We start from the raw sequence: 53,624 nt of genomic DNA, 5'->3' as shown, positions 1-53,624 counted from the left end.
GTTCCTCAAACTCGGTTGCTGCCTGATCTGCTGGAACACCCTCCGGCGCGCCGAACAGTCTTTATGAAACCGTCTCTAACGGCATGTGCGGCGTCGCTGGCCTGCCGGCCCGTCCGTTCCTTCAATCGCATGCCGGAGCCGGGTTCCGAGGAGGCCTCGTGGCAGACAAAGTCAATGAGCAGATTACCGACGCGGTGACGCAGACCAACGTCAACGTCGTGGCTGGGTCTCCGGCCCAGGCGCTGGGCACGCTTTACCAGATGTTCAGCCAGGCCGTCGGCATCTCGGCGCAGAACATGACGCAGCAGCAGGCAGCGCTGAACCAGATTTCGAACGCCGTCGTGTCGAAGGCGGTGGCCATGATCCTGTCCGTCGAAGCATCGCCGAAGGGCGCATCGGGCGGTGGGTCCGGTGGCGCGCCGCAGGTTCCGGCGGCCGGGCCGCAGACGGGCCCCACGCATTAGGACGCGACGACTCTCGGGATACCTGAACCATGAACATGAAAGGACTTTTGGGCGGACGCGGTGACGGCACGACGCAGACGCCGGACGATGTTGCGGACACCGCAGCCGAAGCCACGACGCCGGCCGATGTCGCACCGGACACCGCGACACCGAAAGCCGGCGCGCGCACGTGGCCGGTCAACCGGCTGCGCCGCTTCACCGATGCATTGAAAGCACCGAACCAGGTCGCGGATGCGCCCGGGTCCGGCGGCTCGGCGCTGCAGACCGTGCAGGCGATCAACGCGGAGGCGGCGTCCTATGCGACGACGCAGATCGCCGTCGGCCCGAACATGATGATCACGCAGGCGGGCGGCATGGTCGCGCAGGCGGCGGCCAACTACTTCGAGGCGACGACGTCGCTGGCGATCGCGGGCAAGAGCGTGCTGATGAAGGACCTTGCGCAGAAGACCGTCGACGAGAACGTGCCCGGCATGGCAATGGATGCGGTGGGCCTGTTGTTGACCGATCTGTTCGTGGCGACCGCGGCGATCGTCGCGGGTGCCGCGGAAGCGATCGAAGGGGAGGCCGCCAGTGTCGCACTCGACAGGATCGACGAAAGCCTGCAGAAGTATCAGGCGCTGCTGGACAAGAAGGGCGCGTAGGGTGCGCCGACGATGCAGCCGCGGGCTGCGTGGGCAGCGTCGACGACGACCCGGGCAGGCGCGAAACGGCAGGCATTGAATCGATGCATGCGTGATCGTCCGCGTGGTGTGGATGATCGCGCCGATGGGGAACGTCGCGGGCAATTGCCGTCCGCATGCGCACCGACGAAGCATCAATCGACACGACCCGCCGGGCCGTCAGGCCCGATGCGGGATGTGAGCGGCGGGACCGACGCACGGCCATTCTGTCGAACACGTCGCGGCTTGCCAACAGCAGTCCTATCTAGTCATGTGAGGAACTCATGTCCTACATCGTTCACGACGTACACGGTCCCGCGCCGCTGGGGGTTGGCGAGCTCAACTGGGGAGATGCGACGGAAATCGACTTCGGCGCGATGACGAGCTGCATCGCGCTCGTCGAGCAGACACCGGGCCAGCCGACGATGGTGCGCGGGATTCATCTGTCGATCGTCAGCGCCGACGGCACGAACGTCTACGATCCGGCGGCAGACGTAGCCGGACAGGTCGAGACGATCATGCAGCAGAGTGGCGATCTGCGCGCGTGCCTTGGGCGCATCGACCTTTGGCAGGCCAGCGAGTTGCAAGAGGTGCGGGATTTCTTCGCCGGGCTGATGCAGAGTCTCGACATGACTGACTGGGTGCCGGTGCCGGACGGCAACCTGCGGGTGCGGATACACGGTGGCGTGATGCAGTATCAGCAGGGCACCGGCGCATGGACCAACGTGTAGCCGGCACGATCCGCTGAAGCCGGTACCCGCCATGCGTGCGGGCGCCGGTTCGAATGGACCTTGACGGGGCGGAGTGATCCCGCGAGGCCATTCGGATCAGGACCATGAGTGCCGGTTACGTCACGCTGACCGGAATCTCTATCAGGTTCGGCTGTCCCGATGCGATTCCGCACGCGACGGCGGCCGCGATGTCTCCCGGCCGCGCCACGCGACGGGCGGTCAGCCCCCAGGATTTCGCGAGTGCCAGGAAGTCGATGGGCGGGTCCTTGAGGTCCATGCCGGCGAAGCGATCGGCATGGGCGCTGACGAAATGATGCTGCGATTTCATGTACTTCTTCAGGATGTTGTACTCCTGATTGTTCACGACGACGAACGTGACCGGAAGACATTCATGCGCCGCGGTCCACAACGCTTGCGGCGCGTAGAGGGCGGAGCCGTCGCCGATGATCGCGACGACGGGTTCCCGTCCGAGCCCCAGCGATATGCCGACCGCCGCGCCCATGCCCCATCCGAGGATGGCGCCCCGGGTACCGTAGTACTGCCGGGTACCGGCGGAGTGGAGCGCGCTGCGAATCAGCGGCATCGTCGCCGGCGATTCATCGACGACAGGCGTCGTCGGACCGAGCGCCCGCGCGACTTCGTGCGCGGCGACGAGCGGTGTCGTCATCGTGGCGCTCAACCCGGACGCGACCTGCTCCTCGAGGTTGATGCGCCGTCGTGTGCGACTGCGCTGCGCGTCGGCGCGCAAGGTATCGATTTCGGCGCGCCGATGCTGCGACGCGTCGCGCAGCATCGGCAGGAGTGCCTGGAGGGATACGCGAAGGGCGCCGACGCAGCCCAGTGCTGTTGCATGTATCCGGCCCAGGTCGTGCGGGTCGCTTGCCAGCTGATAAAGCCTGCACGTAGACGGAATGGCAGGGCCGACGGAGTAGAGGATCGTGATGCTGAAGTGACCGCCCAGCACGAAGACTGCGTCGAAGGCGCCGAGCGTTTCATGCATGTCGGCGGCCGTCATGGGCAGGTTGCCGCACCACAACGCATGCGATGTCGGAAACGGCAGGTGGGCCGGCCAGGATGGGCCAAATACCGAGGCTCCCAGCGTTTCGGCGATGGCTACGGCTTCCGCGCTGGCGCCGGCCGCGAACACTTCGTCGCCCACCACCATCGCAACGCGTCCGGGAGGGATCGAGGCCAATGCCTTCGCCAGATCGGGCAGCGCCGCCGGGATCGAGGTGCGGTCGATCGCCGATTGCCGCGCGACAGGCCGGGACGTGGTGCGCTCCATGACATCCATCGGCAGGGACAGAAAGACCGGCCCGGACGGGGCCGCCGCGCTGTCGTTGAATGCGCGCCTCACGAGCACGCCGATTTCATCGGGGTGAGCGACTTCCCGTGCCCATTTGACCGCCGGACGGGCGACACCCAGCGAATCGCCGTACAACAGCGGATCGGTGTATGCATGGCGAGTATCCTGCTGGCCAGCCGTGACGACCAGCGGCGTTCTGGCCGCCTTTGCATTCAGAAGGGCGCCCATCGCGTGGCCGAGGCCGCCCACCGTATGCAGGTTCGTAAAGCCGGGCCGGCCCGAAGCCTGGGCATAGCCATCCGCCATCGCCACGACCGCGGCCTCCTGCAATCCCAGCACATACGACAGGTCGGGCGCGTCGGTCAGTGCATCGATGAATGACAGCTCGGTCGTGCCGGGATTGCCGAAAACGTAGCGTACACCTTCGCTTCTCAGCACCTCGACGAGTACCTCCGCGCCGCGTCGGGGCTGGATGTCGTCGAGTGCTACGAAGCCCGTATCGGCTTCTGTTTCCCCGTTCGTCACCGGGCGTCGTCGTTGATTTGCGTCCATGTCTTCCTCCCATTGAGGGCGAGGATAGGACGCGATACGACGCTCGCGCTTGAACGTTCTTGCGCTGTGCGCCCTTTTGTTACCGGGTGTCGCTCCAGCGACTCGGCGCGACACCGTTTGCCTTCTTGAAGTGACGGTTGAAGTGGCTCTGGTCCGCGAAGCCGAAAGTCGCGGCCACTTCCGTTGCGGGCATGCCGGCACGAAGCGCATCGCAGGCGCGGGCCAGTCGGACCTGGTTGCGCCAGGCATGCGGTGCCATGCCGACCTCGCGCGAGAAGATGCGCGCGGCATGGAATTTCGACACGCCAACGACGTTGGCCAGCTCGGCCAGGTCGAGCGACGCGGTCAGCTCGTCGAGCATGCGCGCCTTCATCCGCTCGACACGCATGCGATCGATGCTCATCGGCCGGGAAGGCGGGCGCATCCGTCCATAGCGCTTCAGCAGCGTGGAAACGGCGTCGAGCAGCACGTACTCCACGGCAAGCATGTCGGTGCCGGTCTCGAGTACGCGGTGCGCTCGCAGCGCGCGGCCGACCAGGTCGGTGTCCTTGATGATGTCCGAGTCGAACCAGGGCGTGCCGTGATAGGACAGCCCGGCCTCTTCGGCCACGCCCTGCACGAAATCGACCGGCAAATAGAACGTGCGGCATTGCCAGCCTGCGTCGGCCGCGCTCGAACCGGTATGGATTTCGCCGGGATTGATGATGGGAAGGGACCCGGCGTCGGCGACGAACCGCGTGCCGCGATAGTCGTAACGTTCAGCCCCGCGTTCGATGACCGATATCGTGTACGCGTCGTGCCAGTGGGGAGAGTAGACATGGTCGGTGAAGCGGGCCGTGACCATCTCACCGCCGGGGACCAGCGTGGAGCGCCAGACGCGCGCGTCGTTCCGGCGCGTCGGCTTGCCGTTCGCCTGAGGCGCGTGTTGCTCGATATCGTCGGAGTCGATTGCAGACATAGGTCACTCGGGCGTGGTCATCCATGTTCGAGCCGCAGGATAGCGTCAAAATGAAATGTTCGCCGACGCGGTTGCGCGGGTGATCCGTTGGTCGACGAGCCACGCATTTGAGACTGTCGTCGCGGACGCGTGCCACGCGACGACAATTCATCGCCGCTGTCCCGTTCAATCCAAGTACGTCAACCCCACCGCGCCCCTCGCCTCCGCGATGGTCCGCCCGCCTAGCCCCGCGCGCGGGCCGGTTCGCTGCCCCGTAGTCGCGAGACCGACGACAGCATGGCCTCGCATTCAACCAGCACCGGCTGTTCGACGGTCGTGTTGAAGCGTCGCGCGAATTCGTTGGTGTGTTCGATCATCTGCAACGGGTCATCGCCGGCTGGCATAGCCGGTTGCATAAAAAAGGGGATCGATCGGGCATGCCGAGGAAGCGGCTGGGAAGGGAGTGCCGCCCGTCGCGAAGTGCCGGGAATACCAACAGTTTGGCCGGGTGGGCATAGTCAGGAATTGACGGCCGAAGGTCGAATCCGGTCGGGCGGAAGATGAGCAATATTTACTTTCGAGTGATGGAACGAATGTTAAATGTCAATGGAATCAACATGTTCCATTCTTTTTGATGTCAAAAGGTGTGGGTGTTGTTCCGCTGTATTCAAGGCGCGTGCATGTGTTGCCGTCTGTTACCACAGCGCAATTGTTTTTGTGTGAACGTTGCATTTAAAATCGACACTCAAATCAATTAAGTGCGCAGGTGACGTAGCGGTCTGAGAGCGTCGTCGCCGAATGCCCATCGATAAGTGAACGTGACCGAAATTCTGCGTGCCTTCGTGAGCGCGCTCGATCAGAACAATCGTGCAATCCGGTTTCATTGGGGACGACATCAAGAGGCGCTGGCACGTGTCCTCGTACCGCAAAGCATCGATTTGACGGAAGGCTTGTGTACCGGCATCGAAGGGCATTTGACCTGTCTGTCTTCGCGCCCGGATCTTCCGCTGTCCACGTTTCTGGGGTTGCCGCTTTCCGTGCAACTGATGACGGATCGAGGCAAGCCGTACCCGATCAACGGAATCATCACCGACGTGCGTGCCGGTCAATCGGACGGCTCGCTCACGTGCGTACAACTGACGTTGCGCGACGCGCTTGGAATCCTCGAGCAGCGTGTCAACAGCAGAACGTTTCGTTCGACGAGCGTCCCGGACATTCTGGAAACACTGCTGCACGAATGGCAGCAACGCAGTTCGGCGTTGGCGCAGGCTTTCGATTTCGAACTCGTGCTCGATCGCAATCAGTATCCGAAGCGCGAGCAGACGCGTCAGGCGGGCGAATCGGATGCGGCTTTCATTCGCCGGCTGTGCCGGCGTGACGGCATTTTCTGGTATGCACGGGCCGGCAAGCATGACGGAGCGGCAACCGATACGCCGGTCCACACGCTCGTGTTCTGCGACGATCCGACGAAGTTGCCTCAGGCGGCGGCAGGCCAGGTGCCTTATCACCGCGGTTCGCAGTCGCGGGAGCGTGACGCGGTCACGCTCTGGTCCACGGCCCGAGCGCTGACGCCCGGCAGCGTGCGACGTTCCAGTTGGGATTACAAAGCCGGCAGGATGGCACAGTCCGAGCAGGAGACGATCGTCGATCAGGGGGAGGCAGGCAACGATCTCGCGAAATTGCTGGCTAATTCGGTCATCGACGTCCCGCACGCAGGCGATTCGGACGCCGATCAAGAGCGCTTGGCGAAGGCACGCATTCTGGCGCACGAACGTCGTGCGGAGTGTGTATACGCGGCGAGCGATGTCCGGGACGTTTCACCAGGTTTTTGGTTCACGCTGCTTGGGCATCCCGAGGTCGACACGCGGCCGGACGAACAGCGGCAATTCGTGATCACCAGCCTTCATCATCGGGCCACCAACAACTACTCCAAGGCGCTCGATGAACGGGCGCAGGCACTGTTTGCCGCGAGTCGCTGGAGCTTCGACACGTTACCGGCGGAAGAAGAGGGGGCCGGGGTTCGATACGAGAACACGTTCACGTGCGTGCGCCGGGGCGTGCCGCTGACGCCAGCTTACGACCCGCGCGTTGATTTGCCGCCCGTGCATCCGTTTACCGCGAAAGTGGTTGGTCAGGATGGCGAGGAAGTGCATTGCGACGAATTCGGCCGCATCAAGGTGCAGATTCTCGGCTTGCGCGCCGACGACCACACCCATGCGCAGGGCGCCGGCACCAGTGGAACCGAGCGGGACAGCGCGTGGGTGAGATGGGTCAGCCCCTGGGCCGGCCCGAACTACGGCATGGACATGCTGCCGCGTGCCGGTATGGAAGTGCTGATCGACCATCTGCATGGCGATCCCGACAAGATGATCGTGACCGGGGTGCTGCACGGCGGTCCCAATATGCCGACCACGTTCAGCCACACGGGCTCGCTTCCGGGCAATCGATATCTGTCCGGTATCAAGACGAAGGAGGTCAAGGCGGATCGCTACAACCAGCTGCGCTTCGACGATACGCCCGGCCAGATCAGCAGTCAGCTTGCCAGCGAGCACACCCATACCCAGTTGAACCTGGGTTACCTGACGGAGCCTCGCGACGAAGGTAAAGGCGCGCCTCGCGGCGACGGTCTGGAGGCTAGAACCGATGCCCAGGCGGTCATTCGCGCGGCGAAGGGCGTCTACGTGACCGCGCAGCAGCAGGGACGTGCCGAAGGCAAGATGCTCGAACGCACGGCATTGCAGACGTTGATCGAACAGTTGCAGGAACTGGTACGAAACCTCGGTGATGCGTCCGCTGCGAATGACGCCGAGAATACCGATCTTGCACGCATCGAGAAGATCACATCACAGATCAAGGGCTGGGACGCCGGCAGCAACGTCGACCAGGGTGGTGGAGGCGGTGGTGGCGGTGGTGGCGGTGCGCCGATGGTTGCAATCGAGGGGCCGGCCGGTGTGACCGTGGCCAGCGAGGATGCGATGGTGCTCGGTGCGCAGACCAACATCGATGCCGTAAGTATCGGCAACACGCAGATCAGCGCGGGACGTCGTCTGCTGATGCGCGTCGGAGACTGGATGAGTGCCTTCGCGGCCAAGGGCATGACGCTCGTCACGGCAGAGGGCAAGCTCCGGATTGAAGCGCACAAGGAGGACGTCGTCGTGAAGGCCGCCAAACGGATCATTCTGGAGGCGGGTGAGGAAATCGTGTTTCGCTCGCCTAAGGTCAATACCCAGGCGAGCGACGAAGCGTCGATCAACGGCGGTTCGAGCTACAGCCAGTGGAATGGTGGCGGCGTCGTGCATGGCACGAGCGGCGTGTGGCGCGAACATGCGGCGTCGCACAGCCTCGTCGGCCCGGACAACAAGCCCGTGAAAGCGCCCGATCCCCTGACCTTCAAGGAACTGGAGCAACAGGACAGCCTGGCTGTGGTGCTCCGTTCGCATCCGGAGGACGGCCGGCCGCTCGCCTATGAGCCGTACACGCTTTACAAGGGATCGGCCAAGATTGCGGACGGCGTGACCGACGAGCATGGTCAACTGATCATTGCGAATCACCAGAAGGGCACGTCTTCCTATACGGTCAAGCTGCACAACGGGCATGAGATCGACGTGCCCGTGAAGGAGGAGGGCTTGACCGATGACGAGCAACTGGCCGCGCAGGGATGGCGAGCGGTCGACGGCGATCCGGAATCGCGCCAGCGCCACGCAGAGGGCTGACCGGCGATTTGCCACAGTTTTTGACGAGAAACCTGATGTCCGATACCAATACCCAAAACAAATCGAAGGCGCCGGTCGATGTCGGTAAGCGGCAGACGGTCGCCAGTGCACAGTGGTTTCTGGAAAAGCAGGCGGACTACTACGCGCCGCCATACGAAAAGAACAATCTCGACGTATTCATCTGCGGCGAGGATGCGTTCAAGCAGATTGCGGCCGATTTGAAGGCGGCCAAGCACAGTGTCGAGATCATCTGCTGGGGCTTCGATCCCGGGATGGAGTTGATCCGGAACGGAAAGGTCTGGCCGCGAGGAGATACCTGGGGTGGATTGCTGCGCGACGTAGCGGCAGGGAAATTCAACAATGGCAAGCCGGTGCAGGTTCGTTTGCTTTCGTGGTATGGCTTCATCGGAAGTCTCGGCTCGAACAACAGCCGGGTCACAGCAGCGGTCGCCTGAACTATGACGATAAGCAGGCCATCAAGGTCGCTATGGATGGTGGCATCTATATGCCGACCGAGAATCCGCCTCAACCTCAAACTCCGCGGGAACGGCGCGAGGATTTCAATTCGCGATGGTATGACGATGCGTTTGCCGGCCGGCTGCCCAACCTGTCGATTCGTACGCGGGACGGCAGCAGCAAGGACGTCCATGAAAGCCTGAAGAGCGAGCCGGGCAAACGTGACTTCACCGAGGTACTGGGGTTGGAGAAGGTGGCCACCGACCATCAGAAGACTATCCTGATCGATTACGACCATGAAGGCGGCGTGCACGCCGTCGGCTACGTGATGGGGCTGAATAGTGTGACGGACTATTGGGACACGCAGCAGCACCTCTTCAATGATCCTCGCCGGGGTGAGGCGTGGGAAGGGGCCAATGACACCGAACCGGGCCTCAAGCCTTACCAGGACTATGCAAGCCGGATCCGGGGGGAGGCGTTGGTGCCGGTGAGCAAGAACTTTACCGACGCGTGGAACCGTGCCAAGGGCAAGGGCACGAACTTGTCGCGAACGCACGATTTCAAAAAGGTCCCCCCGGGCTTGACGCAGAATCTCGGCACGCCGTGCCAGCGTGCGCAAATCGTCCGTACGCAGCCCGAAGAAAAGGATAAATCCGTCAAGGCCTTGTATGCGCAGGCGACGTCCTTCGCGCGCAACTACATCTACATCGAGAACCAGTATTTCCAATATACCGAGTGGCCGAAGAAGCTGAAGGAGTTGCGGGCCGACTTCCTCTCGTGCAGCCAGGCTGCCGGCAAGAGTCCATCCGACATACCGAATTTGCACGTGATGGTTGTCATCCCTACGCCTGAGCGGGTGCAGATGGTGCCGCGCACGCACGATACCGTTAAGGTGCTGGGGCATGGGACGTCGATGCCGAATCAGGACAAGGCCGTCGAAGACGAACTCGCGCGCAATCGGCAGCAGCAGGCGACCTGGGATGCCTACGTCAAGCGGCAAAAGGCGAGCGGCGCGAGTATAGATCCTGATCTCTATCCTGCGCCGCTCTCGCCCGCGGCGCAAAGTGCCAAGGATCTCGGCGACAAGGCATCCCTGGAAAAATCGCTGGATCAAATGGGTATCCGTGCGCTGGTCGGTAGTCTCTGGACCTTTGATCGCAATTGGCGCAGTTCCAAGCTGAACACCGAAACGGAAGAAAAGCGGGCCCGCTGGAACGAATACGCGCAGAAGCAGCAAGCCAAGGGTGAATTGCCCGACCCAGATCTGGCGCCGATGCTGCCGCTGCCGACGCAGTCAATCGCGGCCAGATACCGGGAAATCTATATTCACAGTAAGCTGCTGCTGATCGACGACAGTTTCTTCACGTTGGGAAGCGCCAACCTGAATTTGCGGAGCATGGCGGTTGACGCGGAGATCAACGTGGGCAGCGATGATCGTGCCAAGAGCACCGATTTGCGGAAGCGAGTCTGGAAGCTGCATACCGGCGGTGCCCATGACGGTGGAAATGGGAGTCCTGCCGCCATCGAGGAAACGTTCACAAAATGGCAAAAACTCATGGATACGAATGCCATGCAGAAGAAGCGCGGCCTGGAGCCGACCGGCTTCTTGATGGGGTTTCAAGACGATCGCACGTCCAGTGTTCGGCTGGCCTGACGCGCTTTCAGAATATGCGAGTTCCAATGAGTTCGACAACGTCCAAACGCCTGCGCCTTGCTGGCGCGTTTTCCCTCACCTTGTTCTTTGCTTGTACTGCCTGCTCGATGAACGATTCTCTTCCGCGAAACATGTCGCTCGACGCTTTCAATCCGCATCGCGAGACGTTCGTTTGCGTGCACGAAGCCGCTGCCGTTCCGGCAGTCGACCCGGAAGCTGATCGCTGGAATCAGCAGGCGATGAAGATGACGAGTGCATTGTTGTGGCCGAACCAGCGCGACTACGCTGGTGCCGTTGCGCTGTGGGGGAAGGCTGCCGAGCGCAAGCACTGGAAAGCGATGCTGAACCTGGCGAACGCCTACGCTCAGGGGTTGGGCGTGGATCGCAATACCGAGCGCGCCGTACAGATAACCGAAGGGGCGATGAAGCTGGGCATCCCCGCAGCCTACGATCTGATGGGCACGTACTACATGAACGGAGTGGGCGTAAAGCAGGATGCCAGCCGTGCATACGCTTTCTGGCAACTTGCAGCGGACAAGGGCAGCCCCAGCGCCATGGCTTATTTGGGCGGCAAGCTCGATGCAGTCTACGACGATCCGAAATCCGGTTTCTGGGGGAACCGGAAGATTGCGCTCAAAATGCTTGAATGCGGATTCGCCCAGGGTAGCGGAGATGCTGCGTATGCGCTTGGAACGACGCTGGTTGGCTCCGACAAGTCGCTGGACGAGGACAATGCGCGAGCACTCAAGATTCTGCATGAAGGCGTGAAATACGGTAGCGCCAAAAGTGCTGGATATTTGTTCGGTGCGTTCGATGATGGCGATCCGGTAGCGGGTGGCGTGAAGGATCGCGCTCGTGCCGAGCGTTATATCGTCCTTGCCGATCGCCTCGAGCGCGACCCCGACCTGCGTCTGCCGAACCTGGACAAAGTGGTGCCGCTTCCGCCCGCCAAACTGCCCAAGTGGGACGGCAACAAGGAGACGTTGATCAACGCGGCGAAGGCGGTGACGTCCGCGCCGGCGTCGCCGGTCAAGCCCGCCGTGCACCCCGTGTCGCTGCATACGGGCCGCGCGCACGTGCCCGATGGCTACATGCTGCCGGAGAAGCCGCAGGTCACCGTGCCTCCGCAGGCGGAAACGACTGCCGCTCCTGTCGGTGGTTACTGGCTGGCACAACTGAAATATCCGGTCGCCGATCGTCACCTCGCATGGAATATGGCTCAGCTACCGATGCATTACCGGAAGGAGGAGCTGTTCGATCGGAGCCGCCCCGGTTTGATGCCGGAGGATGGCCGCATCTTCTTCCACTATGTCGGTGACGTGATTCCCATGCCCGCGCAAACGGTGGAATCGCATCCGCGCGTCACGCAGGGCATCGTGCGCGCCGCCGAATTTCCCGACCCGGCCATCCGGTGTCGCGGCACGCGTGCGTGCCCGGTGACGGGCATCTGGCAAGCCGATGTGGCAGGCGATCATCCTCGGGCGGCCACGTTCAACCAGTGGTATCGCCAGGCGTACGTCATGCAGGGCGATACGTTCCCCGATCCGCGGGCGATGCATCTGGACGTATCGCCGGCTGACGTGACGTGGACGTGGTGGAACGAGGCCAATCACCTGGGGTTCGCGAAGCTGCCTCAGGTCAGCGTCGGCAACGCGTCCGAGAACGCTTGAGGGGGCGGAGATGCGTAAATCGACGATTGCCGCGACGGTGTGTGTCGGCGGTCTGATCCTGGCCGCCTGGGGTGCGATCGCGGCAATGGGCTCCGTGGCCCAGATCAGCGGAGGTAGCTACGGTTCGCACGATGTGAGCGATTTCGCGATCGAGAATTTCCTGTTTCTCGGTCCGCTGCTTGCTTTGGGTGGCGTGGTCGCATGGTTCGCCAGCCGGGGTTCGGCAACATCCGGCGACGATGACGAGGAACAGCACTCGGACAAGGATGAGACCGATGCCGTGGCTCCCGCGCACCGGGAAGCAGATCGATGAGCAGTTCTGAAATCATCTACAAACACGATCAGTGGCGCAAGGGCGCGGGCGGTGCGCCCGCGGGACTGTCTGGTCAGGCAGACAGTTCGGCCTACGCCGGCCTCGATCTGGGTCTCGCGCAATTTGCCGGCAGCAGTTTCAACGGTAGCAGTTTCGCCGGCACGTCATTCCGGCAAGCCGGCTGGACGGGCTGCCGGTTCTCGGCCTGCACGTTCGCAGGTTGCGATTTTGCCGGGATTGCGATTTCCGGATGCACATTCGTCGATTGCAGCTTCAATGACGCCGCCTTTCAGGGCAGCACGTTCAACGGCGTGAAATTTCTCGGATGCAAGTGGAACGGTGTCAGGTTCGACGGCAACACGTGGCATTCGGTGCAGGTGCTGGACTGTACAGGCACCACGGTTGAAGCTCACGGTCTCAAGGGACTGGACGTCGATTTCACCGGGAGCTATTTCGAGCATCTGGCCTTCGAAGATACGGAAATCAACGGCGGGCATTGAGTCGAGGCGGTGTCCGTGACCGGGTTTCGTCAACGTAGCTGCGAGTTGGCCAGCAAAGGCCTTTTTGGCCGTCAATACCCACAAAGAAACATCATTTCGCGCAAGGCGGTCTGTCAGCGGAATGTCTCAACTCCAACCAGGCGGTTTCGGCGGACAGCCACGGCAGATACAGCAGGCCAGCCATCAGCAGCAACGTACTGGCGCGTACCCAAGTGCTTGGTCTTCGTAGCGACGGGGCTGATGGACTACCTCGATTTCTTCATGCTTGCCGGCGCGGGGAGCGCCACTCTAACGGTTGCTGCAACGGCGCGCGCGGGATCAGGAAAGGGCGGTTGAAGATCAGGCAGCCGCTACCTGTCCGCCCGAAGCGCGCGATTCGCCGTACAAATTCCGCGTCGAGGTCAACGGCCGCTTCCTGAACATGGATTCGAGCGACGTGGTGAGCGGCACGACTGGAATATTCACTGCGTATGCGGCGCCTCACGATTTGCCGGGTCCGAATCATGGTCGCTGATGGCCGGGCAGGCGGCGAAAACGATCCGGGCATAGCGATCCGAACATCGCACATGGGGTTCCGGATCAGGAGTGGAATCGGCTATATCGCGACGTAGGGCGCGCGTAATTAGCCTGAGATGGGCCGGCCCGATGCCTGCGGCGGGCGTGTAGCGAGCAGTGCGACGAAAGGGGCGTGCGCTGGTGTGCGATGCGCTGATGTCTTGTCCGCAGGCACTTCACCTTGGACGGCTCTTCCGGCACCACACACCGCCCCTATTCACCCACCCCCAGCTTTTTTCTCGTCAACACCAACAAAAATCATCATTTCGCGCCCGCCTGCGCATCAGCAGAATGTCTCCATTCCAACTCACGCGACAGCACGAGCGTCGCACTGAGCCGCACTTCAGAAGGAGACAGCCGTGGCAGTCGAAACAACCTCAATCGATACGCTCGTCGTCGGCGCCGGTCAGGCCGGCGTGGCCATGAGCGAGCACCTGGGCAAGCTGGGTGTACCGCATCTCGTACTGGAGCGCAGCCGCATCGCCGAACGCTGGCGCACGGGGCGCTGGGATTCGCTGGTCGCGAACGGCCCCGCGTGGCACGACCGCTTCCCCGGCCTCGAATTCGACGGCCTCGACCCTGACGCGTTCGCTTCGAAAGACCAGGTCGCCGACTACTTCGAAGCGTATGCACGCAAGTTCGACGCACCGATCCGCACCGGCGTCGAGGTGAAGAAGGTCGTGCGCAATACGGGCAAGCCGGGCTTCGTCGTCGAGACGTCCGACGGCACGATCGAGGCGAACCGCGTGGTCGTCGCAACGGGGCCGTTCCAGCGCCCGGTGATTCCGCCGATCGCGCCGGACGACGCGCGCCTCGTGCAGCTCCATTCCGCCGACTATCGCAACCCGGCGCAGCTTCCGGAAGGCGCGGTGCTGGTGGTTGGCGCGGGGTCGTCGGGCGTGCAGATCGCCGACGAACTGCAGCGCGCGGGCCGGCAGGTTTACCTGTCGGTCGGCCCGCACGATCGTCCGCCGCGCGCGTATCGCGGCCGCGACTTCTGCTGGTGGCTCGGCGTGCTCGGCGAATGGGACAAGGAAGTCGCGACGCCCGGCCGCGAACACGTGACGATCGCGGTGAGCGGCGCGCGCGGCGGCCATACGGTGGATTTCCGCAAGCTCGCGAACCAGGGCGTGACGCTCGTCGGGCTGACGAAGTCGTTCGACGGCGGCGTGGCCGTGTTCGAACGCGATCTCGCGATCAATCTCGCGCGCGGCGACGAGAACTACCTGTCGCTGCTCGACGCGGCCGACGCCTACGCGGCACGCAACGGCCTCGACCTGCCGGAAGAACCGGAAGCCCGCCGCATCCTGCCGAACCCCGACTGCGTCGCGCATCCGATCCTCGCGCTCGACCTCGCCGGCGCGGGCGTCACGTCGATCGTCTGGGCGACCGGCTATGCGGTCGACTACGGCTGGCTGAAGGTCGACGCGTTTGCCGACAACGGCAAGCCGCAGCACCAGCGCGGCGTGTCGAAGGAGCCGGGCATCTATTTCCTCGGGCTGCCGTGGCTGTCGCGGCGCGGCTCCAGCTTCATCTGGGGCGTGTGGCACGACGCGCGGCACATCGCCGACCACATCGCGATCCAGCGCACCTACCTCGACTACCACGACGCATCGCAGCGCCGCTCGACCGCGCACGCGGAGCAGGACGGCGCCGCGTCGCACGCCGACGCGCAGCCGCTCGCCGACGCGGTGAACTGACCGCACCCATGCCGCCTGCCGCACCGCGTCCGCTTCCGGTGCGTCGGCGTGACCCCTGACGACTGAAGGATTTCGATGAGCCAACCCACCCATACCCGTATCCGCATGTTCAACACGAAGGATACCTACCCGAACCAGACGCTCGACAACGACCTGTGCCAGGCCGTGCGGGCCGGCAACACCGTCTACGTGCGCGGCCAGGTCGGCACCGATTTCGACGGCAGGCTGATCGGGCTCGGCGATCCGCGCGCGCAGGCCGAGCAGGCGATGAAGAACGTCAAGCAGCTGCTGGAGGAAGCCGGCAGCGACCTCACGCACATCGTGAAGACGACGACCTACCTGACCGACCCGCGTTATCGCGAGCCGGTGTACCAGGAAGTCGGCAAGTGGCTGAAGGGCGTGTATCCGATCTCGACGGGGCTCGTCGTGTCCGCGCTCGGCCAGCCGCAGTGGCTGATGGAAATCGACGTGATCGCCGTGATCCCGGACAACTGGCAGCCGAACCGCGCGTAGGAGGCGACATGACTTTCTCCATCGTCGGGCGCTGCCCGGAAACGGGCCAGCTCGGCATCGCGATCAGCTCGTCGAGCATCGCGGTGGGCGCGCGCTGCCCGTGGGTGCGTGCGGGCGTCGGCGCCGTCGCGACGCAGAACATCACGCTGCCGGCGCTCGGCCCGCAGATCCTCGACCTGATCGAACACGAGCAGCTCGCGCCCGCCGCGGCGCTCGACCGCGCGCTCAGCGCGAACGGCTGGAGCCAGTACCGGCAGGTCACGGCGATCGACGGGCAGGGGCAGACCGCGTGCTTCACCGGCAAGGAAGCGCTCGGCACGCATCACGCGGTGCGGGGCGAGCAATGCGTGGCGGCGGGCAACCTGCTGGCCGCGCCGGCCGTGATCGACGCGATGGCGCGCGCCTTCGAACAGGCGCCCGGCCTGCTCGCCGATCGCCTGCTGGCCGCGATGCATGCGGCGATGGCGGCCGGCGGCGAGGCGGGGCCGGTGCATTCGGCCGCGCTGAAAGTGGCCGGCGACGTGACCTGGCCGATCGTCGACCTGCGCGTGGACTGGGCCGATACCGACCCGATCGGGCAGCTCGATGCGCTGTGGCAGGCTTACCGGCCGCAGATGCAGGACTATCAGACGCGCGCGCTGAATCCGACCGCCGCGCCGAGCTACGGAGTGCCGGGCGATGAATGACACGTCGAGCCGCGCGCTGCTCGAACGGCTGATTGGTTTCGCGACGGTCAGCCGCGATTCGAACCTCGAGATGATCGCTTTCATCCGCGACTATCTTGCGGGCTTCGGCGTCGAGAGCGAACTGTTCTACAACGCGGAGCGCACGAAGGCGAGCCTGTACGCGACGATCGGGCCGCGCGACCGCGGCGGTATCGCGCTGTCGGGCCATACCGATGTGGTACCGGTCGACGGGCAGGCGTGGACGGTCGAGCCGTTCCGGCTGACCGAGCGCGACGGCCGCCTGTATGGCCGCGGCACGGCCGACATGAAGGGCTTCATCGCGTCGGCGCTCGCGGCCGTGCCGGTATTCGTCGCACGGCCGCTGAGCGTGCCCGTGCATCTCGCGTTCTCGTACGACGAGGAAGTCGGCTGCCTCGGCGTGCGGCCGATGCTCGAAGCCCTGGCCGCGCGCGAGCACCGGCCGCGCCTGTGCCTGATCGGCGAGCCGACCGAACTGAAGCCGGTGCTCGGTCACAAGGGCAAGCTCGCGATGCGCTGTCATGTGAAGGGTGCCGCCTGCCACTCGGCGTACGCGCCGTCGGGCGTCAACGCGATCGACTATGCGGCGAAGCTGATCGGCCGGCTCGGCGAGATCGGTGCGGCGCTCGCGCGGCCCGAACGGCACGACGCGCGATTCGATCCGCCGTTCTCGACCGTGCAGACCGGGCTGATCCAGGGCGGCCGCGCGCTGAACATCGTGCCGGCCGAATGCGAGTTCGATTTCGAGGTGCGGGCGCTGCCGGATTTCGATGCGCACGACGTGCCGAGGAAGCTGCAGGACTATGCGGAATCCGAACTGTTGCCGAGGATGCGCGCGGTGCAGCCCGATACCGACATCCGGCTGCAACCGCTGGGCGCGTATCCGGGGCTCGCGACCGCACCGGACAGCGAGGCCGCGCGCCTGCTCGCGATGCTGAGCGGCTCCGATGCGTTCGGTACGGTGGCGTTCGGCACCGAGGGCGGGCTGTTCGGGCAGGCCGGCATTCCGACCGTGGTATGCGGGCCCGGCAGCATGGACCAGGGACACAAGCCCGACGAGTTCGTCACGCTCGAGCAGCTTCACGGTTGCGACGCGATGCTGGGCCGGCTGGCCGCGCATCTCTCTGCGGCCGCCTGAACTGTCGAGCGGCCGGCACGCACGTGCCGCAGCCCGCGGCGCGTGCGCTTTCCTGTTCCTTCCCGTTCCTTATCGCGCAGTTTCCGCGACGATCTGCGCGAGCCGCTCGCGGCAGAAATCGACGAACGACTGCGCCTGTTTCGTGAGCTGACCGCGCTTCAGCCGTGCACTCACGAGCCCCGACGGGCTCACCGTTTCGCTGAGGGAGATCGTCACGACCCGCTGGCCGTCGTACGTGTATTCGGAATGCGGGCGCGTGACGAGCAGCGAGAAGCCGAACCCCTGGCCGACCATCCCGCGCACCATCTCGATCGACGGCGAGCCGAACACGATGTTCGGTGTCAGTCCGAGCTCGTGAAAGAGACTGACGAAATACGTGCGGCTCGGCTGCACGTCGAGCAGGATCATCGGTTCGACGCACAGGTCGCGCAACGACACGTGCGTCTGGCCCGCGAACCGGTGGTTCTCCGGCAGCAGCACGTACGGCTGCTGCGGCGGCATCAGCGGCTCGGTCTCGATCGTGCCGTCGAGATCGTGGTCGTACATGAGCGCGAGATCGAACGTGCCGGACGTCAGGCCCTGCACGAGTTCCTGCTGGTCGCCGTCGCGCAGCCGGATGTTCACGCCCGGGTAGCGATCGCGAAAGCCCGCGATCAGTTGCGGCAGATAGAGCGGCGCGACCGTCTCGAAGCAGCCGATGTCGATCTGCCCGGTTATCACGTCGTTGTCGGCGAGGGCGTTCTGTTCGAATTCGTGTGCGATGCGCAGCAGCTCCTGCGCTTTCCGGTAGAAGCGCGTGCCGCTCGGCGTGAGCGACACGCCCTGTGCGTGATGGCGGATGAACAGCTTCACGCCGAAGCTTTCCTCGAGCCCCTTGATCGCGCTGGAGATCGACGGCTGCGCAATGAAGAGCTGGCGCGAGGCCTCGGCGACGCTGCCGGATTCCACCGTCGTCACGAAGTATTTCAGTTGCCGCAAAGTGTAGTGAGCCACAAGCACCTCTGATGCACGGCCCCGGCGTGCCGCCGCGGGCGCAATCTGTCCATGGTTTTGCGTAGCACCTTACCTGAAAGCCCCCCGGTGCCGGCATGTCCGCTGCAGAGCTTTTTCGTATGTCCCGGAAATATTTTTAGTATTTTCCGGTCGAGATGCACGTGGCGCACCATCGTCTCCAACCTGGATCGCGAAGTTCACGAGGCGACCGCGCTCGCGCCGGCGGGAGATTTCATCCGTCCCCGCATGCGTTTCGTTCGCCTCGTTCGACATCGCCGCGCGTGCACGCGGCGCGTCGTCGCTCGCGCATCCGGACCCGATTGCAGGCGCGTACCCCAACGCGCGCCGGCTGACACGGCAAGCGCGCATCGCCGCGCACAGGAGACATCACCATGACGAACGCGGACCGCAATGCGTCCCCGATGATAGAGAAGCACACGATCGGCTACGTGCCGCCCGCGGAGCGCCACGGCAAGGTGCGCGACCTGTTCACGCTCTGGTTCGGCGGCAACATCGCGCCGCTGCCGATCGTGACCGGCGCGCTCGGCGTGCAGCTCTTCCACCTGAACCTGATGTGGGGCATCGTCGCGATCGTCGTCGGCCAGGCGGTCGGCGGCGTGCTGATGGCGCTGCATTCCGCGCAGGGGCCGCAGATGGGCATCCCGCAGATGATCCAGAGCCGCGCGCAGTTCGGTTCGTGGGGCGCGCTGCTCGTGACCGTGATCGCGGCCGTGATGTACGTCGGCTTCTTCGCGTCGAACATCGTGCTCGCCGGCAAGTCGGTGCACGGCATCGCGTCGTCGGTGCCGGTACCCGTCGGCATCGTGATCGGTGCGGTGGGCTCGGGGCTGATCGGCATCGTCGGCTACCGATTCATCCACATCCTGAACCGGATCGGCACGTGGGTGCTCGGCATCGGGATCCTGGTCGGCTTCTGGATGATCCTCACGCACGTGACGACCGGCGATTTCCTGACGCGCGGCGGCTTCGACTTCGCGGGATGGCTCGCGACGGTGTCGCTGTCGGCGTTGTGGCAGATCGCGTTCGCGCCGTACGTGTCGGACTATTCGCGCTATCTGCCGGAAGACGTCGGCGTGGCGTCGACGTTCTGGGCGACCTATCTCGGCTGCACGATCGGCTCGACGCTCGCGTTCATCTTCGGTGCGGTCGCGGTGCTCGCGGTGCCGGCCGGCGCCGACACGATGGACGCGGTCAAGCAGGCGACCGGCCCGCTCGGCTCGCTGATGCTCGTGCTGTTCCTGCTGAGCGTGATCAGCCACAACGCGCTGAACCTGTACGGCGCGGTGCTCGCGGTGATCACGTCGGTGCAGACGTTCGCATACAAGTGGATCCCGAACGCGAAGGCGCGCGCGGTGGTGTCGGTCGTGATCTTCGTCGCGTGCTGCTACGCGGCGATCGGCGCGTCGACGAACTTCGTCGGCAACCTCGTCGATCTCGTGCTCGCGCTGCTCGTCGTGCTGGTGCCGTGGACGGCGATCAACCTGATCGACTTCTACGTGATCCACAAGGGCAAGTACGACATCAAGTCGATCTTCATGGCCGACGGCGGGATCTACGGCCGCTTCAATCCGCAGGCGCTGCTCGCGTATGCGATCGGCATCCTCGTGCAGATTCCGTTCATGAACACGCCGATGTATGCGGGCCCGATTCCCGCGCATCTCGGCGGCGCGGACCTGTCATGGGTCGTGGGGCTGGTGCTGACGTCGCCGCTGTACTACTGGCTCGCGACGCGCGACAGCGCGTATCGGCGCCGGCAGACGGGCGCGACGATGCCGCCGACGGCGGTGCGGTAAAGACGGGGAAGGAAGAGGGCCATCGCGTCAGTGGCGAGACGGTGGCCCGTGAAGGAGGTCGGACGGGCTCGCGGTTGCCTATGCGCCGCGAGCCCGTCCGTGAGTCAGACCACCGCCGAGCGCGCGACGCGCACCGGCACCGACTTGTACGACGGCGTGCCGCTTTCCTTGTCGATGTAGTCGAGCGGCACGAGCACGTTCGCTTCCGGGTAGTACGCGCCGACCGACCCCGGCGCGATGTCGTACTCGATCGCGGTGATCTTCTCGAGCCGCAGCGCGCGGCCCGACGCGGTGACCGTCTCGATGTCGACGAGGTCGCCGTGTTCGAGCCCGTATTTCGCGAGATCGGCGGGGTTCATGAACAGTACGTCGCGCCGACCGAACACGCCGCGATAGCGGTCGTCGAGGCCGTAGATCGTCGTGTTGTACTGGTCGTGGCTGCGCAGCGTGATCAGCCGCAGCACCTGCTCGGCGCCGAGCACGTCGGCATCTTCCTTTACGCCCTTGTAGACCGAGAACATCGCCTTGCCGGTCGGCGTCGGCCACACGCGCTCGGTGGGCGGCAGCGGCAGGCGGAAGCCGCCCGGCGTGCGGATGCGCTCGTTGAACGCTTCGAAGCCGGACACCGTGCGGTCGATCAGGTCGCGGATGCGATCGTAGTCGGCGATCAGGTCGAGCCACGCGACCTTGCTCGCCGGCAGCGTCGCATGCGCGATGCCCGCGACGATCGCCGGCTCCGAGCGCAACTCGTCGGACGCCGGCTTGAGCTTGCCGGCCGACGCGTGCACCATCGACATCGAATCCTCGACGGTGATCGACTGCCGGCCGGTGGCCTGCATGTCGAGCTCGGTGCGGCCGAGCACCGGCAGGATGAAGGTTTCCTTGCCGACCAGCAGGTGCGAACGGTTCAGCTTCGTGCCGAGATGCACGCTCAGGTCGAGTTTCGCCATCGCCGGGAACGACAGCTCGGGATCGGGCAGCGCGACCGCGAAGTTGCCGCCGAGGCACAGCAGCGCCTTCGCGGTGCCGTCGATCATCGCCTGCATTGCCTGCACGGCGTCGTGCCCGTGATGCGCGGGCGGCGTGAAGCCGCACACGTCCTCGATCTTCTTCAGGAACTCGGCCGACGGCTTCTCGGTGATGCCGACCGTGCGGTTGCCCTGCACGTTCGAGTGGCCGCGCAGCGGGCAGACGCCGGCGCCGGGCTTGCCGATGTTGCCGCGCATCAGCAGCAGGTCGGCGATCAGGCGCACGGTTGCCGTGCCCTTGTTGTGCTGCGTGACGCCCATCCCGTACGTGACGATCGTCGCGTTCGACTTCGCATACGCGAGTGCGACCTGTTCGAGCTGCGCCTGGCTGAGCCCGCTCGCGCGCTCGATGTCGTCCCACGACGTGGCTTCGAGGTCGGCCGAGAACGCGTCGAAGCCGTTGGTGTGCTGCGCGATGAAGTCGCGGTCGAGCACGTCGCCGCGCTCGGCTTCGAGCTGCAGCAGCGCCTTCATGATGCCCTTCAGCGCGGCCGCGTCGCCGCCGGCGTCGACCTGGTAGTACGTCGATGCGATCCGCGTCGAGCCGAACGACGCCATCTCGATCATGTCCTGCGGATCCGCGAAGCGTTCGAGCGCGCGCTCGCGCAGCGGGTTGAACACGATGATCGGCACGTTGCGGCGCGAGCACTCGTGCAGCGTGCCCATCATCCGCGGGTGGTTCGTGCCGGGGTTGTGGCCGATCGAGATGATCAGCTCGCAATGGTCGAAATCCTCCAGCGACACGGTGCCCTTGCCGATGCCGATCGACTGCGGCAGCCCGACGCTGGTCGGCTCGTGGCACATGTTCGAGCAGTCGGGGAAGTTGTTGGTGCCGAGCTCGCGGGCGAACAGCTGGTACAGGTACGCGGCTTCGTTCGATGCGCGGCCCGACGTATAGAACTCGACCTGCTCGGGCGGCAGCGCGCGCAGCACTTCGCCGATGCGCGCGAACGCGTCGTCCCATTCGATCGCGCGGAACGTATCGGTCGCGCGGTCGTAGACGAGCGGATGCGTGAGCCGGCCCATGTTCTCCAGCTCGTAGTCCGACATGCGCAGCAGCGACGACACGGTGTTCGCCGCAAAGAACTCGGGCGTCACGCGCTTGGTCGTCGCTTCCCACGTGACGGCCTTCGCGCCGTTCTCGCAGAACTGGAACGTCGACTTGTGTTCCTTGTCGGGCCATGCGCAGCCGGGGCAGTCGAAGCCGTCGGGCTGGTTGGTCCGCATCAGCACGATCGGCGCCTCGATGGTTTCCATTTGCGTGCGCACCGCATCGGCTGTCGCGCGAAGCGCGCCCCAACCACCGGCGGGCCCGTCGTACTTCCTGATGCCTGGCACTTCGCGTCGATTTGTCATGTGATTCTCCATCAGCCGTTCCCGGTGCGGGCGGCTCGGTTTGCGCCGTGTCGCGGCGTGGGGCGGCTCCGCCCGGTGGACGGAGCCGGTCATGCATGCCCCGGGCGTGCGGGGCACGCCGGGTTTCAGTGTGCGTCCTTCTTCGCGCCGGACGACTTCTTGCCGGACGGCTTCGCGGCCGGCGCGGGCGGCGGCGCGTCGGCGGGCGTGTCGCCCGTCTTCGCATCGTCGCCGGCCTTGGCCGCCTTGCCGTTCGATTTCGCCTTGCCGTCGGCGTCCTTCTTCGCGTCCTTGGCCTCCTTCGCTTCAGGCGCCGCGAGCGTGTTGAACTTCACCTCGTCGCTGGCCTTGTCGTAGTCGACCTCGCACCGGTCGCCCGACTTCAGGCGGTCGGCGAGGATCTCCTTCGCGAGCCGGGTCTCGATGGTCTGGCGGATCTGGCGCTTCAGCTCGCGCGCGCCGAACTCCGGCTGGTAGCCGGCTTCGGTCAGGTGCTCGACGAGCGAGTCGCCCATCACGAGCGTGATGTCCTGCGCGGCGGCCGTGCGTACCACGCGGTCGAGCTGGATCTGCACGATCGAGCGGATGTTCTCCTTCGACAGTGCGTGGAAGACGATCACCTCGTCGATCCGGTTCAGGAACTCGGGGCGGAAATGCCCCTTCAGCACCTGCATCAGCTCCTCGCGGATCGCCTTGTCGGTCTTGCGCGCGGCTTCCGGTTGCGTGAGGTTGTCCATGATGATCGCGGCGCCGAGGTTGCTCGTCGCGATGATGATCGTGTTGCTGAAGTCGACCACGCGGCCCTTGCCGTCGGTCAGGCGGCCGTCGTCGAACACCTGCAGCAGCACGTTGTAGACATCCGGATGCGCCTTCTCGATCTCGTCGAGCAGGATCACGCTGTACGGGCGGCGCCGCACGCGCTCGGTGAGCTGACCGCCTTCGTCGTAGCCGACGTAGCCGGGCGGCGCGCCGATCAGCCGCGCGACCGCGTGCCGCTCCATGTACTCGGACATGTCGATGCGGATGATCGCCTGCTCGTCGCCGAACACGGTCTCGGCGAGCGCCTTCGCGAGCTCGGTCTTGCCGACGCCCGTCGGCCCGAGGAACAGGAACGTCGCGATCGGCCGGTGCGTCTGGCCGAGCCCCGCGCGCGACAGCCGCACGGCATCGCTGACGGCCACCACCGCATCGCTCTGGCCGACCACGCGCTCGCGCAGCTGCTCTTCCATCTTCAGCAGCTTCTGGCGTTCTTCCTGCGTGAGTTCGGACACGGGGATGCCGGTGAGTCGCGACACGACCTCGGCCACCGATTCGACGGTCACTTCGAGCGTTTCGGAGCCGGTCTTGCGCTGCCACGCCTCCATCATCTCGTCGACGGCTTTCTGTTTCTCGGTGATCTGCTCCTCGAACTGCTTCGCTTCGTCGAAGCGCTTGCGCGACGTCGCGTAGTCCTGCTCGCGCTTCAGTTGCACGATCTGCGCTTCGCCTTCCTGGATGTCGATCGGACGCGACGTCGCGCCGATCCGCACGCGCGCGGCAGCCTGGTCGATCAGGTCGATCGCCTTGTCGGGCAGGAAGCGCGACGTGATGTAGCGATCGGCGAATTCCGCGGCCGCGACGAACGCGTCGTCGGCGAACGTCACCTGGTGGTGCGCCTCGAGGCTGTCGCGCAGCCCGCGCAGGATCACGATCGTCTGTTCGACGCTCGGCTCCGGCACGAACACCGGCTGGAAGCGCCGTTCGAGCGCCGCGTCCTTCTCGATGTACTTCTGGTATTCGTTGAGCGTCGTCGCGCCGATCAGGCTCAGCTCGCCGCGCGCGAGCGCGGGCTTCAGCACGTTCGCGATGTCGAGGCCGCCTTCGCCGCCGCCCTGGCCCGCGCCGACGATCGTGTGCAGCTCGTCGATGAACAAAATCAGTTCGTCCTGCTTCGCAGTGACCTCGTCGATCAGCTGCTTTGCGCGCTCCTCGAATTCGCCGCGATACTTCGCACCGGCCACCATCGAGTTGATGTTGACTTCGACGAGCCGCTTATCGCGCAGCACTTCGGGCACGTCGCCGTTGACGATCCGCTGCGCGAGCCCTTCGACGATCGCCGTCTTGCCGACACCCGGCTCGCCGATCAGCACCGGGTTGTTCTTCTTGCGGCGCGCGAGCACCTCGATCGTGCTCTCGATTTCCTGCGCGCGGCCGAGCACCGGATCGAGCTTGCCCTGGCGCGCGATCGCGGTGAGGTCGCGGCCGAACTTGTCGAGATTCGGCGTGCCGGTCGGCGCATCGACGCGGCCGTCCTCGGCGCCTTTGCCGACCACCTTCACGACTTTCTGGCGCAGCGCCTCGGGCGTCACGCCGTATTTCTTCAGCAGCGTGCCGGCGACGCTGTCCGGCACCGAGGCGAGCCCGATCAGCAAGTGCTCGGGGCCGATGTACGAATGGCCGAGATCGCGCGACGCCTGGAACGCGTACTGCACGGCCTTCTTCACGCGCGGCGAGATCGACAGCTTGTCGAGCAGCGCATCGGGGTCGGCCGTGCCGGTATGCGCATGCTCGTCGATGTACGACCGGATGTCCTGCGGCGACAGCTTCAGCTCCTTCAGCAGCGCGGCGCACACGTCGGTGTCCGCGAGCGCGTACAGCAGGTGTTCGGAATCGAGCTCGCTGCGGCGCAGCTCGTGGGCCTTCTCGGCCGCGCGCTGCAGCAGTTCCAGCGTCTGCTCGCTGAACGCGTCGGTCGGGTCGACCGATTCGCGCGGAATCTCGGCGGCGAGCGGCGCTTCGTCGTCGAGCCCGCCGAACAGCGACGACGAGCCGCCTCCGCCCAGCAGCGAATCGAACGGGTTCAGCATGCTCTGATGCCGCATCAGCTGACGGAAGTGGTAATCGCAGATCGAGATCGTCTTGCGCTCGCCGTCCTGCATCACGGTTGCGCGCGCGACGGCCGGCCGGGCGTGGCAGATATCGCAAAGTGCGGGCATGGTGGTCTGGCTCCTGTCGGTGAAAGTGGGTCGAAGGGTGAAGTCCCGATGCGGTGCGGCGCTTGGCGCTTCCCGACCGCGAACGCACGACACGCGGCACGGCGGCGCGCGGGCGGCACCGGTGCTGTCACGCAGCGCGCGTCGGCGTCGTGCACGGTCGCGGTCGGGGCGGCAAGCGTGCGTGCCGGGAGGAGCCCACGGCATCGCTTCGACTGCGTTCAAAATAGCGAATCGGCGGAGGCCATCCAAGACACAGTTGCGCAGCGGCCCGGCCGCGAATTGCACCCTCGCATGCACTTGCGCACGGGTGGCAAGGAGTACAGACGGGCAGGCGCACGGCGGCACGGGCGTGCACGGCGTGCGTAGCGAGTGGTGACATGAGGCGGGAGCGGGCAGAACGCGAACGGATCGCGGTGCGACATCGGCGCGCAGGGCGCCCGTTGCGGGCGGGGAGGCGGCGATGCGGGGGGACAGGCGCGGCGCGACCGCCGCAACGTGCGCGTGCCGCGACCGGCTATGCGCGACCCCGCACGCACCGCCGACGATGCGTGTGGGGTGGCCGAAGGCGAGGGCGGGTTGCACGGTCCGGGCCGGACACGGCGCAACCGTGGCGTGCCGCGGTCAGTCCGGGAGTGTCATCGCAAGCCGTTGCCGGGCAATTTGCTTCACGTCCGTTGACAGTGCCGCATTCGGCAGACCATTGGCCCAGACGGAGAACGAATCCTCGATCAGGTTGCGCGTGTCCGGCGGCAACTCCGCCAGGACCAGCGACATGACGGTGAACAGCACGGCGGTGTCGCCGGCCTGGCTGCTCGCGTTTGCGTCGACCGCCTGCTTCAGGTGGTCGATCGACGCCTGCAGCGCCTGCAATGCCTCATTCGACTCGCTCATCACACACTCCATGCAAGATGGGTTTGATCGGCGACGAACATGCGGCCGGCGGTGCGGCCGAGTGCGCGCGACGCCCGGCGGGCATCGCGCACAGGCAACCGCGGTCAGGCTGCCGTGTTGCCCTGCGGCGCCACTGCCACCGATGCTTCGCTCGTCAGCATCAGGAACGTGAACGTTTCGCGCAGGTACAGGCGGACGACCTTGTCGGTATGGCTCGTGTAGCCGATCGATACGTCTTCCCCGAGGTGCAGCTCGTAATCGCCGCCGCGCGTGGACAGCACGCAGCCGCCGCTGATCGCCGGCGCCCAGATGATCTCGCCGCTGACGATCCGCTTGATATGGCCGAGGACCGGATAGCCCTGGTCGCGCGCTTCGCTGAGCGCCGTGTACGCATCCGAGCCGAGCACGACCGAATACGGGCCGTCGACACCGGCGAGCCGCAGCGCTTCGAGCGCGTCGCTGATCGCGTCGGGATACGCGCTGACATCCGCCGGCAGCGTGAGCTTGCGGTTCGACGTGCCTTCGCGGATGCCGACGATGCCGGCGGCCTGGTAGCCGTCGAAAATCGCGTCGTCTTCGGCGAACGCGAGCCGCTGCGCGGCGTCCTTCGCCGGTTGCCAGTCGGCATCGCGCGCGCCGCGCTCGACGCTGTCGATCGCATCGCGGCTCAACTCGAACGGCACCGTCAGCTCGACGATCGTGCGGACCTCGCGCAGCCGTGCATTCACTTGCTCGCGCGGCGCGGCGACGTCGACCAGGTGCCCGGTGCCGACGGCCGACAGCTCGGGGCCTTCGGGGCCGTCGACGTCGACGACGCGGCGGCCGGCCACCGATCGTTTGAACGTGCGTGCCACTTCCTCCTCGATTTGTTCCCAGGCGGAGGACGAGATCGGGGCGAGTTCGCGGTGCAGGTTATTCATGGATTCTTGTTGCCTCACGTCAGCGAAAACACTTCATGGTGGGCCGATCGGCTGACGGACTGCGCCTGATGTCAGGCATGCCGATCGCGGGCGAAAATGCATATTAGCAGGCTCTATTGACACCACTGCAGCACAAATCGAAACGACACCCTGCGGTCGCGCAACTGTTCTGCAATTCGCGCGATGAGCGAGGGCGCGAGCATGTTCAGAACGCCGCAGCCGGATGGCGATACCCGGCGCATGGCGGCGCTGACGCCGCCCGGGCCGCGCTCGATGACGCGCCGACTCAATTCCGGTCGACGGCCCATCGCGAGTCGTGCATTCTTACGAACATTCATCCGGCAGGGTTTCCGGAAGTCGGCGCTGGCCGGCGTTCAGTTACCGGAACCGGGCAACGATGAATCATAGACGCAGCCTATTGAAGCTTCACGACACGTGGAGGTCGTTCATGGCACTACAACTCGTCTCGCCCGAAGACAAATACATGCTGAAGACGGGCGTCATCAATCACGAAGCAGTCATCGGGCATTTGAAACAGGTGCTGCACGCGTTTGCGATGAAACCGGAGTACAGCAAGTTCTATATCGGCATCACCAGTGACCTGAATACCCGGCTGGTGAAACATCGCGCCACCAAGCCCGATTTCAAACTCATGTGCCCGATCTATCTCGAGGCGCACAATCTGGTCGGGAACGCGTTCGATCAACTGGAGCGCAAGGCCATCGAGACATTCCGTACCGGCATCACGAACCCTCAATCCGGTGAGCGCCTGCTGGCATGCAGCAACGGCCCTGGCGGGGCGTTGCCGAAGAACTGGCTCTATATCCTGGTCGGCTGATTCGCGCGGATGGCAAGTCGGGCGCGCTGGCCCGCACGCGGTAGTAGGTCGAAGCGGCGGCCCCTGTGTGGCGCGGCGCCCGTGCGCCGCGCGAGCGCCCCGGCCGACTGAACCGCGGCCGTTCCGGACACGCCCGGCGCGAGGTTGCGCGCCGGGCTGACCTTGGCACCTTGCGTTACGACGGCACGCCTTTCAGCGAGCCGATTTTCAGCGAACCGTCGCGATGCGGCGCGGACGAAGCAGGCTCCGGTTGCGCGGCATCGGCGGCCGGCGCCGCGCGGTCGGCGAGCGCCTCGAGCAGGTCGGCGGACGGCACGAAGAACAGCGAGCCGGTGACCGCGCGGCTGTAGTCGAGCAGGCGGTCGTAGTTGCCGGGCGGGCGGCCGACGAACATGTTCTCGAGCATCTGCTCGATCGGCGCCGGCGAGCGCGCATAGCCGATGAAGTAGGTGCCGAATTCGCCTGCGCCCGGGCGTCCGAACGGCATGTTGTCGCGCAGGATCTTCACTTCCTGGCCGTCCTCGTCGAGCGTGGTCAGCGAGCTGTGCGAGCACGACGGCTTCACGTCCGGCGCAAGCTCGATGTCGGCGAGCTTCGTGCGGCCGATGATGCGCTCCTGCGTCTCGACCGCGAGCGCGTTCCAGCCGGCCATGTCGTGCAGGTACTTCTGCACGATCACGTAGCTGCCGCCCGTGAATTCCGCGTCTTCGTCGCCGATCACCGTGAAGTCGACCGCCTCGCGGCCTTCCGGGTTCTCGGTGCCGTCGACGAAGCCGATCATCGCGCGCTGGTCGAAGTTGCGGAAGCCGTGCACCTCGTCGACGACCGTGACGGCATCGCCGAGCGCGCCGAGCAGCTGCGTCGCGAGTTCGAAGCACAGGTCCATCGCTTCCGCACGGATGTGCAGCAGGATGTCGCCCGGCGTCGCGACCGCGACGCGCTGGCCCGCGCCGAATTCGCGGAACGGATGCAGCGCGGCGGGGCGCGGGTTGCCGAACAGCGCATCCCAGGCGTCGGCGCCGAAGCCGCACACGCAGGTGAGATTGCCGCCCGGCACGCGCTTGCCGACCGAGCGCACGAGCGCGGCGATGTTGCCGCACCATGAACGGATCGTGTCGGCGTGATCGGCGCCGGGATTGATCGTCGCCACGAGGAAGATCGCGCTGCGCGTGATCGTGCTGTGAACGTTTTGGGAGAGCGGGGGAGGTGTCTGCATCGTGGGCTGCCGGTCAGTCATGTCGGGACGGAAGTGCCGTGACGCGCGAAGGCGAACGGTTGAACTGAGTCATGCGACTGTTCTCTTTGTGTCATGCGGATGAAGGACATTGCGCGGACATCGCGCAACGGGCCGCAGCGGTGGCGGCCGGCCGCACGGCGCGTGACCTGCCCGCACCGCGTAACGTCATCGAGCAAGCAATCTAGCAGCTTCGGCGAGTCTTTGGAACACGTAACGCCAAACTGTCATGCGAATGCGTCAAACAGGGCCGGATTTTGGGCGGTGCCCGCGCAGCTGTACTCCTGGCGCGTGCGGCGCTGTGCTCTTGAGCGTGCGTGCCGCGTGCAGTAGATTAGGTCCCGCTGCGCCCGCCGACGAGGAGCGTCATCATGAACCTGCTGGAAGCGATGCGTGTGTATGTCGCGGTGGTCGAGCAGGGCGGCCTGTCCGGCGCGGCGTCCGAACTGCGGCTCGACGAAGCGCAGGTGAGTGAACGGATCGACTGCCTCGAACGGTATCTCGGCTGCCGCCTGCTGATGTGCCGCGAGCGCGACGACGTGGCCTGCACCGATGCGGGTGACGCGTTCCACGTGTGCTGCCGCCGGACGCTGTTCGCGGTCGAGCAGGCGATCGGCGCGGCGGGCCCGCACGCGGCGGACGGGCCGGACACGCACGATGCCGCGCATGCCGCCACGCATGATGCGGCTTTCCCGCCGCCGCCCGGCGCCGTTCAAGCTTCAACACAGCGACTGTCACCTTGAATACGACCACCATTCCCTGCTCGCCGGCCGAGCGCCTTCGTCGCCGCTTCGGCCATTTCCTTCACGCGGCCGAGCTGGCCGGGCTGATCGTGATCGGCCTCGCGACCGCGTTCGCGATGACGCAGGAAGCGTGGAAGGTCGTGCTCGCGGGCGAGGTGTCGCTGACCGACCTGCTGCTGATGTTCCTGTACCTGGAAGTGCTCGCGATGGACGTGCGCTACCTGCGGCTCGGCCGGTTGCCCGTGCGGTTTCCGCTGTTCATTGCGATGACGTCGCTCGCGCGCGACCTGATACTGCGGGGTGCAACCGACAGCCCCGAACGGATGCTGATGACGACGTTCGGGATCGTGCTGCTCGCGGTGGGCGTGCTGATCCTGAGTTTCGGCCAGCATCGGTTTCCGGCCGACGTCGACGATGTCGAGGACGATGCGCATGCGCGCAGGTGACGCACGAGCGGCAGGCCGCATGGTTTTCCCCTGTTCCTGCAAGGAGGGTGCCCGATGAGCACGGATTCCGTCGAAACGAAACAGGCGATCGAACTGCAGCGCGCCGCGTCGGACGCCTACCGGCTGGCGCGCGACACGCGCGATGCCGATCCGGCGCTCGCCCGCGCGCCGTCCGTCGCCGGGCTGCAGCGGGAGGCCGCGCACGCCTATGCCGATGCGGCGCGTGCACGCGTGGCGGCCATCGGCATCTGAATCGAATTCCGGCCAGCCGCATGCGGTGCGGCGGCGGCCACCGACCATCCAACCGAGTGAGGTGTCCAATGACCCAGCAACTGATCGTCGCCGTGTTCGACAGCGTCGACACGGCCCGCCAGGCCGCCAACGATGTCGAGGCGCTGTCGGAGAAAAACGAAGGATTCCACATCGAGAACGGCGTCGTCGTCGAGAAGGACGCAACCGGCAAGCTCGCGGTACTCCACGCCGAATCGCGGCCGTTCAAGGGCGGCGTGATCGGCGCGATCGCGGGCGGTTTGCTCGGCCTGCTCGCCGGGCCGATTGGCGTGGTCACGGGCATGGCGGCCGGCGCGGGTGCCGGCATCCTCGCGGAAGCGGCCGGCAACGCGCTGCTCGACGGCACGTTCGTCGAGACGGTCGCGGCACGGCTCGTGCCCGGCAGCGTCGCGATCATTCTCGAAGCGAAGGAAGATACGCCGTTCTCGGTCGACAACGTCGTGACGGGATTCGGCGGCAAGGTGTTCCGCCAGACGCTCGATTGAGCGTCTTGCCTTCGAACCACATCGGGAGAACGACATGCGCATCGATCAATCGTACCGGCGCTTCGACATCGCGGCGACGCTGGCGCCGCTGCCCGGCAACCGCGCGATCGCGAGCGTCGACGTGACGACCGACGATCCGGCCCGCATCGCCGATCTCGGCACCGGGCAATTCCTGCAGATCCGCAAGTGGGTCGAGTCGAACGACGTCGCGATGCTGACGGTGGTGTTCGACGAATGCAAGGTCGCCATCGATCACTACGCGGACAACGTCGACGACGCTTGAGTGCTCGCGGGGCCCGCGCATGACCGGGCTTCGCGTGACCGCTGCCTGACGGCGATCGGCGCTAGCCGATGACGCGCACCGGGATGGCGCCCGGAGCATCGCCGCGCGTGATTGCGCGGGCCCGTTTGCCGTCGCGTTCCAATCTGTTCACCACGCCGGCCGGATTTCGCGTTTCCTCGCCAAACTGTCACTTACATTCGTCGAAATGACGCAGTAGCATGCCGAACCTTGTCTAGATGAGATTCGCATTGCTATCCGCCTTCAATTTCGATAACGGACGAGGTTCGAACCGGGACACCCGCGCCCGGGCACGGCTATCCGGCTTCGTGCACCGGCGCGGCCATGCCGCCCATGCATCGCAGGCCGGTTCACCGCTGGCGGGGCGAGGCGGATGAAGCTCTACGAGAAATTTGCAAACGACGTAGAGCGACTCATCCGGCAAGGTGTATATCGACACGGCGATCGTGTGCCGTCGGTGCGGCAGGCGAGCCAGCAGCACCGGATCAGCATCACGACCGTGCTGCATGCGTATCTGCTGCTGGAAAGCCGCGGGCTGCTCGAAAGCCGGCCGCAGTCGGGCTATTTCGTGAACCTGAGGCGCGACGACAGCCATGCGCCGGTGCGCGAGCTGCGACCGTCGAAGCCGATCGCGATCTCGTCGTCGGTCGACGTGAGCCGGCTCGTGCTGTCGACGTTGCGCTCGATCGGCACCGACGACGCGGTGCCGCTCGGCTCGCCGTATCCGGACCCGAGCCTGTTCCCGTTCGAGAAGCTGAACCGCTATGCGTACGCAGCCGGCCGCGACAAGTCGCTGTGGGGCGTGACGGACGGGCTGCCGCCTGGCCATCCGCGGCTGATCCGGCAGATCGCGCGCCGCTACCTGGAAAACGGGATGTCGGTGGACCCGAACGAGATCATCGTGACGGTCGGCGCGACGGAGGCGATCAACCTGTGCCTGCAGGCGGTCGCCAAGCCGGGCGATACGATCGCGGTGGAGTCGCCGACGTTCTACGCGATGCTGCACGCGATCGAGCGGATGGGGATGAAGGCGATCGAGGTCGCGACGCATCCGGAATACGGGATCGACATCGCGGCGCTGGCCGCGATCGCGAAATCGCAGCCGATCGCCGCGTGCATGGTGATGCCGAACTTCCAGAATCCGCTCGGCTTCCAGATGCCTGACGAGCGCAAGCGCGAGCTGGTCGAGTTCGCCGCGAAGGCCGATATGCCGATCATCGAGAATGGCGTGTACAACGAACTTTACTTCGGCAACATGCATCCGAGCACGCTGAAGTCGTTCGACCGCCATGACATCGTGCTGCACTGCTCGTCGTTCTCGAAGAGCCTGACGGCCGCGTACCGGATCGGCTGGGCGCTGCCGGGCCGTTATCGCGAGCAGGTCGAGAAGCTGAAATTCCTGAATACGCTTGCGACGCCATCACTGCCGCAGCTCGCGATCGCGGAGTTTCTCGAACGCGACGGCTACGAGCATCACCTGCGGCGGATTCGCAAGGCCTATGCGCAGCAAGCGAACCTGATGCGGACGATGGTGTCGCGATTCTTCCCGGAAGGCACGCGTATTTCGAGCCCGGCGGGCGGGTACGTGCTGTGGATCGAGCTGCCCGTGCAGGTCGATGCGATGCGGCTGTACCAGCTCGCGCTGGAGCAGGGGATCACGATCGGGCCGGGCTACATGTTCTCGATCGCGGACAGCTACCGGAATTTCATCCGGCTGAACTACAGCAGTCCGTGGTCGCCGGAGATCGAGCAGGCGATCGTAACCGTCGGCAAGCTCGCCGTGTACTGCCTCGACTGACCGTACCGCCGCGCGTCGAGCGTAGCGCCGTCAAGTCAGCCGGTACGACTGCGCGCCCGTTCCCGCGAGCGTGCCGCCGTCGACGATCAGGTATTCATTGCGGATCGGCTTGCCGTCGAACCAGCATTGCAGGATCTCCAGCGTGCCGGCTGCGTAGCGGGCCTGCGCGGACAGCGACGTGCCGGAGATGTGCGGCGTCATCCCGTTGAACGGCATCGTGCGCCACGGATGATCGGCCGGCGCCGGCTGCGGAAACCACACGTCGCCGCCGTAGCCCGCGAGATGCCCGGACGTGACGGCGTTCACGACCGCGTCGCGGTCGACCAGCTTCGCGCGAGCGGTGTTGATCAGGTACGCGCCGCGCTTCATGCACGCGATCATGGCCGCGTCGAACAGGTGCTCGGTCGACGGGTACAGCGGGATCTGCAGGTTGACGATGTCGACCGCGCCCGCGAGCGACGCGGCATCGGCGTGATACGTGAGCCCGAGTTCCTGCTCGACCGATGCATCGAGCCGGTGGCGTTGCGTGTAGTGCAGATACAGCCCGAACGGCTTCAGACGGCGCAGCACGGCGAGCCCGATGCGCCCCGCGCCGACCGTGCCGAAATGCATGCCTTCGACGTCGTAGCTGCGCGACACGCAATCGGCGATGTTCCAGCCGCCTTGCTGCGCGATCGCATGCGACGACAAGTAGTTGCGCACCAGCGCGAGCGTCGTCATCACCACGTGCTCGGCCACGCTGATGCTGTTCGAGCCGGTGACTTCGGCGACGGTGATGTGCGCGCGCGCGGCGGCGTCGAGATCCACGTGATCGGAGCCGATGCCGGCCGTCAGCGCGAGCTTCAGCTTCGGCGCGCGGGCGATCCGGTCGGCCGTCAGGTACGCGGGCCAGAACGGCTGCGAGATCACCACGTCCGCTTCGGGCAGCCGGCGCTCGAATTCGGAGTCGGGGCCGTCCTTGTCGCTCGTGACGATCAGCGTGTGGCCGTGCGCTTCCAGATAGCCGCGCAAGCCGAGCGCGCCGGACACCGAGCCGACGAGTTCGCCGGGACGGAAGCCGGGCGGGCCGGCCGGCGTCGGCGCGGTCTGTCCGTCCGCGTACTGCGTGATGACCGGAATCGCATCGCGCACGTAGCGCGGCGGATAGCCGTCCACGGGATCGGGGTACAGCACGCACAGGACGGTGGCCATCGGGTAGCACTCCTGGTGACGGGGGGGAAGGCACGCGGCATGCGGATTGCGCAGGACGCGCGACGCGCGACGTGCGCCGCGGGTGGCGCGCGTGTTGCGCCGCAACGTTGATGACGTTCTACGCCCGTCATGGATCTCGTACAAGCTACAGTGCGTGTTTGCGTGCGCTGCGGGGGCGTCTGTACCTGTTCTTTTCATGAAGGACGCCGATAATGGGATCGTTACCTGACTCTGCGGGAGCGATGTCATGTCCGGAAGCGATTCCTCGTCTTCACGTCCCGATCTCACGCAAGGCATCGCGCTCGACGATCTCGCCGACGGTGCAATGATCGAGGGCCATGTCGGCGACGCAGCGGTGCTGCTCGTGCGCCGCGCCGACGAACTGTTTGCCGTGGGCGCGCAATGCCCGCACTACGGCGCGCCATTGGCCGACGGCTTGCTGGAGGGCGACACGATCCGCTGCCCATGGCACCACGCGGCGTTTTGTCTGCGCACCGGTGAGCTGCTGCGCGCGCCGGCGCTCGACGGGCTGCCGTGCTGGCGTGTCGAACGCCGCGACGGCCGCGCCGTCGTGCTCGATGCGCAGCCGGCTGCCGTGCCGCCTGCATTGAATGCAGCAGGACTGCCTGCTTCGATCGTGATCGTCGGCGGCGGCGCCGCGGCGATCGCGGCGGCCGTGACACTGCGGCAGGAAGGCTATCCGCATCCTGTCACGCTGCTGACTGCCGATTCCGATCCGCCTTACGACCGGCCGAACCTGTCGAAAGACTATCTCGCCGGCACGGCCGAGGCCGACTGGCTACCGCTGCGCTCGCCGTCGTTCTATGCCGACCACCGCATCGACGTGCGGTGCGGCGCGCGTGTCGTACGCATCGATCCCGCGCAGCAGGCGGTCGAGCTGGCCGACGGCAGCCGCGTCGGATACGGCGCGCTGCTGCTGGCAACGGGGGCCGAACCGAACCGGCTGACCGTGCCCGGCGCGGATCTGCCGCATGTGTGCGTGCTGCGCTCGCGCGCTGATTGCGATGCGTTGATCGGCAAGCTGAAAACGGCGCGCCGCTGCGTCGTGGTCGGCGCGAGCTTCATCGGGCTCGAGGCGGCCGCCGCGTTGCGCACGCGCGGGCTCGACGTGCAGGTCGTCGCGCCCGATGCGCATCCGATGGCACGCGTGCTCGGCGAAGCGCTCGGCAGCACGATCCAGGCACTGCACGAGTCGCACGGCGTCGTGTTCCATCTCGGTGCGACACCCGCGCAGATCGCGCCGGACAGCGTGACGCTGTCGACCGGCGACGTGCTGCCGGCCGATCTCGTCGTGGTCGGCATCGGCGTACATCCGAACGTGGGGCTCGCGCAGGACGCGGGGCTGGCCGTCGAGCGCGGCGTGACGGTCGACCGCTTCCTTCAGACGAGTGCGCCCGGCGTCTACGCGGCCGGCGACATCGCGCGCTGGCCCGATCCGCTGACGGGCGATCGTATTCGCGTCGAGCACTGGGTCGTGGCCGAGCGGCAGGGCATCGTCGCGGCGCGCAACATGCTCGGGCAGCAGCGGCCGTTCGATGCGGTGCCGTTCTTCTGGAGCCAGCATTACGACCTGACGGTCAACTATGTCGGGCATGCGGAGCAATGGGATCGTGTCGAGATCGACGGTGACCTCGGCGCGCACGACTGCTCGATCGCGTACTGGCGCGGCAACACGCGGCTCGCGGTCGCGACGGTCGGCCGCGATCTCGACAGCCTGAAGGCGGAAGCGGCACTCGAGCGACAGATTGCAGCCGCGTGACAGCGGCGTGACGACGCGATTCAAACCTGGAGGCGAGATGAATCCCGATGTTCGTGCCCGTTTCGAAACCGAGTTTGCGCCGCGCATCGCGGCGCGCGTGCTCGGCCTGTACCAGCCCGGCGAAGTGAAGGTGGCCGTCGTGCCGCACGACGGGCAGGGCAGCCCGACCTGTGTCGACGTGATCGGCCTCACGTCGACGGTCGGATTGCCGAACCGGCTGAACGCGCGGCTCGCGTGGCGTGACGATGCGATCGATGCGCTACTGGCCGAGCCTGACCGCAGCCGCTTCGACCGCTATCTGGCGGCGCTGCCGGTCACGATCGAGCGCTGGCAGATGGAGTTGCCGGTCGACTTCAGTACGCGAACCCAGCGCGACCGCGAGATCCTGATCGGCGATCTGGATTTCGATGCGTGAAACGCGTCGTGCGATGCGTGCCGATGAGCCGGTTGCCGCTACCGGTCGCGTGTCTTGATGATCACGCGGCCCTGGTCGATGCCGCCGCGCAGCGCTTCGTCGCACGTGAGCCATTCGGGTGTGACGAGCTCGGGTGCGGGCAGGTCGACCGGCGCGCCGTCGCGGAAGATCCGCACCTGCGCGACCCACGCGCCGTTCGCGTTGCGCGTCGCCTCGACGCGAATCTCGTGATCCATGAAGGTGTCGGTGGCTTGCATCGGTCGGGGCCCTCCGTCGTGCGTGAACGCGGTGCGTCGATCGTAGCAGCATGGCGTGCGCCGTGCATCCGAAACGAAGCGGAATCTGCGCGCGATTCGAAGCACGTGTCGACGCGCGAGACGGGAGCGAACCTGTGGCCTTCGATCTGACCTTTTCCATCAAGGTATTCGCGGCGCTGTTCGCGATCATGAACCCGATCGCGAACATTCCGGTGTTCCTGTCGCTGACCGAAGGCGCGGCGGACGGCGTGCGCCGCAAGGTCGCGCTGACGGCGGCGATCGGTGTGACGGTCGGCTGTATCGTGTCGGCGGTCGCGGGTGGCGCGATCCTGCATGTGTTCGGCCTGACGATCGACGATTTCCGCCTTGCGGGCGGGCTGCTGGTGCTGCTGATCGCGTTGTCGATGCTGCACGGTGCGCCGAGCCGCCAGCATTCGCCGGGCGAAAGCGAAGGTGCCGACCCGGCCGCGGCCGAGAGCGTCGCGATCTATCCGCTGACGATCCCGCTGCTCGTCGGCCCCGGCACGATCGCGACGATGATCGTGCTCGGGCACAGTGCGTTGTCGACCGGGCAGGAACTCGCGTTCGCGCTCGGGCTCGCCGCGTTTCTCGTGTTGCTGGCCGTTTCGCTGCTGTCCGCACCGCTGATCGGCCATTACCTGTCGCCGCGCGTGACGGCGGTGACGCAACGGCTGATGGGGATGATTCTCGCGGCGATCGCGATGCAGATGATCGTCGCGAGCCTGAAGGCCGCGTTCGGGCTGCCGCATTGAGCGCGGCGCAGCCGGACGCGGCGGCCTGATTTCACGGAGTGGCTGATGAATACGCTGATTGTGTTGTCCTATCCCGACCTCGCGGCCGCCCATCGTGCGCTCGCCGAACTCGATACGTTGCGTGACCGGCATGTCGTTGCGCTGTCGGGCGTGGCGATCGTCGAGTGTGCAGCCGACGGACAGTTGCGCGCGCATGCGATCGACCCCGGTCGCACGCCGCGCGGGTCGCTGCTCGACAGCGTGGTCGAGCACATCGAATCGTCGCTCGATGCATGGCGCGAAAAGCCGGTGGACGATGCGCTGATCGACCGCGTCGCGCGCAAGGCGCGCCCCGGCACCGTGTCGCTCGGGCTGGCCGCGACGCAACTCGACATCTACGCGCTGAGTCCGGCGCTCGCACCGTTCGGCGGCGAAGTGATCGACACGACGCTGTCGATCGACGACGAACTGAAGCTCGTCGAAGCGATCTCGAAAGCACGTGACGGCGGCGGTGGCGGCGATGCAGCGACCGGCTGACGCGCGCGGGCGTCTTCAATTGCGCCCCCGAGCGGTCTGTGCCGCGCATCGCAGGCTGGCCGGGCATCGATGCGCATGACCCTTCGTAGCAGGGCCTGAATCGAACGCAAGCGGCCGCGCCCGTTCATCGCCGCGACCGCAATGGCTCCGTGCAGCCCTGCATGCGGCGCGGCGGGATCGATGTCGAACCGGCGGGTTCAGGGCCGTGCGGCAATCTCGTCGAGATGCCACAGCAGATCGGCCGGATCGTCGTACACGCGTAGCGCCCCCGCGCGTTCGAGTTCATCGCTGCCGTATCCGCCCGACAGCAGCCCGACGCCGAGCGAGCGGCAGCGGGCAGCGGCGAGCATGTCCCAGATGCTGTCGCCGACCACGACCGTGTGTTCGATCGGCACGTTCAGTTGCGCGGCGGCCGTCAGGAACAGGTCGGGGTCGGGCTTGGCATACTTGACCTGGTCGCGCGTGACCACCACGTTCTTCGCCGGATCGACGCCGAGCGCCTCGAGATTGATGGCGGCCGTTTCCATCCGCCCGCTGGTCGCGATCGCCCAGCGGATGCCCGCCGCCGACAGCGCGGCCAGCAATTCGCGCGCGCCCGGCAGTGGCCGGACCTGCGCGCGCAGCCGCTGGTACGCGGCCGCATGGAGGCGCGCAAGCCGCTCGACGCGCTCGGCGTCGAGGTCGCCCGACGTCTCGCGCAGCAGCTGATTCAGGAACAGGCCGCCGCTCATGCCGATCTTGCGGTGGATGCGCCATACCGACAATTCGATGCCCTCGGCATCGAGCGCTTCCTTCCAAGCGAGCACGTGCTGGTAGACGCTGTCGACGAGCGTGCCGTCGAGATCGAACAGAAAGGACGTTTCAATGCGCATGTGAATCTCCTGGCTCGATGGGGTTCGAGCGAACGGGACGTGAGAAGCCGGTCGGCACATTATCGGTGCACGGCCGTGTCATGACCATGTCCCGCGGCCATCCCGCACCGCGCCGTGTCATATGCCGCTGGTACAATCGCGGCGATCGCCGGGCCGGGTTCTCCGCGCCGCGCGCCCCCAACCCTCGTCTCGCCGATTCCAGGTATGGCTACACCGGACGCCGTCAGTTCCAAGCACTCGTGGTGGGGCGTACTGACCCTGGCACTCACCGCCTTCATCTTCAATACCACCGAATTCGTGCCCGTCGCGCTGCTCAGTGCGATCGGCGACAGCCTGCACATGCAGCCGACTGACGTCGGCCTGATGCTGACGATCTACGCGTGGGCCGTGGCCGTCGTGTCTTTGCCGCTGACGCTGGCCACGCGCCATGTCGAGCGTCGCAAGCTGCTGATGGGGGCGTTGCTGGTGTTCATCGGCAGTCACATCGTGACCGGCGTCGCGTGGAATTTCGCGGTGCTGATGGTCGGCCGGCTCGGCATCGCGTGCGCGCATGCGGTGTTCTGGTCGATTTCCGTGCCGCTGGCCGTGCGGCTCGCGCCGAGCGACCGGAAAAGCCGCGCGCTCAGCCTGCTGGCGATGGGCACGGCGATCGCGATGGTGGCCGGCATTCCGCTCGGGCGCGTGGTCGGCGAGACGTTCGGCTGGCGTGTCACGTTCCTGATCATCGCCGGCGCGGCGGGTGTCGCGTTGCTGCTGCTGCGCGCGACGTTGCCGGTGCTGCCGAGCCAGGGCGCCGGGTCGCTCAGCAGCATCGGCGTGTTCCTGCGCAAGCCGGCACTGGTGGCGCTGTACGCGATCACCGTGCTGGTCGTGACCGCGCACTTCACGTCGTACACGTACATCGAGCCGTTCGTCCAGAGCGTCAACCACGCGAGCAGCAGCCGGATCACGTATGTGCTGATCCTGTTCGGCGTCGCCGGCATACCGGCCGCGATCTGCTTCAACCGCGTCTATCCGCACCGTCCCGACGACTTCCTGCTCGGGTCGATCGTCGCGCTGGCGGGATGCCTGCTGATCCTGTTCCCGTGCGCGCTGAACATCGTCACGCTGTCCGTGCATACGCTGGTCTGGGGCGGCGCGATCGTCTGTTTCGGGCTCGCCATGCAGGCCTGGGTGCTGAAACTGGCGCCGGAGGGGACCGACCTGGCGGTGTCGATCTTCTCCGGGCTGTACAACGTCGGCATCGGCGCCGGTGCGCTGATCGGCAACCATATCGCGAGCGACTTCGGGCTGCCGTGGGTCGGCACGTTCGGCGGCGTGGTCGGCGCGGTTGCGGTCGGGATCGCGTGGCTCGCGCTGCGGCTGCACGCGAGGCAGGCGGTGGCGTAGCCGACGCCGGGGTGGCGACGTGCGGCGCACGCGACCACCGCCCGGCCTCGCGCTTCGCCTGTCATGCCACCGAGTAACCGCCATCGGCCACGAGCGCATGCCCTGACACATAGCTGGAATCGTCCGACGCGAGGAACGCGACGATCGTCGCCATCTCCTCGGCGGAGCCCCAGCGTCCTGCCGGTGTCGATGCGGCGAACGCCTGTCGCGCATCTTCCGACGGCCAGATGCCGCGATGATGGAACGGCGTATCGATCAGCCCCGGGCACAGTGCGTTCACGCGCACGCCACGCTTGAACCATTCGATCGACGCGGTCTTCGTCATCCCGATCACCGCGTGCTTGCTCGCGATATAGAGCGACGCATTCTCGAAGCCGATCAGCCCGCCCATCGACGCGTTGTTGATGATGCTGCCCGAACCCTGCCGCAGCATGATTTCAGCGGCGTACTTCATCGAATTGAATACACCACGCACGTTCGGTTCGAACACCATGTCGAACCGCTCGGCATTTTGCTCGAGCAGCGGCGCGAACACGCCTTCCGTGCCGGCATTGTTGAACGCGATGTCGAGGCGTCCGTAGGTCGATACCGTGAAGTCGAACAGCTTGCGTACATCGTCTTCGTTCGCGACGTCCGCGACGAAGGCCCGGGCTTCGCCGCCGGCGGTGATGATTTCGTCGACCAGTTGATCGAGTTCGGCCTTGCGCCGCGCGGAGACGACGACCTTTGCGCCGCGACGCGCGAGTTCGATGGCGGATGCGCGGCCAATGCCGGAGCTGGCGCCGGTTACCACGGCGATGCGGCCGTCGAGTTGGGCCGGTTTCGTGCTTGCGTTCATGATGAGATTCTCCAGAGTGGTGGATGAAAGCGGCGCATGTGGCTGAGTTGAATCGGTTGCGATGCACGCTTGATGTGCATTGTGGGCGCTCGCTCGTCGTAAGAAAATGGAACAATAGCGCATTTAGAATTCCCGTTTTGGGAATGAAAGGCGCTGCCGCATGCGCGTGCCAGGAGGGTTCTCCATGCTCAACCGACTCGACATCCTGAAGATCTTTGCCGCAGCCGCCGCGGCGCCCACATTCCGCGAGGCGGCAGCGCGTCTGGGCGTGTCGCCGCAGGTCGTGACGCGTGCGGTGCGCGAACTCGAGGAGATGCTGGGCGAAACGCTGTTTCACCGGACGACCCGGAGTATCCGGATCACCGCGTTCGGTCAGTCGTTCGCGCGCGACGTGCAGACGACGCTGGCTGCGGTCGACGGGCTGTTCGGGCCCGCGACCGGGCAGGCCGACGAGCCGGTGGGCGTCGTCCGGATCACGGCGCCGTCGGGCATGGGGCGTCGTTACGTCCAGCCGATCCTGGGCGATCTCATGCAGCGGTATCCGGGGCTCGTGCCCGACCTGAGGCTGTCGGACGTGCCTTCGCCGGTGGTCGACGAGCAGATCGACATCGGTGTGCGCGTCGGGGCGATCGGCGACAACCGCTTCGTCGCGAGGATGGTCGGGCCGTTGCCGATGTGGATCGTGGGTGCGCCGTCGCTGATCAGGCGGCTGGGCGAGCCCAAAAACCGCAAGGAACTCGAATCGATGCCGGTGACGTGCCTGATCGACCGCGCGAGCGGGCGGGCCTGGCCGTGGATGTTTCGGGGGGAGCACCAGTTCGTTCCGTCGTCGCCGGCGTACCTGACGGACGATACCGAGGTGGAAATCGAGGCCGTGTGCGCGGGGGTGGGGCTGGGGCAGTGCTCGGAGTATCTCGTCCGGCCGTACGTCGACAAGGGGCGCCTCGTGCGGCTGCTGCCCGGCCTCGAGCCCGAGCCGTGGAAGCTGCACGTCTATCGGCCGCGGCGTGGGCCGATGCCCCGGCGCATCCGGGTCGTGTATGACGAGCTGGTGGCGAAGCTCGCGCACGCGACGTGGCGAGGGTAGCCGGTGCGGCAGGGCGGCTGGTCGCGTCGGCATGAAGCGACATCAACCACCGATTGACGGCACTGACGAAGCTGTCACGCGCCCCGGGCGCGGCCATCCGGCCAAGGGTGGTCGCGCCATTCGCCACAAGACACGCGGCAAGCCGACATATTGCGGCATCATCATGGTGCCGGCGCACCGGCATTCGGTGCTCGATATTCGACTGGAGACTGTGCATGCCGATACCCCGGATTGAAACCCGCGACGCGATGGGCGACCCGGATGTGGTCTATCTCAACCCGGATCATGTGCTGTGGATGTCGCAGCCGACCGCTGCGCAGCGGCGGCCGGGCGGCACGGCCATTCGCGTGGACGACCGCGTGAAGGGCGGCTCGTTGCTGATGGCCGACAATCCGCCGGCCGCCCGACTGCTGCAGGACCTCGGGCCGTTCGTGACGGTGACGCTGGCGAACCCGTCGTCCGACTATCCGGACGGCCTCGTGCATGTGCGTGCGCACGCAATCGTCAAGATCGCGACGGACGACCACGACAAGCCGCTCGCCGAGCGCACGCTCGGCTGGGTCCACGTCCAGGACGGTTCCGCCTTCAAGGTCAGGGATTACGCCGGCGTGGCCGCGCACTGGCAGGCAACGGTGGCGGCTGCCGGCCGCTGAGCGGGCCTTCGCGTTCGCGCGATGACGTAGCGGCTCGTCGTGTCGCAGTTGGCTGGCCGTGGTTCGTCTCGGGATACCGGCTGCCTTGCCTCGTGCGCCGGGGTGAACTGCCCAGGTGTCGGATGGTCGGGCGAACCATGAGCCCGCCCGGCGTCGTATCCGGAATGCGACACGCGGTGCGTCGATCGGCCGGGTAACATGGCGCATCGCGCCGAACCCGTGCCCGTCCGGGCCTTCGTCGCGAAAGCGCCCGTCGAAGCGCTCGATGCAGGTGTTCGCCACCGGCTTGCCGAGGATCCGTCCGTCATGAACCTTTCCGTGTCCGATATCACGCCGGAGGAACTCCGGCTGTTCGGCGACATCGTCGCCCGTCTGGAAGAGCTGGGGCCGGTCGTCGACGTGAGGACGGTCGTGTTGCCCGCGATCACGCAACTGATCCGCGCGGATTTCGCCGCGTCGTTCGATTGCGACGAACAAACCGGCCTGTGGCGCAACGGGTTCGCGTACAACCTCGATCCGTTGCAGATCGCCCGGTACGAAGCGTGGTTCCAGCATATCGACCCGGTCACGCCGCAACTGTGCGCACGCCGCGTGGCGACCTGCGTCGACGAGGTGGTGAGCCGGCGCGACCTGGAGCAGACCGAGTTCTACAAGGATTTCCTGTGCCGCGACGGCATGCATCACGGCATCAACGTCTATGCGTTCGACGGCGCGACGCACGTCGGCGACCTGCGTATCTGGCGGGCGCAAGGGCGGCCCGATTTCACCGAGCGCGACAAGTTGCTGCTGAACGGCATCGAGCCGTTTTTCCGGCGTGCGCTGTTGCGGCGGCGTCACGCGTGCGCGGGGCTGACCGAGCGCGAAAGCGATGTCGCGCGGCTCGTCGCCGCCGGTTATACCGACAAGGACGTCGCGCGTACGCTCGGCATCGGGCTGTCGACGGTCCGCACGCACCTGCGGCGCGTGATGGCGAAGAAGGGTGTCGCGAACCGCGCGAGCCTGGCGGCCGCGCTGGCGTGACCGGCTGCGGCCGACGGCCGGGGTCATCCATTGTGACGATGGGCGTCAAAATCGGCGCACCCTACCTTGTGACGATCCCCTGTTACGAGGAACGACGACGATGCCCACCCTGGGAACCCTGACACTCACCGAAGCCCGGAGCGCGATCCTGCGCCGGGAGTTTTCCTGTGTCGAATACGCGTACGCGTTGATCGAGCGGCATGCCCGCTGGCGCTACCTGAACGGCTTCACGTGCGTCGACGATGCGCGGCTGCTCGCCGAAGCGGCCCGCTGCGACCGCGACCTCGCGACATCAGCCACCCCGCACGCGCTGCTGGGCCTGCCGATCGCGATCAAGGACAACATCGACACCGCGTGCCTGCCGACCGGCAACGGCACGCTGGCGCTGCACAACCGCGTGCCGCCGCAGCATGCGCCGGTCGTCGCGCGGCTGCTCGCGCAAGGGGCGCTGATCGCGGGCAAGGCCAACCTGCACGAGCTGGCATTCGGCGTGTCGGGCAACAACCGCGTGACGGGCGCGGTGCGCAACCCGTACGACTTCAACCGGATTCCGGGCGGCAGCAGCAGCGGCTCGGGCGCGCTGGTCGGCGCGGGCGTGGTGCCCGCCGCGCTCGGGACGGACACCGGCGGCTCGGTGCGGATTCCGGCGGCGCTGTGCGGTGCCGTCGGTCTTCGGCCGACCGTCGGGCGCTACCCGTCGGGCGGCGTGGCGCCGATTTCGCGCACGCGCGACACCGTCGGCCCGATCGCGCGGTCGGTCGAGGACATCGCGCTGCTCGACGCGATCCTGTCCGGCGCCGGCACCGGCGCACCGACGTCGCTGCCGACCCGCAGCGCGACGCGCCCGGTGCGCCTGGCGGTCCCGCGCACGACGTTCTGGCGCGGCCTCGCGCCGGATGTCGACGCGGTGGCGAATGCCGCGGTGGCGAAGCTGGAGCAGGCGGGATTCGAGTGCGTCGACATCGACCTGAACGACTATCCGGGGTTCTTCGACGACGAGCCGGCCGTCATCGCGATGTATGAGTTCCGGTCGTCGATGCACGCGTATCTGGTCGAGAACGGCTACGACCTGTCGGTCGACGACATCGTGGCAAACGTGGGGAGCCCGGACGTCGCGAAGATCGCCCGCCATATCACCGGCCCCGACGGTATCGGCGAAGCGGCATACCGCACGGCGCTGGACCGGCGTACGCGGTCGCGCGCCGCGTATCGGCAGTGCCTCGCCGACAGCGGGGCCGATGCGCTGGTGTTTCCGACCACGATCGCCACCGCGTGCCCGATCCCGTCGGGCGACACGATGATGCTCAACGGCGAACCCGCTTCGGTGTTCTCGACCTACATCCGCAATACCGAACCGGGCAGCAATGCCGGCGTACCGGGCATGACCGTCCCGGCCGGGCTGACGGCGGCCGGATTGCCAGTCGGCCTCGCACTGGATGGGGCGGCCGGCACCGATCTCGAACTCATCGCGGTCGCGCTGGAAGTCGAACGGGTGCTCGGGCGGCTGCCGCCGCCGGACGATGGGTATGGGGTGGAGGGCAGGTTGGGCGGGTACCCGGGCGGCGACGGTACGTCGTGACGTTGTGCCGCCGCGCCGGGGCGGTGCGGCGGCTGAATGAATCGCCAGAGCCGCCGGCGCTGGCGACGAAGCCGACCAGGCACGTCCTGTGGATTGCCCGGACGCCGCCCCCCGCACGTGCTCGACCCGGTGCGCAAGCACCGCCGCCGTGATTCCTGTCGGCACCACATCGGCTTGCGCCGACAACCGGTCGAACGAACGGCCGCGAAGCAGGCCGCCGACCGCGGATGCCGAGAAACTGCCCACGAGCCCCCGGGTGAGGCATCAGGAAAACCCTGACAGCGGCCCGCCGAGGCCGCTTTTTTGCGTCGCTGCGCGCGTGGCGGCCGATGCCATACCCATCTGCGGCCGCCCGCACCCCGGGTGGCCGCTTCCCTCGATCCAGCATGGCTTCCAGGCCGTATTGCCTGTCATCGAGGGTATGGAAAATCGCGTTATCTAACGAATATCCCCGGATTTCAATACCTGACAGGTATTGAAAAAGCCGCCTAAAAGTATTGGACGCTCGATTCGGCCGAGACGTATAAATCGCCTCAAGAACTTCACCCCCACGGCGTCCCCCATGTCCTCCGTCACCATCGAACGCATCGAAACCCGCCTCGTCGACCTGCCGACGATCCGCCCGCACAAGCTGTCGGTGGCCACGATGCACGGCCAGACACTGATGCTCGTGAAGGTGTTCTGCAGCGACGGCGTGACGGGCCTCGGCGAAGGCACGACGATCGCCGGCATGGCGTACGGCCCGGAAAGTCCCGAGGCGATGAAGCTCGCGATCGACACGTATCTCGCACCGGCGATCGTCGGCCAGGACGCGACGCGCATCCAGACGCTGATGGCGTTCCTCGGCAAGCTCGCGAAGGTCAACCACTTCGCGAAGAGCGCGCTCGAAACCGCGCTGCTCGACGCGCACGGCAAGCGGCTCGGCGTGCCGGTGAGCGAACTGCTCGGCGGCCGCCGCCGCGACCGCCTGCCGGTCGCGTGGACGCTCGCATCGGGCGACACGGCCACCGATATCGCCGAAGCCGAGCGGATGCTCGACCAGCGCCGGCATAACGTGTTCAAGCTGAAGATCGGCGCAAAGTCGCCGCAGACGGATATCCGCCACGTGGCCGAGATCAAGAAGGCCGTCGGCGATCGCGCCTCGGTGCGTGTCGACGTGAACATGGCGTGGAGCGAAACGCAGGCTGCGCGCGCGATTCCGGCGCTGGCCGATGCCGGCTGCGAACTGGTCGAGCAGCCGGTGGCCTCGGCCGCGGCGCTGGCGCGCCTGATGCGCCGCTTCCCGGTCGCGCTGATGGCCGATGAAATCCTGCAGGGCCCCGATAGCGCGTTCGACATCGCGAAGCATCACGGTGCGGACGTGTTCGCGATCAAGATCGAACAGAGCGGCGGCCTGTTCGCCGCGCAGCGCGTCGCCGCGATCGCGGATGCGGCCGGCATCGAGCTGTACGGCGGCACGATGCTCGAAGGCGCGTTCAGCACGGTGGCGTCCGCGCACCTGTTCGCGAGTTTCGCGAACCTGCAGTGGGGCACCGAGCTGTTCGGGCCGCTGCTGATTACCGAAGAGATCCTGACGCAGCCGCTCGATTACAGCGACTTCGAACTGACCGTGCCGGACGGCCCTGGCCTCGGCATCGAACTCGACGAGGACAAGGTCAGGCGTTTCACCCGCGACGGGCTGACGAAAGTCGCGCGATAACCCGAGCCAGGCAACGGCCGTCATTCCCCCTAATACACGTGGAGACACCATCATGAGCGTCAAAGTTTTCGATACCCGGGAAGTGCAGGATCTGCTGAAGGCCGCGTCGAACGCGGGCGCGGACAGCACGAACGGCGGCAACGCGCGCACGCAGCAGGTCGTGCTGCGGCTGCTCGGCGACCTGTTCAAGGCGATCGACGATCTCGACATCACGCCCGACGAAGTGTGGGCCGGCGTCAACTACCTGAACAAGCTCGGCCAGGATGGTGAAGCGGCATTGCTCGCGGCCGGCCTCGGTCTCGAGAAGTTTCTCGACATCCGGATGGATGCCGCGGACAAGGCGGTCGGCCTCGACGGCGGCACGCCGCGCACGATCGAAGGGCCGCTGTATGTCGCGGGCGCACCGGTGCGCGACGGCGTGTCGAAGATCGACCTCGACGCGGACGACGGCGCGGGCCCGCTCGTGATCCACGGCACGGTCACGGGCCTCGACGGCAAGCCGATCGCGGGCGCGGTGGTCGAATGCTGGCACGCGAACTCGCACGGCTTCTATTCGCACTTCGACCCGACCGGCAAGCAGAGCGATTTCAACCTGCGTGGCGCAGTGAAGACGGGCGCCGACGGCAAGTACGAATTCCGCACGCTGATGCCGGTCGGCTACGGCTGCCCGCCGCAGGGCGCGACGCAGCAGCTGCTGAACGGCCTCGGCCGCCACGGCAACCGTCCGGCGCACGTGCACTTCTTCGTCGATAGCCACGACCACCGCAAGCTGACGACGCAATTCAACATCGACGGCGATCCGCTGATCTGGGATGACTTCGCGTATGCGACGCGCGAGGAACTGATCCCGCCCGTGGTCGACAAGACCGGCGGCACGGCGCTCGGCATGAAGGCCGATGCGTACCAGGACATCGAGTTCAACTTCGTGCTGACGCCGCTGGTGCAGGGCAAGGACAACCAGATCGTCCATCGCCTGCGCGCAGCCGCGACGGCGTAACCGCCCGCCGGCGCGGCGCGGATGCGCCGCCGCCGGCCGGGTTCCCGCGAGATTCAACCGATTACCGATGCGAGCGTGCTTGCAGGACGCGGCACGCGCATGGGAGGAGCCAACATGTCCGCCACGATCGACCAAGCCACCGACCTGGATCACCTGCTCGCCACCGCGGTGCAGGACGACAAGGCGGCCGGCGTATTCCGCTGCCGCCGCGACATCTTCACGAACGCCGAGCTGTACGAACTGGAGATGAAGCACATCTTCGAGAGCAACTGGGTGTACCTGGCGCACGAAAGCCAGATCCCGGACAACAACGATTACTACACGACGTGGATCGGCCGCCAGCCGATCGTGATCACGCGCGACAAGACCGGCGAGCTGCATGCGGTGATCAATGCCTGTGCGCACAAGGGCGCGATGCTGTGCCGCCGCAAGCACGGCAACAAGGGCAGCTTCACGTGCCCGTTCCACGGCTGGACCTTCTCGAACACCGGCAAGCTGCTGAAGGTGAAGGACGAGAAGACGACCGAGTACCCGGTGCAGTTCAACACGCACGGCTCGCACGACCTGAAGAAGGTCGCGCGCTTCGCGAACTATCGCGGCTTCCTGTTCGGCAGCCTCAGCGCCGACGTGCTGCCGCTCGAGGAATACCTCGGCGAAGCGCGCGTGATCATCGACCAGATCGTCGACCAGGCGCCGGACGGGCTCGAAGTGCTGCGCGGCAATTCGTCCTACATCTACGAAGGCAACTGGAAGATGCAGATGGAGAACGGCTGCGACGGCTACCACGTCAGCACCGTGCACTGGAACTACGCGGCGACGATGGGCCGCCGCAAGGAAGACGGCACCAAGGCCGTCGACGCGAACAGCTGGAGCAAGTCGGTCGCGGGCGTGTACGGGTTCGACAACGGCCACATCCTGCTGTGGACGCAGACGATGAACCCGGAAGTGCGGCCGGTGTATCAGCACCGTGAAGAGATCAAGGCGCGCGTCGGCGACGTGCAGGCCGACTTCATCGTCAACCAGACCCGCAACCTGTGCGTGTACCCGAACGTGTTCCTGATGGACCAGTTCAGCACGCAGATTCGCGTGGTGCGGCCGCTGGGTGTCGACAAGACCGAAGTCACGATCTTCTGCTTCGCACCGAAGGGCGAGAGCGAAGCCGACCGCACGATCCGGATCCGCCAGTACGAGGATTTCTTCAACGTGACGGGCATGGGCACGGCCGACGACCTCGAGGAGTTCCGCGCATGCCAGGCCGGCTATGCGGGCATCACGGCGATGTGGAACGACCTGTCGCGCGGCGCGCCGCTGTGGGTCGACGGCCCGGACGACAACGCGAAGAAGATGGGGCTGAACCCGCGCATTTCCGGCGAGCGCAGCGAGGACGAAGGGCTGTTCGTGTGCCAGCACGAACACTGGGTGCATGTGATGCGCGATGCGCTGAAGAAGGAACGCGGGGAGGTGGCAGCATGAGCTTCGATTACCGGACTGTCTGCGCGGCGCTGTATCGCGAAGCGCGCCTGCTCGACGATCGCCAGTGGGACGCGTGGCTGACCTGCTACACGGAGGACGTCACGTACTGGATGCCCGCGTGGGACGACGACGATCGGCCGACCGAGGATCACCAGAGCCAGATCTCGCTGATGTACTACCCGGACCGCGGCGGCCTCGAGGATCGCGTGTTCCGGATCAAGACCGAGCGCAGCGGCGCGTCGACGCCCGAGCCGCGCACCAGCCACAACGTGACGAACGTCGAGGTGCTGGCCGAGCGCGACGGCGAGGTGGACGTGCGCTACAACTTTCACACGCTGAACCACCGCTACCGCGTGACCGATCACTTCTTCGGCACGATGTTCGTCACGTTGCGCCAGGTGGGCGATGAACTGCTGATCTCGTACAAGAAGATCGTGCTGAAGAACGACTACATCCGGCAGGTGCTCGACGTCTATCACGTCTGACGCCCGTTGTTTCGTCATGAAAGAAAAGGAAGTGGAGGTGACGCCATGTCCAGCTACAAGATTGCACTGAACTTCGAGGACGGGGTAACCCGCTTCATCGACTGCAAGGCCGGCGAGAAGGTGCTCGACGCGGCCTTCCGCGCGAAGATCAACCTGCCGATGGATTGCTCCGACGGCGTGTGCGGCACCTGCAAGTGCCGCGCCGAAAGCGGCAGTTACGACCTGGGCGACGACTACATCGACGACGCGCTCACCGAAGACGAAAAGGACGGCGGCCTCGTGCTGACGTGCCAGATGGTGCCGCAAAGCGATTGCGTGATCGCGGTGCCGACGTCGTCGGTCGCGTGCAAGACCGGTCAGAGCGGCTTTGCCGCGACGGTGACGAAGGTCGAGCAGCACAACGATGCGGCCGTCGTGCTCGAACTCGACGTCGGCGCGGCCGCGCCGGTGTTCCTGCCGGGCCAGTACGTGAACATCGACGTGCCCGCGAGCGGGCAGCACCGTTCCTACTCGTTCTCGTCGGCGCCGGCCGATGCGAAGGTCAGTTTCCTGATCAAGAAGATTCCTGGCGGCGTGATGAGCACGTGGCTCGAATCGGCCCAGCCCGGCGACACGCTGGAACTGCACGGGCCGCTCGGCAGCTTCTACCTGCGCGATGTGCAGCGGCCGCTGCTGTTCCTCGCGGGCGGCACGGGGCTCGCGCCGTTCCTGTCGATGCTCGAAGTGCTCGCGCGCACCGGGTCGCAGCAGAAGGTGCACCTGATCTACGGCGTGACGCGCGATCTCGACCTCGTGCTGGTCGACGCGATCGAAGCCTGGGCGGCGAAGCTGCCGAATTTCAGCTTCGCGACGGTCGTCGCGGACGCGGCGTCGAGCCATCCGCGCAAGGGCTGGGTCACGCAGCACATCCCGACCGATGCGCTGAACGACGGCGACGTCGACGTGTATCTGTGCGGGCCGCCGCCGATGGTCGACGCGGTGCGCAAGTACTTCGACGACGAAGGCGTGAAGCCGAACAGCTTCCACTACGAGAAGTTCACCCCCAACGTCACGGCAAAGGCGGCGTGATCATGCAACGATTTTCTGGCAAGGTCATCGTCGTCACGGGCGCCGCGCAGGGCATCGGTCGCGGTGTCGCGCTGCGCGCGGCGGCCGAAGGCGGCAGGGTGCTGTTCGTCGATCGCGCGGATTTCGTCGCCGAGGTCGCGGCCGAAGCGACCGGTGGCGAGACGGCCGGCTTCGTCGCCGATCTCGAAACGTACGAAGGCGCGCATGCGGCGATCGCGCACGCCGTGCAGACGTTCGGCGGCATCGACATCCTGATCAACGGCGTCGGCGGCGCGATTCGCATGCGCCCGTTCGCCGAATTCGAGCCGGCACAGATCGATGCGGAAATCCGCCGCTCGCTGATGCCGACACTCTATACGTGCCACGCGGTGCTGCCGCACCTGCTCGCGCGCGGCGGCGGCACGATCGTCAACATCTCGTCGAACGCGACGCGCGGTATCCGCCGCGTGCCGTACTCGGCGGCGAAAGGCGGCGTCAATGCGCTGACGGCGGCGCTCGCGATGGAATACGCAGAACACAACATCCGGGTCGTGGCTACCGCGCCGGGCGGTACCAGCGCACCGCCGCGCCGCGTGCCGCGCAATGCGGCCGGCGACAGCGAACAGGAACAGGCATGGATGGGCGAAGCCGTGCGTCAGGTCACGGATTCGACGTTCCTAAAGCGCTACGGCAGCCTCGACGAGCAGATCGCACCGATCCTGTTCCTCGCGTCCGACGAGGCGAGCTACATCACCGGCACGGTGCTGCCGGTCGCGGGCGGCGATACGGGCTGAGCGGCCCGCCGCGATGCCGCCTGCAAGTGTTCAACGTGTTCATCGACCACCAACCGGCCGGCGCGAAGACGCCGGCCACGGAGACCCCCATGCGTGATCGCAAAGCCATCGTTCCGGCGGGAATGGAAGCGGTGTACGAAAAGATCGGCTACGCGCCCGGCCTGAAGGTCGGCGATACGCTGTACGTATCCGGCCAGATTGGCCGCGATGCGGCGATGCAGCTCGTCGAAGACCGTGAAGCGCAGATCGTGCAGGCGTTTGAAAATTTGAAGCTTGTGCTGGAAGCCGCCGGCGCATCGTTCAACGACGTGGTCGACCTGACGACCTTCCACACCGACATGCGCGACCTGCCGTTGTTCATGCAGGTGCGCGACCGCTACCTCGACGCCCACCCGAAGCCGGCGTGGACGGCGATCGGTGCGCACATGCTGGGCGGCGCGCCCGGCTATATCGTCGAGATCAAGGCGGTGGCCGTGTTGGCGGTGTGATTCGCGTTGACGGGATGTTTACGCGATGTCCCGCAGTCTATGCATCGATTTGACTTTTCACGAGATGAAATAGGGTGAGAGACTCTTCGATGCACAGTGGCTGCGGGAGGAAGGGATGGTTGCAAGTGCCGGCTTTCAGGTCGGACTGTTTCTGGTCGTACTGATTGCGCTCGTCAAGCCGCTCGGGCTTTACATGGCGCGCGTGGCCGATGGCGACGCGCCGTTGCTGTCGGCAATCGGGCGACCCGTCGAGCGCTGGATCTACCGGGCCGCCGGCGTCGATCCGAACGCCGAAATGAGCTGGAAGACCTACGCGGTCGCACTGCTGCTGTTCAGTGCGGTCGGCACGCTCTTCCTGTATGGGCTGCAGCGCGTGCAACCGTGGTTGCCGCTCAATCCGCAGGGGCTGCCGGCCGTGGCCCCGGATTCCGCATTCAATACGGCGGTGAGTTTCGCGACGAACACCAGCTGGCAGGGCTACGCGGGTGAAACGACGTTGAGCTACCTGAGCCAGATGCTCGGCATCACGGTGCAGAGCTTTCTCTCCGCGGCCAGCGGCATGGCCGTGATGTTTGCGTTGATGCGAGGCATTG

At 66.0% G+C, this 53,624-nt stretch carries 53 protein-coding genes (1 of these 53 only partly in view); 39 read left to right on the top strand and 14 right to left on the bottom strand.

Annotation, left to right across the window (positions count from 1 at the left end; translation table 11 throughout):
• Positions 1–158: 158 nt before the first annotated feature.
• From BDI24065_RS20655 to BDI24065_RS20645, 3 genes are all read left to right on the top strand, one after another.
• Entirely contained in the window at positions 159–464 is a 306-nt protein-coding gene (locus BDI24065_RS20655; RefSeq protein ID WP_174938291.1) for a RebB family R body protein, read from the top strand.
• Positions 465–499: 35 nt separating this feature from the next.
• Positions 500–1,105 (top strand): hypothetical protein, encoded by a 606-nt coding sequence (locus BDI24065_RS20650; RefSeq protein ID WP_254609814.1) that lies wholly within the window; start codon positions 500–502, stop codon positions 1,103–1,105.
• 302 nt (positions 1,106–1,407) lie between these two features.
• Positions 1,408–1,854, top strand: coding sequence for a hypothetical protein (locus BDI24065_RS20645; protein ID WP_175032825.1), 447 nt, complete (start codon positions 1,408–1,410; stop codon positions 1,852–1,854).
• Positions 1,855–1,969: 115 nt separating this feature from the next.
• On the opposite strand, the gene BDI24065_RS20640 is transcribed toward BDI24065_RS20645, so the two are convergent.
• From BDI24065_RS20640 to BDI24065_RS20630, 3 genes are all read right to left on the bottom strand, one after another.
• Entirely contained in the window at positions 1,970–3,712 is a 1,743-nt protein-coding gene (locus BDI24065_RS20640; RefSeq protein WP_175032824.1) for a thiamine pyrophosphate-binding protein, read from the bottom strand.
• A gap of 79 nt (positions 3,713–3,791) precedes the next feature.
• A complete protein-coding gene (locus BDI24065_RS20635) occupies positions 3,792–4,670 on the bottom strand; it encodes a helix-turn-helix domain-containing protein (RefSeq protein ID WP_175032823.1) in 879 nt (292 codons plus the stop codon).
• Positions 4,671–4,891: 221 nt separating this feature from the next.
• Positions 4,892–5,032, bottom strand: a complete 141-nt coding sequence (locus BDI24065_RS20630) for a hypothetical protein (protein WP_438820022.1) — start codon at positions 5,030–5,032, stop codon at positions 4,892–4,894.
• A 444-nt stretch (positions 5,033–5,476) separates the two neighbouring features.
• Between BDI24065_RS20630 and BDI24065_RS20625 the strand changes: the two genes are divergently transcribed.
• The 10 genes from BDI24065_RS20625 to argE all read left to right on the top strand — a co-directional run bounded on the left by BDI24065_RS20625 (position 5,477) and on the right by argE (position 17,565).
• Positions 5,477–8,362, top strand: a complete 2,886-nt coding sequence (locus tag BDI24065_RS20625; RefSeq protein WP_175032834.1) for a type VI secretion system Vgr family protein — start codon at positions 5,477–5,479, stop codon at positions 8,360–8,362.
• Between the two features lie 35 nt (positions 8,363–8,397).
• Positions 8,398–8,817, top strand: coding sequence for a hypothetical protein (locus tag BDI24065_RS41075; RefSeq protein ID WP_254609812.1), 420 nt, complete (start codon positions 8,398–8,400; stop codon positions 8,815–8,817).
• Positions 8,818–8,849: 32 nt separating this feature from the next.
• Positions 8,850–10,472: a phospholipase D-like domain-containing protein gene (locus tag BDI24065_RS20620; protein WP_254609811.1), complete on the top strand. Its 1,623-nt coding sequence runs from the start codon at positions 8,850–8,852 to the stop codon at positions 10,470–10,472.
• Between the two features lie 26 nt (positions 10,473–10,498).
• Positions 10,499–12,142 carry an SEL1-like repeat protein gene (locus BDI24065_RS20615; protein WP_254609810.1) on the top strand — a complete coding sequence of 548 codons (1,644 nt, stop codon included), beginning with the start codon at positions 10,499–10,501 and terminating at the stop codon, positions 12,140–12,142.
• Between the two features lie 10 nt (positions 12,143–12,152).
• Entirely contained in the window at positions 12,153–12,455 is a 303-nt protein-coding gene (locus BDI24065_RS20610; RefSeq protein ID WP_174980401.1) for a hypothetical protein, read from the top strand.
• Positions 12,452–12,955, top strand: a complete 504-nt coding sequence (locus BDI24065_RS20605) for a pentapeptide repeat-containing protein (protein WP_174980400.1) — start codon at positions 12,452–12,454, stop codon at positions 12,953–12,955. The genes BDI24065_RS20610 and BDI24065_RS20605 overlap by 4 nt, the downstream gene beginning before the upstream one ends.
• Before the next feature lie 914 nt (positions 12,956–13,869).
• The gene (locus tag BDI24065_RS20600) at positions 13,870–15,210 is read left to right on the top strand and encodes a flavin-containing monooxygenase (RefSeq protein WP_175032822.1); all 1,341 of its coding nucleotides are present in this window, start codon (positions 13,870–13,872) and stop codon (positions 15,208–15,210) included.
• Between the two features lie 75 nt (positions 15,211–15,285).
• Positions 15,286–15,723: a RidA family protein gene (locus tag BDI24065_RS20595; RefSeq protein ID WP_175032821.1), complete on the top strand. Its 438-nt coding sequence runs from the start codon at positions 15,286–15,288 to the stop codon at positions 15,721–15,723.
• A gap of 8 nt (positions 15,724–15,731) precedes the next feature.
• Positions 15,732–16,409 carry a DUF1028 domain-containing protein gene (locus BDI24065_RS20590; protein ID WP_175032820.1) on the top strand — a complete coding sequence of 226 codons (678 nt, stop codon included), beginning with the start codon at positions 15,732–15,734 and terminating at the stop codon, positions 16,407–16,409.
• Positions 16,402–17,565, top strand: coding sequence for an acetylornithine deacetylase (argE, locus tag BDI24065_RS20585; protein ID WP_175032819.1), 1,164 nt, complete (start codon positions 16,402–16,404; stop codon positions 17,563–17,565). Before BDI24065_RS20590 ends, argE begins: the two co-directional genes overlap by 8 nt.
• A 69-nt stretch (positions 17,566–17,634) precedes the next feature.
• Here the strand turns inward: argE and BDI24065_RS20580 are convergent, their stop codons facing one another.
• Positions 17,635–18,558 (bottom strand): LysR substrate-binding domain-containing protein, encoded by a 924-nt coding sequence (locus BDI24065_RS20580; protein ID WP_175032818.1) that lies wholly within the window; start codon positions 18,556–18,558, stop codon positions 17,635–17,637.
• Positions 18,559–18,950: 392 nt separating this feature from the next.
• Between BDI24065_RS20580 and BDI24065_RS20575 the strand changes: the two genes are divergently transcribed.
• Entirely contained in the window at positions 18,951–20,372 is a 1,422-nt protein-coding gene (locus BDI24065_RS20575) for a purine-cytosine permease family protein (RefSeq protein ID WP_175032817.1), read from the top strand.
• 104 nt (positions 20,373–20,476) lie between these two features.
• On the opposite strand, the gene BDI24065_RS20570 is transcribed toward BDI24065_RS20575, so the two are convergent.
• From BDI24065_RS20570 to BDI24065_RS20550, 5 genes are all read right to left on the bottom strand, one after another.
• Entirely contained in the window at positions 20,477–22,756 is a 2,280-nt protein-coding gene (locus tag BDI24065_RS20570) for an FdhF/YdeP family oxidoreductase (RefSeq protein WP_175032816.1), read from the bottom strand.
• A gap of 125 nt (positions 22,757–22,881) precedes the next feature.
• Positions 22,882–25,731, bottom strand: a complete 2,850-nt coding sequence (locus BDI24065_RS20565) for an ATP-dependent Clp protease ATP-binding subunit (RefSeq protein WP_175032815.1) — start codon at positions 25,729–25,731, stop codon at positions 22,882–22,884.
• A gap of 621 nt (positions 25,732–26,352) precedes the next feature.
• Complete coding sequence (locus tag BDI24065_RS20560) at positions 26,353–26,622, bottom strand: hypothetical protein (protein WP_175032814.1); 270 nt, start codon at positions 26,620–26,622, stop codon at positions 26,353–26,355.
• A 104-nt stretch (positions 26,623–26,726) separates the two neighbouring features.
• Positions 26,727–27,542, bottom strand: a complete 816-nt coding sequence (locus BDI24065_RS20555) for a family 1 encapsulin nanocompartment shell protein (RefSeq protein ID WP_175032813.1) — start codon at positions 27,540–27,542, stop codon at positions 26,727–26,729.
• A gap of 113 nt (positions 27,543–27,655) precedes the next feature.
• Positions 27,656–27,880 carry a hypothetical protein gene (locus BDI24065_RS20550; RefSeq protein WP_175032812.1) on the bottom strand — a complete coding sequence of 75 codons (225 nt, stop codon included), beginning with the start codon at positions 27,878–27,880 and terminating at the stop codon, positions 27,656–27,658.
• A gap of 110 nt (positions 27,881–27,990) precedes the next feature.
• Between BDI24065_RS20550 and BDI24065_RS20545 the strand changes: the two genes are divergently transcribed.
• Positions 27,991–28,380, top strand: coding sequence for a GIY-YIG nuclease family protein (locus BDI24065_RS20545; protein WP_175032811.1), 390 nt, complete (start codon positions 27,991–27,993; stop codon positions 28,378–28,380).
• 175 nt (positions 28,381–28,555) lie between these two features.
• On the opposite strand, the gene BDI24065_RS20540 is transcribed toward BDI24065_RS20545, so the two are convergent.
• Complete coding sequence (locus BDI24065_RS20540; RefSeq protein ID WP_175032810.1) at positions 28,556–29,617, bottom strand: Dyp-type peroxidase; 1,062 nt, start codon at positions 29,615–29,617, stop codon at positions 28,556–28,558.
• A gap of 368 nt (positions 29,618–29,985) precedes the next feature.
• Here BDI24065_RS20540 and BDI24065_RS20535 point away from each other — a divergent pair, with 368 nt between their 5' ends.
• From BDI24065_RS20535 to BDI24065_RS20510, 6 genes are all read left to right on the top strand, one after another.
• Positions 29,986–30,357, top strand: a complete 372-nt coding sequence (locus BDI24065_RS20535) for a LysR family transcriptional regulator (protein WP_175032809.1) — start codon at positions 29,986–29,988, stop codon at positions 30,355–30,357.
• The gene (locus tag BDI24065_RS20530; RefSeq protein ID WP_175032808.1) at positions 30,354–30,803 is read left to right on the top strand and encodes a phosphate-starvation-inducible protein PsiE; all 450 of its coding nucleotides are present in this window, start codon (positions 30,354–30,356) and stop codon (positions 30,801–30,803) included. The genes BDI24065_RS20535 and BDI24065_RS20530 overlap by 4 nt, the downstream gene beginning before the upstream one ends.
• A 54-nt stretch (positions 30,804–30,857) precedes the next feature.
• Positions 30,858–31,055 carry a hypothetical protein gene (locus BDI24065_RS20525; protein ID WP_175032807.1) on the top strand — a complete coding sequence of 66 codons (198 nt, stop codon included), beginning with the start codon at positions 30,858–30,860 and terminating at the stop codon, positions 31,053–31,055.
• A 68-nt stretch (positions 31,056–31,123) separates the two neighbouring features.
• Entirely contained in the window at positions 31,124–31,579 is a 456-nt protein-coding gene (locus BDI24065_RS20520) for a DUF1269 domain-containing protein (RefSeq protein ID WP_175032806.1), read from the top strand.
• Between the two features lie 34 nt (positions 31,580–31,613).
• Positions 31,614–31,862 carry a hypothetical protein gene (locus BDI24065_RS20515; RefSeq protein WP_175032805.1) on the top strand — a complete coding sequence of 83 codons (249 nt, stop codon included), beginning with the start codon at positions 31,614–31,616 and terminating at the stop codon, positions 31,860–31,862.
• Positions 31,863–32,253: 391 nt separating this feature from the next.
• Positions 32,254–33,678, top strand: coding sequence for a PLP-dependent aminotransferase family protein (locus BDI24065_RS20510; RefSeq protein ID WP_175032804.1), 1,425 nt, complete (start codon positions 32,254–32,256; stop codon positions 33,676–33,678).
• 30 nt (positions 33,679–33,708) lie between these two features.
• Here the strand turns inward: BDI24065_RS20510 and BDI24065_RS20505 are convergent, their stop codons facing one another.
• Positions 33,709–34,869 carry an NAD-dependent formate dehydrogenase gene (locus tag BDI24065_RS20505; protein WP_175032803.1) on the bottom strand — a complete coding sequence of 387 codons (1,161 nt, stop codon included), beginning with the start codon at positions 34,867–34,869 and terminating at the stop codon, positions 33,709–33,711.
• Positions 34,870–35,116: 247 nt separating this feature from the next.
• Here BDI24065_RS20505 and BDI24065_RS20500 point away from each other — a divergent pair, with 247 nt between their 5' ends.
• Positions 35,117–36,649 (top strand): FAD-dependent oxidoreductase, encoded by a 1,533-nt coding sequence (locus BDI24065_RS20500; protein ID WP_175032802.1) that lies wholly within the window; start codon positions 35,117–35,119, stop codon positions 36,647–36,649.
• 37 nt (positions 36,650–36,686) lie between these two features.
• Positions 36,687–37,064: a DUF5594 family protein gene (locus tag BDI24065_RS20495; protein ID WP_175032801.1), complete on the top strand. Its 378-nt coding sequence runs from the start codon at positions 36,687–36,689 to the stop codon at positions 37,062–37,064.
• Between the two features lie 38 nt (positions 37,065–37,102).
• Here the strand turns inward: BDI24065_RS20495 and BDI24065_RS20490 are convergent, their stop codons facing one another.
• Positions 37,103–37,321 (bottom strand): DUF6566 family protein, encoded by a 219-nt coding sequence (locus tag BDI24065_RS20490; protein WP_027792503.1) that lies wholly within the window; start codon positions 37,319–37,321, stop codon positions 37,103–37,105.
• Between the two features lie 134 nt (positions 37,322–37,455).
• Here BDI24065_RS20490 and BDI24065_RS20485 point away from each other — a divergent pair, with 134 nt between their 5' ends.
• On the top strand, positions 37,456–38,094 hold the full coding sequence (locus tag BDI24065_RS20485; RefSeq protein ID WP_175032800.1) for a MarC family protein: 639 nt from the start codon (positions 37,456–37,458) through the stop codon (positions 38,092–38,094).
• 45 nt (positions 38,095–38,139) lie between these two features.
• A complete protein-coding gene (locus tag BDI24065_RS20480) occupies positions 38,140–38,610 on the top strand; it encodes a DUF1269 domain-containing protein (protein WP_175032799.1) in 471 nt (156 codons plus the stop codon).
• 197 nt (positions 38,611–38,807) lie between these two features.
• Here BDI24065_RS20480 and BDI24065_RS20475 read toward each other — a convergent pair whose 3' ends face one another.
• Positions 38,808–39,482: an HAD family hydrolase gene (locus BDI24065_RS20475; protein WP_122950589.1), complete on the bottom strand. Its 675-nt coding sequence runs from the start codon at positions 39,480–39,482 to the stop codon at positions 38,808–38,810.
• 204 nt (positions 39,483–39,686) lie between these two features.
• On the opposite strand from BDI24065_RS20475, the gene BDI24065_RS20470 reads away from it, so the two are divergent.
• Entirely contained in the window at positions 39,687–40,871 is a 1,185-nt protein-coding gene (locus tag BDI24065_RS20470; protein ID WP_175032798.1) for a sugar transporter, read from the top strand.
• Positions 40,872–40,932: 61 nt separating this feature from the next.
• Here BDI24065_RS20470 and BDI24065_RS20465 read toward each other — a convergent pair whose 3' ends face one another.
• Complete coding sequence (locus BDI24065_RS20465; protein WP_175032797.1) at positions 40,933–41,709, bottom strand: SDR family NAD(P)-dependent oxidoreductase; 777 nt, start codon at positions 41,707–41,709, stop codon at positions 40,933–40,935.
• 184 nt (positions 41,710–41,893) lie between these two features.
• Here BDI24065_RS20465 and BDI24065_RS20460 point away from each other — a divergent pair, with 184 nt between their 5' ends.
• The 13 genes from BDI24065_RS20460 to kdpA all read left to right on the top strand — a co-directional run.
• Positions 41,894–42,796, top strand: a complete 903-nt coding sequence (locus BDI24065_RS20460) for a LysR family transcriptional regulator (RefSeq protein WP_175032796.1) — start codon at positions 41,894–41,896, stop codon at positions 42,794–42,796.
• Positions 42,797–42,827: 31 nt separating this feature from the next.
• Positions 42,828–43,031, top strand: coding sequence for a hypothetical protein (locus BDI24065_RS20455; protein WP_175032795.1), 204 nt, complete (start codon positions 42,828–42,830; stop codon positions 43,029–43,031).
• Positions 43,012–43,449: a hypothetical protein gene (locus BDI24065_RS20450; RefSeq protein WP_175032794.1), complete on the top strand. Its 438-nt coding sequence runs from the start codon at positions 43,012–43,014 to the stop codon at positions 43,447–43,449. The genes BDI24065_RS20455 and BDI24065_RS20450 overlap by 20 nt, the downstream gene beginning before the upstream one ends.
• A gap of 306 nt (positions 43,450–43,755) precedes the next feature.
• A complete protein-coding gene (locus BDI24065_RS20445; protein WP_175032793.1) occupies positions 43,756–44,469 on the top strand; it encodes a helix-turn-helix transcriptional regulator in 714 nt (237 codons plus the stop codon).
• A 100-nt stretch (positions 44,470–44,569) separates the two neighbouring features.
• Positions 44,570–46,048 carry an indoleacetamide hydrolase gene (gene iaaH, locus BDI24065_RS20440; RefSeq protein WP_175032792.1) on the top strand — a complete coding sequence of 493 codons (1,479 nt, stop codon included), beginning with the start codon at positions 44,570–44,572 and terminating at the stop codon, positions 46,046–46,048.
• Positions 46,049–46,610: 562 nt separating this feature from the next.
• Positions 46,611–47,747, top strand: coding sequence for a muconate/chloromuconate family cycloisomerase (locus BDI24065_RS20435; RefSeq protein ID WP_175032791.1), 1,137 nt, complete (start codon positions 46,611–46,613; stop codon positions 47,745–47,747).
• 52 nt (positions 47,748–47,799) lie between these two features.
• Entirely contained in the window at positions 47,800–48,744 is a 945-nt protein-coding gene (catA, locus tag BDI24065_RS20430) for a catechol 1,2-dioxygenase (RefSeq protein WP_175032790.1), read from the top strand.
• Positions 48,745–48,858: 114 nt separating this feature from the next.
• Positions 48,859–50,217: a Rieske 2Fe-2S domain-containing protein gene (locus BDI24065_RS20425; protein ID WP_175032789.1), complete on the top strand. Its 1,359-nt coding sequence runs from the start codon at positions 48,859–48,861 to the stop codon at positions 50,215–50,217.
• Positions 50,214–50,702, top strand: coding sequence for a benzoate 1,2-dioxygenase small subunit (gene benB / locus BDI24065_RS20420; RefSeq protein WP_175032788.1), 489 nt, complete (start codon positions 50,214–50,216; stop codon positions 50,700–50,702). The genes BDI24065_RS20425 and benB overlap by 4 nt, the downstream gene beginning before the upstream one ends.
• Before the next feature lie 45 nt (positions 50,703–50,747).
• Positions 50,748–51,770: a benzoate 1,2-dioxygenase electron transfer component BenC gene (benC, locus tag BDI24065_RS20415; protein ID WP_175032787.1), complete on the top strand. Its 1,023-nt coding sequence runs from the start codon at positions 50,748–50,750 to the stop codon at positions 51,768–51,770.
• Between the two features lie 2 nt (positions 51,771–51,772).
• A complete protein-coding gene (gene benD / locus BDI24065_RS20410; protein WP_175032786.1) occupies positions 51,773–52,543 on the top strand; it encodes a benzoate diol dehydrogenase BenD in 771 nt (256 codons plus the stop codon).
• Positions 52,544–52,632: 89 nt separating this feature from the next.
• Positions 52,633–53,031 carry a RidA family protein gene (locus BDI24065_RS20405; RefSeq protein WP_175032832.1) on the top strand — a complete coding sequence of 133 codons (399 nt, stop codon included), beginning with the start codon at positions 52,633–52,635 and terminating at the stop codon, positions 53,029–53,031.
• Positions 53,032–53,146: 115 nt separating this feature from the next.
• Positions 53,147–53,624 carry the start of a potassium-transporting ATPase subunit KdpA gene (gene kdpA / locus BDI24065_RS20400; RefSeq protein WP_175032785.1) on the top strand. Its footprint extends 1,322 nt past the window's final position, so 478 of the gene's 1,800 nt are visible here — the first part of the coding sequence; its start codon is at positions 53,147–53,149; the stop codon falls past the right edge of the window.

The organism is Burkholderia lata (assembly GCF_902499025.1).
GTDB classification, from domain to species: domain Bacteria; phylum Pseudomonadota; class Gammaproteobacteria; order Burkholderiales; family Burkholderiaceae; genus Burkholderia; species Burkholderia lata_C.
The sequence above is the reverse complement of the archived record's forward strand: the minus strand, read 5'-3'. Positions and strand labels throughout refer to the sequence as shown.

What these genes read in the sequence shown, in the direction of transcription:
- BDI24065_RS20650 (WP_254609814.1), top strand. Translation starts at nt 500, where the DNA reads ATGAAAGGACTTTTGGGCGGACGCGGTGACGGCACGACGCAGACGCCG.
- BDI24065_RS20645 (WP_175032825.1), top strand. Translation starts at nt 1,408, where the DNA reads ATGTCCTACATCGTTCACGACGTACACGGTCCCGCGCCGCTGGGGGTT.
- BDI24065_RS20640 (WP_175032824.1), bottom strand. Translation starts at nt 3,712, where the DNA reads ATGGACGCAAATCAACGACGACGCCCGGTGACGAACGGGGAAACAGAA.
- BDI24065_RS20635 (WP_175032823.1), bottom strand. Translation starts at nt 4,670, where the DNA reads ATGTCTGCAATCGACTCCGACGATATCGAGCAACACGCGCCTCAGGCG.
- BDI24065_RS41075 (WP_254609812.1), top strand. Translation starts at nt 8,398, where the DNA reads ATGTCCGATACCAATACCCAAAACAAATCGAAGGCGCCGGTCGATGTC.
- BDI24065_RS20620 (WP_254609811.1), top strand. Translation starts at nt 8,850, where the DNA reads ATGGATGGTGGCATCTATATGCCGACCGAGAATCCGCCTCAACCTCAA.
- BDI24065_RS20615 (WP_254609810.1), top strand. Translation starts at nt 10,499, where the DNA reads ATGAGTTCGACAACGTCCAAACGCCTGCGCCTTGCTGGCGCGTTTTCC.
- BDI24065_RS20610 (WP_174980401.1), top strand. Translation starts at nt 12,153, where the DNA reads ATGCGTAAATCGACGATTGCCGCGACGGTGTGTGTCGGCGGTCTGATC.
- BDI24065_RS20605 (WP_174980400.1), top strand. Translation starts at nt 12,452, where the DNA reads ATGAGCAGTTCTGAAATCATCTACAAACACGATCAGTGGCGCAAGGGC.
- BDI24065_RS20595 (WP_175032821.1), top strand. Translation starts at nt 15,286, where the DNA reads ATGAGCCAACCCACCCATACCCGTATCCGCATGTTCAACACGAAGGAT.
- BDI24065_RS20590 (WP_175032820.1), top strand. Translation starts at nt 15,732, where the DNA reads ATGACTTTCTCCATCGTCGGGCGCTGCCCGGAAACGGGCCAGCTCGGC.
- argE (WP_175032819.1), top strand. Translation starts at nt 16,402, where the DNA reads ATGAATGACACGTCGAGCCGCGCGCTGCTCGAACGGCTGATTGGTTTC.
- BDI24065_RS20575 (WP_175032817.1), top strand. Translation starts at nt 18,951, where the DNA reads ATGACGAACGCGGACCGCAATGCGTCCCCGATGATAGAGAAGCACACG.
- BDI24065_RS20570 (WP_175032816.1), bottom strand. Translation starts at nt 22,756, where the DNA reads ATGACAAATCGACGCGAAGTGCCAGGCATCAGGAAGTACGACGGGCCC.
- BDI24065_RS20565 (WP_175032815.1), bottom strand. Translation starts at nt 25,731, where the DNA reads ATGCCCGCACTTTGCGATATCTGCCACGCCCGGCCGGCCGTCGCGCGC.
- BDI24065_RS20560 (WP_175032814.1), bottom strand. Translation starts at nt 26,622, where the DNA reads ATGAGCGAGTCGAATGAGGCATTGCAGGCGCTGCAGGCGTCGATCGAC.
- BDI24065_RS20555 (WP_175032813.1), bottom strand. Translation starts at nt 27,542, where the DNA reads ATGAATAACCTGCACCGCGAACTCGCCCCGATCTCGTCCTCCGCCTGG.
- BDI24065_RS20550 (WP_175032812.1), bottom strand. Translation starts at nt 27,880, where the DNA reads ATGAATGTTCGTAAGAATGCACGACTCGCGATGGGCCGTCGACCGGAA.
- BDI24065_RS20545 (WP_175032811.1), top strand. Translation starts at nt 27,991, where the DNA reads ATGGCACTACAACTCGTCTCGCCCGAAGACAAATACATGCTGAAGACG.
- BDI24065_RS20540 (WP_175032810.1), bottom strand. Translation starts at nt 29,617, where the DNA reads ATGACTGACCGGCAGCCCACGATGCAGACACCTCCCCCGCTCTCCCAA.
- BDI24065_RS20535 (WP_175032809.1), top strand. Translation starts at nt 29,986, where the DNA reads ATGAACCTGCTGGAAGCGATGCGTGTGTATGTCGCGGTGGTCGAGCAG.
- BDI24065_RS20525 (WP_175032807.1), top strand. Translation starts at nt 30,858, where the DNA reads ATGAGCACGGATTCCGTCGAAACGAAACAGGCGATCGAACTGCAGCGC.
- BDI24065_RS20520 (WP_175032806.1), top strand. Translation starts at nt 31,124, where the DNA reads ATGACCCAGCAACTGATCGTCGCCGTGTTCGACAGCGTCGACACGGCC.
- BDI24065_RS20515 (WP_175032805.1), top strand. Translation starts at nt 31,614, where the DNA reads ATGCGCATCGATCAATCGTACCGGCGCTTCGACATCGCGGCGACGCTG.
- BDI24065_RS20510 (WP_175032804.1), top strand. Translation starts at nt 32,254, where the DNA reads ATGAAGCTCTACGAGAAATTTGCAAACGACGTAGAGCGACTCATCCGG.
- BDI24065_RS20505 (WP_175032803.1), bottom strand. Translation starts at nt 34,869, where the DNA reads ATGGCCACCGTCCTGTGCGTGCTGTACCCCGATCCCGTGGACGGCTAT.
- BDI24065_RS20500 (WP_175032802.1), top strand. Translation starts at nt 35,117, where the DNA reads ATGTCCGGAAGCGATTCCTCGTCTTCACGTCCCGATCTCACGCAAGGC.
- BDI24065_RS20495 (WP_175032801.1), top strand. Translation starts at nt 36,687, where the DNA reads ATGAATCCCGATGTTCGTGCCCGTTTCGAAACCGAGTTTGCGCCGCGC.
- BDI24065_RS20490 (WP_027792503.1), bottom strand. Translation starts at nt 37,321, where the DNA reads ATGCAAGCCACCGACACCTTCATGGATCACGAGATTCGCGTCGAGGCG.
- BDI24065_RS20480 (WP_175032799.1), top strand. Translation starts at nt 38,140, where the DNA reads ATGAATACGCTGATTGTGTTGTCCTATCCCGACCTCGCGGCCGCCCAT.
- BDI24065_RS20475 (WP_122950589.1), bottom strand. Translation starts at nt 39,482, where the DNA reads ATGCGCATTGAAACGTCCTTTCTGTTCGATCTCGACGGCACGCTCGTC.
- BDI24065_RS20470 (WP_175032798.1), top strand. Translation starts at nt 39,687, where the DNA reads ATGGCTACACCGGACGCCGTCAGTTCCAAGCACTCGTGGTGGGGCGTA.
- BDI24065_RS20465 (WP_175032797.1), bottom strand. Translation starts at nt 41,709, where the DNA reads ATGAACGCAAGCACGAAACCGGCCCAACTCGACGGCCGCATCGCCGTG.
- BDI24065_RS20460 (WP_175032796.1), top strand. Translation starts at nt 41,894, where the DNA reads ATGCTCAACCGACTCGACATCCTGAAGATCTTTGCCGCAGCCGCCGCG.
- BDI24065_RS20455 (WP_175032795.1), top strand. Translation starts at nt 42,828, where the DNA reads ATGAAGCGACATCAACCACCGATTGACGGCACTGACGAAGCTGTCACG.
- BDI24065_RS20450 (WP_175032794.1), top strand. Translation starts at nt 43,012, where the DNA reads ATGCCGATACCCCGGATTGAAACCCGCGACGCGATGGGCGACCCGGAT.
- BDI24065_RS20445 (WP_175032793.1), top strand. Translation starts at nt 43,756, where the DNA reads ATGAACCTTTCCGTGTCCGATATCACGCCGGAGGAACTCCGGCTGTTC.
- iaaH (WP_175032792.1), top strand. Translation starts at nt 44,570, where the DNA reads ATGCCCACCCTGGGAACCCTGACACTCACCGAAGCCCGGAGCGCGATC.
- BDI24065_RS20435 (WP_175032791.1), top strand. Translation starts at nt 46,611, where the DNA reads ATGTCCTCCGTCACCATCGAACGCATCGAAACCCGCCTCGTCGACCTG.
- catA (WP_175032790.1), top strand. Translation starts at nt 47,800, where the DNA reads ATGAGCGTCAAAGTTTTCGATACCCGGGAAGTGCAGGATCTGCTGAAG.
- BDI24065_RS20425 (WP_175032789.1), top strand. Translation starts at nt 48,859, where the DNA reads ATGTCCGCCACGATCGACCAAGCCACCGACCTGGATCACCTGCTCGCC.
- benB (WP_175032788.1), top strand. Translation starts at nt 50,214, where the DNA reads ATGAGCTTCGATTACCGGACTGTCTGCGCGGCGCTGTATCGCGAAGCG.
- benC (WP_175032787.1), top strand. Translation starts at nt 50,748, where the DNA reads ATGTCCAGCTACAAGATTGCACTGAACTTCGAGGACGGGGTAACCCGC.
- benD (WP_175032786.1), top strand. Translation starts at nt 51,773, where the DNA reads ATGCAACGATTTTCTGGCAAGGTCATCGTCGTCACGGGCGCCGCGCAG.
- BDI24065_RS20405 (WP_175032832.1), top strand. Translation starts at nt 52,633, where the DNA reads ATGCGTGATCGCAAAGCCATCGTTCCGGCGGGAATGGAAGCGGTGTAC.